Source organism: Achromobacter sp. NCFB-sbj8-Ac1-l (assembly GCF_052695805.1).
The window spans coordinates 5,476,509-5,531,793 of sequence record NZ_CP199812.1 but is presented as its reverse complement, the minus strand read 5'-3'; the positions used below and the strand labels follow the sequence as shown (position 1 = coordinate 5,531,793).

Here is a 55,285-nt window from a genome sequence, read left to right as displayed (position 1 = left end):
CAGCACAACGCATCCACGGTTCCGGTTAGTGCAGGCTTGTCCTGGGTTGACTGAACATCCGTTGCGGAATTGGATTGCAAGATAGTTGGGGAGTCGCCAAGCTGGTTAAGGCACCGGATTTTGATTCCGGCATGCGAAGGTTCGAATCCTTCCTCCCCAGCCAACCGAATACATAAAAAAGCTGTTGAACACGCCTGTAAGACACTGGCCCGGGTTCAGCAGCTTTTTTATTTTCCGGTCCGCAGGTTCTCGCATCACCTCGTCAGTGTCTTAAACGACCATCGCATCATCCATCATGGCAAACGATAGCTTCATGATCTTCACGGGCACGGCCAACACTCGGCTGGCCGTGGACGTAGTCAACCACCTCGATATGTCCCTGGGCAAGATGACCGTCGGTCGCTTCTCCGACGGCGAGGTGATGGTCGAAATCAACGAGAACGTGCGTGGCAAGGACGTCTTCGTCCTGCAGCCTACCTGTGCGCCTACCAATGACAACCTGATGGAAATCATGGTCATGGTCGATGCCCTGCGCCGCGCTTCGGCCGGCCGCATCACCGCCGCGATTCCCTATTTCGGCTATGCCCGCCAGGATCGCCGCCCGCGTTCGGCGCGCGTGGCCATCTCGGCCAAGGTCGTGGCCAACATGCTGCAAGTGGCTGGCGTCGACCGCGTCCTGACGATGGACCTGCACGCCGACCAGATCCAGGGCTTCTTCGACATTCCCGTGGACAACATCTACGCCGGTCCGATCTTGCTGGGCGACATCTGGCGCCGCAATTTCTCGAATCTGGTCGTGGTGTCTCCCGACATCGGCGGCGTGGTTCGCGCCCGTGCGCTGGCCAAGCAGCTGGAAGCCGACCTGGCCATCATCGACAAGCGTCGTCCGCGCGCCAACGTGTCGGAAGTGATGAACATCATCGGTGAAGTCGACGGCCGCACCTGCATCATCATGGACGACATGGTCGACACCGCCGGCACGCTGTGCAAGGCGGCCCAGGCCCTGAAAGACCGCGGCGCCGGCGCCGTCTACGCCTACTGCACGCACCCCGTGCTGTCGGGCGGCGCCATCGACCGCATCGAAGCGTCGGAACTGGACGAACTGGTCGTCACCGACACCATTCCGCTCTCCGAGCAAGGCCAGGCCAGCGGCAAGATCCGCCAGCTGTCGTGCGCCGCGCTGCTGGGCGAGACCATCCTGCGTATCTCGAACGCCGAATCGGTCAGCTCGCTGTTCGTCGACTGACGCCTGGCGTCGGTCGGGCCTGCAGCCCACCCCCGTTTTTTTGTGTCTTGCTGGTCGCGGCAAGGCACAAGCAACACGGCGCACCTGTTGTGCGCCGTGCTTTAACCGGCGAAGCCTCTTCGCTATTTTTTGTTTTTGGAGTTTTCCATGAAATTCATCGCCACTGCGCGTAGCGTCCAGGGTTCGAGTGCGAGCCGCCGCCTGCGCCGCGCGGGCCGCGTTCCCGCCATTGTCTATGGTGGTACGGCTGCCCCTCTGAACATCGAACTCGACCACAACGAGATCTACCACGCGCTGCGCAAGGAAGAATTCCACGCATCGATCCTGCAAATGCAGCTCGAAGGCGCCAAGGAAGAACAAGTTCTGCTGCGTTCGGTTCAATGGCACGCCTACAAGCCGCAAGTCCTGCACGTGGACTTCCAGCGCGTGGACGCCAACCAAGCCCTGCGCACCAAGGTGCCGCTGCACTTCGTCAACGCTGAAATCTCGCCGGCCGTGAAGCTGTCGGGCGCCATCATCAGCCACGTGACGACCGAACTGGAAGTGACCTGCCTGCCGGCAGCGCTGCCCCAGTTCATCGAAGTCGACCTGACCAACATCCTGGCCGGCGCTTCGATCCACCTGGCCGACATCAAGCTGCCGATGGGCGTGACCTACGTCCCGCACGGTGGCGAAGACAACCCGCTGCTGGCCGCTGCAGTCGTCAAGGGCGGCGCTGCCGCTGACGACGCTGCCGACGACGCCGCTCCGGCTGCTCCCGCCGCCTGAGGCCTGCCGGAAAGCTTCGGCTTTCCTGCGGCTTTGTGCCCGAAACCCTGCGTGTGCATTTGCATGCGCAGGGTTTTTTGGTTTAAACACCCCCATCATGTCTACTCCCATACGCCTCATCGTGGGATTGGGTAACCCCGGTCCCGACTACGAAACCACCCGGCACAACGCCGGCTTCTGGCTGGCCGACCACCTGGCGGACGACCTGCGCACTTCTTTTGCGCTCGAGAAATCGTTTTTCGGCATGGTGGCCAAGGCCCGCCTGGGGGCCGACAACGTGCTGCTGCTCAAGCCCAACACCTACATGAACCGGTCTGGTCAGGCGGTCGGGGCGCTGGCGCGCTTCTACAAGCTGACGCCCGAGCACGTGCTGGTGCTGCACGACGAACTGGACCTGATGCCGGGCCAAGTCAAGCTCAAGCAGGGCGGCGGCCACGCCGGCCACAACGGCCTGAAAGACATCCAGGCCGCGCTGGGCAGCCCGAATTTCTGGCGCCTGCGCATCGGCATCGGCCATCCGCGCACGCTGAATCTTGCGCAGCAGGTGGCCGACTTCGTGCTGCATCCGCCGCGCCGCGAAGAGCAAAAGGAAATCGAAGCCGTCATCGACCGCTGCCGCGCCGTGGTGCCGGCCATGCTGGCCGGGGATTTCGCGCTGGCCACGCGCCAGTTGCACAGCGGCAACGACGCCTGATGCACCCCAGCCCCGGCGCCGTGTCCGTCCGCAAACCGCGCTTTCGCACCGAGTTGGTGGATTTCTGGCGCTTCGTGCGCCGGCCGCATCCCCTGCGGCGCCTGCCCGGGCGCACCGCCGCGATCGGCTGGGTGTCGGACTGGTGGCCGGGTGTCGGCCCCGGGCGCATTCTCGCCTGGGCCAGCGTGCTGTGGCTGGTCAACCTGCTCGTGCTGGGGCCGCTGGCGGTCGCCGCGGCCGGGGCGGGCGGGGTGACGCATCGGCTGGACCCGGCCAACATTCCCTGGCTCACCGCCATCATCTGGGCGCCCCTGGTCGAGGAAATGCTGTTTCGCTATGGCCTGCGCCGCCCCAGGCAGGCGCTGTGGTTCTGCCCGGCGCTGCTGCCCGTGGTGCTGTACGGCCCGCGCATCTGGACCGGCCTGCTGCTGGCGGCTTTCGTGCTGCTGGCCTGCTGGGCGCTGCGCCCCAAGGCCGAACCGCTCAAAGGCTGGAACACCGCCTGGCGGCGGCATTACCTGAAGCACTTCGGCTGGGTGTTTCACTTGGTGGCGCTGACATTCGCCGCCGTGCACCTGACCAACTTCGTATTCAAGGACACCCCGTACTGGCTGCTGCCGCTGCTGGTGCTGCCGCAGTGGCTGACCGGCCTGGTGCTGGGCTGGATTCGCGTACGCCGCGGCATCGGCGCCGCGATCGCGCTGCACGCCACCTTCAACGCTGGCCCCATTTTGCTGATCTGGGCGGTGATGCGGTGGCTGCCCGCCGCGGCGCAATAGCAAAGCCGAGTCGCCGGCCAGGCCGCCTGCGGGACCTTCATGGGTCGCCGCCCCGCGCCGGCCGGGCGCCTGCCTTGCCGTAACCCCTGGCGGGGTAAACTAGAACGTTAACGCTCAATACCGTACTTACACAGGATTCCCATGGCTCTGCAATGCGGCATCGTCGGCCTGCCCAACGTTGGCAAATCGACACTCTTCAACGCTCTGACCCGCGCCGGCATCGCCGCCGAGAACTACCCGTTCTGCACCATCGAGCCCAACGTGGGCGTCGTCGAGGTGCCGGATCCGCGCCTGCAGAAGCTGGCCGAGATCGTCAAGCCCGAGCGCATCCTGTCCGCCACGGTCGAATTCGTGGACATCGCCGGCCTGGTGGCCGGCGCCAGCAAGGGCGAAGGCCTGGGCAACCAGTTCCTCTCGCACATCCGCGAAACCGACGCCATCGTCAACGTGGTGCGCTGCTTCGAAGACCCCAACGTGATCCACGTGGCCGGCAAGGTCGACCCCATCGCCGACATCGAAGTCATCGAAACCGAGCTGGCCCTGGCCGACCTGCAGACCGCCGAAAAGGCCCTGCTGCGCCACCAGAAGACCGCCCGTTCCGGCGACAAGGAATCGCAGCGCATCGTGGCCGTGCTGGAAAAGTGCGTGGCCCAGCTGAACGAAGCCAAGCCCATTCGTGCGCTGGACCTGACCCCCGAAGAGCAGGCCGACATCGCCCAGCTGTGCTTCATCACCGCCAAGCGCGCGATGTACGTGGGCAACGTGGCCGACGACGGCTTCACCAACAACCCGCTGCTGGACCGCCTGACCGAATTCGCCGCCGCCCGCAACGCGCCCGTCGTGGCCATTTGCGCCGCGATCGAATCGGAAATCGTCGACCTGGACGACGCCGACCGCCAGGCCTTCCTGTCCGACATGGGCATGGAAGAACCCGGCCTGAACCGCCTGATCCGCGCCGCCTTCAAGCTGCTGGGCCTGCAAACCTACTTCACCGCCGGCGTGAAGGAAGTGCGCGCCTGGACCGTCGCCATCGGCGCCACCGCGCCGCAAGCCGCGGGCGTGATTCACACCGACTTCGAACGCGGCTTCATTCGTGCGCAGACCATCGCGTATGAAGACTACATCGCCTACAAGGGCGAGCAGGGCGCCAAGGAAGCGGGCAAGATGCGGGCTGAAGGCAAGGAATACATCGTGCAGGATGGCGATGTGATGAATTTCTTGTTTAACGTCTGATCGGATTCGGCGGTGTCGGGCGTTCCGTGAATGCCCGGCAGTGCGCAGCTTCCCAAGAAAGCCGCAGCCATGCGGCTTTTTTTGTGCCTCTTCGCTTATTCACCGCATAATATGCGGTGAATAACTTGCGAATGCGGCGAATCGGCTCGATAATCACCGCATGAAGCGCGGTGATTACCTCTATCTCTGGCAAGCCCCGGAATGGCCGGAATGGCGCTACGACCTGGCCACAGTGGCCGAGCCGATGGTGCGTATCAGTCGCGCACAGGGGCTGCTGTTGGGTCGGCTGGCCGATGTCGGTCCGCGTTTGCAGGGTGAAGCGAGTCTCGCCGCTCTGACGGATGACGTCATCAAAACCAGCGAAATCGAAGGCGAGCATCTGAATGTCGCCTCGGTGCGCTCATCCATCGCGCGCCGTCTTGGCGTGGATATCGGCTCGCTGGCCCCCGTGGACCGCAATGTGGAAGGCGTGGTCGAGATGGTGCTGGACGCCAGCGCCAACTACGCCCAGCCGCTGACGGTGGAGCGCCTGTTCGGGTGGCATGCCGCGCTGTTTCCCACGGGCTACTCCGGCCTGAGCAAGATCACCATTGGCGACTGGCGTGACGACGCGCATGGGCCGATGCAGGTGGTATCCGGGCCGGTCGGGCGCCAGAAGGTGCACTACGAAGCGCCGCCCGCCACGCGTCTGCCTGCCGAGATGGCGCGCTTTCTGGATTGGGTCAACGCGCCGGATACGTCGGAACCCGCCCTGGTGCGCGCTGGCCTGGGCCATCTGTGGTTCGTGACCCTGCATCCCTTTGACGATGGCAACGGCCGCATTGCACGCGCCGTGGGCGATCTGCTGCTGGCGCGCGCGGATGGCAGCCCGCAACGTTTCTACAGCCTGTCGGCGCAGATCCAACGTGAGCGCAAGCAGTACTACGACATCCTTGAGCGCACGCAAAAAGGCACGCAGGATGTGACCGAGTGGCTGCTGTGGTTTCTGCGGATGCTGGACGAGGCCCTGAGTCACGCGCACCGCACGTTGGATGCGGTGCTGGGCAAGGCGCGATTCTGGCAACGCGTGTCGGGCGCCGCGTTGAACGAGCGGCAGGTGAAGGTGCTAAATCGTTTGCTCGATGGCTTCGAAGGCAAGCTGACCAGCAGCAAATGGGCAGCGCTGGCCAAGTGTTCGGCGGATACCGCGCTGCGCGATATCAACGAGCTGATGGCGTTGGGGGTGTTGCAGCGGTCAGGCGCAGGCGGGCGTAGCACGAGCTACGAGTTGACTCCGTTTTCCGCGGAACACGAGCCAATCTGAGGACGTATTTCCAAGTGCGGGGATGAAGTCTCGTCCAGGCCTGGCCAGAGACCCAAATTGTGCAAGAGGCTATTGCACAATTGCTCGGGGGCCACAATCTGGTGTTGCTGAGTCGTTTGAAAGCGCCAACGGAGAGCCTGGCCTATGGCTGCGCCGCCATCGACATGGCTGCTCGGGCAATGGGCTGAACAGTCATATCGAAAGGTATGAAACCCGCGCCCCATCAAGCGCCCTTATCCCCCGCCCCACGCACGAAATTCTCTTCCAGTACGCTCAACACCCGGTTCAGCGTATCGATATCCGCCGCCGACAACCCCTTCAACGACTCATCAAAGAACGCCGCCCGCTTCGGCAGCGCTTCATCCACCACCGCTTGCCCTGCGGGCGTCAATCGCGCATTGGTCAGTCGGTTGTCGTTGGCATCGACCGCGCGGGAGATCCAGCCCAGTTTCTGCATGGCCTGCAGCTGACGCGTGAGGGATGCCGGGTCGAGCCGGCAACGTTCGGCCAGGTGCTTTTGCGAACACTGCCCGCATTCGTGCAGCGCCAGCAGGATGCGCCAGCGCGGTAGCGCGTGGCCGACCTTGGCGCTGAAGGCGCTTTGCATGACGCGGTAGGTCTGGCCCATGTGCTGGATGACCTGCAGGCCTTGTTGTTGTTTGGGCAAAAGCTACTCTCCGACGCCGGCGGGCTCCGGTTTGGGAACGCGCGCCAATTGCACCAGGGGGACGCGCCGCACGCACCACAGCGCCAGCACCGCGACCGCCAGGGCAATGAGCTGCCCTTCGTGGATGGCGCCGACCAGCGCCACGCGCGCGATCTCGATCAGCGACGCTCCATCCTGGCCTTGATGGGCCAATTGTGCCAGGAACTGCGTCTGGGCTACGGGATTGACCAGCATCTGCGGGTCGTCCAGCTGCGGCAGCCACTGGGCCGATGTGCCGCGCAGGGTGGATTCGACGCCGCTGAAGTAGCTGTGGTTGACCATGGTGCCGACGACGGCGGTGCCGAGCATGCCGCCGATCATGCGCAGGGATTGCAGCAGGGCCGTGGCGATGCCCAGGTGGGTGCGGCCGGCGGTCTGCTGGGCGAAGACGGTGAGGTTGGGCATGATGAAGCCCATGCCCAGGCCGGCCATCATCATGTAGCCGGCAATCAGCCAGTGCGGGGTGTAGTTGTGGGTGGTGACGATGCCCATACAGGACGCGGCCATCAGCATGAAGCCGGCGTACAGCATGCGGTTGGGGTTGCGGATGCGGGTGATGATGCGGCCGTTGATGATGCTGCCCACGGTGATGAAGACCACCAGCGGCGTGATGAGCAGGCCGGCGTCCTGCGGCGACAGGCCAAAGCCGCCTTGCAGCAGCAGGGGCGCGTAGAACAGCATCGAATACATGGTGACCCCGACCAGCAGCGCCAGGATGAACAGCGTGGCCAGGCCCCGGTTGCGGAACATGTCGAAGGGCAGGAGCGGGTGCGGGCAGCGGCGTTCCCACCAGAAGAGCAGGGCGAACGCGGCGGCGCTGCCGATGCCGAGCAGGGCGATGGTGAGGCTGGCGCCTTCCTTGGGCAGCAGTTCCACCAGCAGTTGCAGGCCGCCCAGTGCGGCGGCGATGAGCAGGGCGCCTTGCCAGTCCAGGCGCACCTTGCCGGCGGTGTGGTTGCGCAGGTGGGGCAGGTAGCGGGCCACGAAGAACACGCCGAGGATGCCGATGGGCAGGTTGACGTAGAAGACCGAGCGCCAGCCGTAGTGCTCGGTCAGCGCGCCGCCCAGCGACGGGCCGACGGCGTTGGCGATGCCGAAGGCGGAACTGAGCATGACCTGCCAGCGCAGGCGCACGTGGGGGTCGGGAAACAGGTCGGGGATGGAGGCGAAGGCCGTGCCCACCAGCATGCCGCCGCCGATACCCTGCAAGGCCCGCGCCAGCACCAGGGTCAGCATGCTGTCGGCGGCGCCGCACAGGACCGAGGCCAGGGTGAACAGCACGATGGCCGCGACCACGAAGGGTTTGCGGCCGTAGTAATCGCCCAGGCGGCCGAAGATCGGCACGGTGATGACCGAGGTGAGCAGGTACGAGGTCGCCACCCAGGCGTACAGCTCGAAGCCCTTGAGTTCGGCCACGATGGTGGGCAGGGCGGTGCCGACCACGGTCTGGTCGATGGCCACCATCATCATGACGAAACACATGCCCAGCATGGCCAGCAGGGTCTGCCGGAAGGGAAGCACCTGGCCGGGCGAATAGGGGGTGCTTGGGTTGGGGGCGGGCATTGTTGGATGCGTCAATGATTGATGGATCAATAATTCTAGCCCTACAATCACCCAGACAGAAAACCGTCAGTTTTCGAGTTGGCGCGCAGGCCGGCCCGATTTGTTACGATAGCGGTATCTGCACGCAGGCCATGCCCGCGTCTTCAGCCCGTCTTTCCTTGGTAGATCCCCCCTTTCAAGCGACCCGGCCCCAGGCCCGGCGCACGCGGCGGCATGCCATGCAAGACGGCCAGATCAGGATGCCGGGCGGCAAGCCACGGCAAAGCGTCACTGTCGCGCCCGGCGCGGCGGGTGGCATTCAAGGATTACCAGTCGAGGGTCCGACGGGGCGGCAATGAAAACGTGGTTCAAGCGCATTCTGATAGGCCTGGTGGTGTTGGTTGTCGTGGCCGTCGTTGGCCTGGCCATCTTTTTGCTGACGTTCGACCCCAACGCGTACAAGTACAAGCTCGAAGAGCTTGTCCAGGAACGCTATCACCGCACACTGACGATCGACGGCGAAATCGAGCTGTCGCTGTTCCCGCGCATCGGACTGTCGGTGCAGGGCGTGTCGCTGTCCGAAGCCAATAGCACCGAGAATTTCGCGTCCATCGAAAGCACCCGCCTGGCGGTGGCCGTGTGGCCGTTGCTGTCGAACAGCTTCGTGGTGGACCACGTGGCGATCAGCGGCTTCAAGGCGCGGGTCGTGCGTGGCAAGGACGGCCAGTTCAATTTCAGCAATCTGGTCGGTGGCACGGCCCCGGTGGTGGCGACGCCCGCCAATCCGGCCGAAGCCATTGCCGGTGCGGCCCAGACCGCGGCGCAGGCGCTCACCAATGGCACTTCGCCGGCGGCGCGCAACAACATGCAGATCGACATTGCCGGCCTGGACCTGAAAGACGGCGAAGTGCTGCTGCAGGACGAGATGTCGGGCATGGCGGTGGCGGTCACCAAGATCAACGCCAACACCGGCCGCGTGACGTTCAACCAGCCGTTCGACGTGCGCCTGACGGCCCGCGTCGAAGGCGGCAACCCGCGCATCGATGCCAACCTGACGGGCCAGGCGCTGCTGACGCTGGATCCGTCTGCCAAGCGCTATGCCGCGCAGAAGCTGGACCTGCGCATGGACGGCAAGCTGCCGGGCGCCGAGGCCAAGAGCCTGGCGATGCGTGGCAACCTGGCCTTCAACGGCCAGAAGTCGGCGCTGGACGTGGCCGGCCTGGAACTCGTCTTCCAGGGTGACATCACCGATCCGGCCGCGCGTGCCACCGGCGTCGAGGCCAGCGTGGCGATGCCCAAGCTGTCGATCGACCCGCACAAGAGCCAGTTGCAGATCGAAAAGCTGGCCGTGCGCGCCAAGGGCGGCGTGGCCGATGGTCCGTTTGAATTCGCGGTGGACGCGCCAGCGCTGAACATTTCGCCCACGCAGGCCACGGGCGAAGCCCTGACGGGACGCGTGCGCATCAGCGGCCTGGACGCCAGCTTCGGCCTGAACGGCATCAGCGGCAATGCGGCCGAGCTGGACATCAAGGAAGCCAAGCTGGACAGCACGTCCAGGAAGGGCGACCGCATCGTCAAGCTGACCTTCGCCTCGCCGCTGTCGTTGAACCTGCTGCAACGCAAGGGCGGCCTGTCCGGGCTGCGCGGCGACGTCAACATCACCGACCCCAGCCTGCCCAAGGGCAGCCTGCAGATTCCGGTGATCGGCAGCCTGAACGTCGACCTGCTGAAAGACCAGGCCAACAGCAAGATCAACGCGGTGCTCGAAGGCGGCAAGTTCGATCTCAGCGCCGACATCACCAAGCTGAGCGACGCGCCGCAGGTCAATTTCGCGCTGGCGGTCGATACGCTGGATCTGGACAAGCTGGTGCCGCCGGTTGCGGCCGCGCCTGCCAAGCCGCCGGCGGACGGCAAGAAAGACGAAAACAAACCCGCCCAGCCGGCCCCGGCCAAGCCGGCGGACGACTCGATCAACCTGTCGGCCCTGGTCGGCCCCAGCGTGAACGGCACGCTCAAGGTCGGCAAGCTGGTGGTGCGCGGCCTGAAGGCCGACGACGTCGCCGCGGCCGTCAAGCTGGACCGCGGCAAGCTCGATATCTCCAGCCTCACGGCGGGCCTGTACGGCGGCAAGCTTGCCGGCGCCTTGTCGGTGGACGCGGCGCAGGGCAACCAGCTGGCCACGAAGATGTCGCTGGCGGGTATCGCCATCGAACCGCTGTTGATGGACCTGGCCCAGAAGAATGTGCTGTCCGGCACCGGCAGCCTGGCGCTGGACCTGAAAACCGGCGGCGCCAACGGCTACGCCATGAAGAGCAACCTGGGCGGCACGTTGCAGGTGCGCCTGCGCGATGGCGCGGTCAAGGGCATCAACCTGACGCAGACCCTGCGCGAACTGAGGGCGGCGCTCAAGCCCGAATCGCAAGACGAGACCGTGGCGGCCGACACCAGCAAGCAGACCGCCTTCTCGGAAATGGAAGCCGACCTGGCTTTCACCAAGGGCGTGGCCAGCGTCAAGCGCCTGAACGTCGTGTCGCCGCTGCTGCGCGTGACGCAAGGCGAGCCGGCCACCATCGACTTCGTCAAGGAAGAACTGGACCTGGTGGCGCGCGCCCGTGTGGTCAACCCGGCCGCCGACCCCGAAGGCAAGGAATTGATCGACCTGAAGGACGTGACCATTCCCGTGCACGTGAAAGGCCCGTTCGACAAGCCCACCTATACGTTGCTCTGGAAAGACGCCATCGGCGGCATTCTGAAGCGCAGCCTGGAAAACAAGCTGCGTGAAGCCGTGACGGGCAAGGGCAAGGGTGGCGCGGCGGTGGACAAGGCGCTCAAGGGCCTGCTCGGCAAATGAGCGACGCCTTCCAGCCCATCGCCCAGTGCGGCCATACGGCGCAGCCCGAGGCCGCGCCTTATCACCGGCAATGGCTGGTGGCCAACGATTCGGGTCAGTGGCTGAACCGCGAGCTGTGCCCGCGGCTGGCTGACGTGACCGTTGAATTGCGCCTGGGGTACCTGGTGCTGCGCGCGCCCGGCATGCTGCGCATGGATATTCCGCTGGATGTCATCGAAGACGACGACAGCGTGCGCTACAGCATGAAGGTGGGCGAGCAGACCATCGACGTCGTCGACGAAGGTGAGCTTGCGGCCGCCTGGATCTCGAATTTCGTGCAGGTGCCGTGCCGCATCATGAAGGTGCATCCGGACACGCCCGTGTCCGCCTGGCCGGACTGATATTCCGTCAGCGTCGCGCGGCGACGCGCCCCGGCCCGGCGTTACAACACGGCCGGCTTGCGCTTGTACTCGAAGACGGTGTGGGCGATGAGGCCCGCGACCAGGCCCCAGAAAGCCGACCCGATTCCCCAGAAACTGAACCCGGACGCCGTGGCCAGCAGCGTGATGAGCGCGGCTTCGCGCCGTTGCGGGTTGGCCATGGCGGCGGCCATGCCGCCCATGATGGTGCCCAGCAACGCCAGGCCGGCCAGTGCGGCCAGCAGGGCGGCGGGCAGGGCCTGGAAGAACACGGCGACCGCGCCGGCCACGATGCTCAAGGCGAAATAGCCGATGCCGTAGGTGGCGGCGGCGATGTAGCGCTTGGACGGATCGGCATGGGCTTCGGGCCCCGTGCAGATGGCGGCGCTGATGGCGCCCAGCGTGACACTATGGGCGCCAAAGGGGGCTGCCAGCAGCCCCAGGAAGCCCGTGGCGGCGACCAGGCGCGAGGCCGGGGGGCGATAGCCCGCTGCCTGCAGGATCGCCAGCCCGGGCAGGTTCTGCGAGGCCATGGCCACGACGAACAGGGGAATGCCCAGGCTGATCGCAGCCTGCGTGCTGAAGGCGGGCGTGGTCCAGACGAATTCGGTCAGGTGCCAATCGAGCTGATCGACCCGCAACAGACCCAGGCCGGCCGCCATGCCGACGGCCACGACCATCACCATCAGCACGGCGTAGCGGGGCGCCCAGCGGCGGCATACCAGGTAGGCGACGCACATGGCCAGCACCAACGCGGGCTGCTTGCTGACGTTGGTGAAGACGCCCATGCCGAAATTGAGCAGCACGCCGGCCAGCATGGCGGCGGCGACCTCGCCGGGAATGCGGCGCAGGATGGGATCGATCCAGCCGAACAGGCCACAGGCCAGCGTCAAGGCGGCCGCCAGCACGAAGGCGCCGATGGCTTCGGGGAAGGGCACGCCGGCCAGCGCGGTGACCAACAGGGCGGCGCCCGGGGTGGACCACGCCATGACGATGGGCAGGCCCGTACGCAGGCTGTAGGCGGCGCCGCCGAAGCCCAGCACCAGGCTGAGCGAACCGATCCAGGAACCGATGCGGGCAGCATCCAGCCCCGCGGCGTGGCCGGCCTGCACCATCAGCACGGCCGTGCCGCCGAAGCTGACCAGCACGGCGACCAGGCCGGCGGCGATGGCCGAAGCGGACAGATCGCGGCGGGCGTTGGGGCGGGAGTCGGGAGGGTTGAAGCTGGGCTGCGCGGTGTCGCTCATGCGGCACCGGTCAGGCGGCGGTACTTGGCCATGAGCTGTTCCTGGCCTTCTTTCCATTGCGGGTGCAGTTCGATGCATTCCACGGGGCAGACCACCTTGCATTGGGGCTCGTCGTGGTGGCCGACGCATTCCGTGCAGCGGTCAGGGTCGATGACGTAGTAGTCCTCGCCCATGGAAATCGCGTCGTTCGGGCACTGGGGCTCGCAAACGTCGCAATTGATGCATTCTTCGGTGATGGTCAGAGCCATGATGGGCGGGGCAATGGAAATCAGGCAAGGGGCGCAGCCATTGTACTGCCGGCCCCGGGTACGCCCGGACAAGCCCCTGGCGCTGTCCTGCCATTGGCGTGGTGCGCAGGGCCGGGCGCCAGAACGCAAGAAGAGCGCACGAGGCGCTCTTCGGGGGATTCGGCGGCGGGGGAGCCTGCGGGGTCAGCCCGGCCAGGACTGTTCGCGGCGTTCCTTGGCTTTTTCCTGCAGCCAGCGTTCGACCGAGGGGAACACGAACTTGCTGACGTCGCCGCCCAGCTGGGCGATTTCGCGCACGATGGTGCCCGAGATGAACTGGTATTGATCCGACGGCGTCATGAAGAGGGTTTCGACGTCGGGCAGCAGGTGGCGGTTCATGCCGGCCATCTGGAATTCGTATTCGAAGTCGGACACGGCGCGCAGGCCGCGCACGATGACGCGCCCGCCCTGGTCGCGCACGAAGTCCTTGAGCAGGCCGCCGAAGCTTTGCACTTCCACGTTGGGATAGTGGCCCAGCACTTCGCGCGCGATGTCCACGCGTTCGTCGATGCTGAAGAAGGGCTTCTTGTTGCGGCTATGGGCGATACCGACCACGACTTTGTCGAAAAGCGTGGCGGCACGGCGGACCAGGTCTTCGTGGCCTCTGGTCAGCGGGTCGAAAGTGCCGGGGTAAACAGCGATGATCATGCGAGCTCCGTACCGTTATTAGTGGTGTACACCATCCTCCGAAGCTCGGATTATTGATCTATTTGCGCAATGCAGCAAATTTCAGGAGATGGTAGTGGACCGCCCCGGCCTTGTCCTGGCGCAATATCTCGAATCCGTCGGGGGCGTCGATGGCGTTTTCGGCCTCGACGTAGACCAGGCCGTCCTCGGCCAGGATGCCGGGCAGGATCGGCCACAGGCGCGGCAGCCAGCCTTGTCCGAAGGGCGGATCCAGAAGGATGAGGTCAAATCGGGACGCATCCATTCTTTCGGCGACCTGCATCGCATCGCCCACGTGGATGCGTATCATGTCGGCTTTGAGCTTGTCGCGTAGTGTCCGCAGCGCGGACGCGGCGGTCTTGTCCCGTTCGACCATCTGCACGTGCGCGACGCCGCGCGAGGCGGCTTCGAACCCCAGGGCGCCGCTGCCGGCGAACAAGTCCAGCACCTGCTTGTCGGCGAATTCGCCACCCCACAGGTGATTGAGCCAGTTGAACAGCGTTTCCCGCACCCGGTCGGGGGTCGGGCGGAGCGTCTCCACGTCGGGCACGACGATAGGGGTGCGCCGGTATTGGCCCCCGACGATACGAATATACTTGTTACCCATGTTTAGCCGCTTCTTCAAGAAAAAATCCCCTCCGCCCGCCGCGCCGGCCCAGCCTGCGCCGCCGCCAGAGGGCGTGGACACCGCGCCCGGCCCGCAAGCCGGCGTCGAGGCGCCCGTCGCACCTGTCGAATCCCCCGCCCCGGTCCGCGAATTTTCGCCTGCCGCGCCGCCCGAGCTGACGCTGCCCGTGCCGGCCGCGTCGGTGCCCGCGCCGGCGCCGGCCAGCGTGCCGCAACCGCAACCCGCTTCGGTGCCGCAGCCGCCGCCCGCGCCGGCGTTTGCGCCGGCGGCGCAACCTGCCGCTGCTGCGCCGGTAGCGCCAGTTCCGGTCGCACCGGCTGCCGTGGCGCCGTCGCCGGCTGCGCCGGTGGTCGCCGAACCCGTCACTGCCGCGCCCGCTGCAGTCGCACCGGCTGCGCCGGCGCATCAGCCCGCCATCGTGCCGCCGCCGGTGACGGCCGCGCCGGTCAGCGCGCCGCCTGTTGCGGTGGCACCGCCGCCCGCGCCTGAACCCGAACCCGCGCCCAAGAAGGCGTCGTGGCTGTCGCGCCTGAAGCAAGGCCTGTCGCGCACCGGTCAGAGCATTGGCGGCATTTTCGTCGGCGTCAAGGTCGACGAGAACCTGTTCGAGGAACTCGAATCGGCGCTCATTATGGCCGATGCCGGCCTGGAGGCCACCGAGAAGCTGCTGACCGCGCTGCGTGCGCGAGTCAAGAAAGAACGCATCGAAGACCCGGCCAAGGTCAAGGCGGCGCTGCGCCAGCTGCTGGCCGACCACCTGCGCCCGCTTGAACGGGCATTCGACCTGAAGCAGGCCAAGACGCTGGTGGTGATGATCGCGGGCGTGAACGGCGCCGGCAAGACCACATCGATCGGCAAGCTGGCGCACACGTTCCAGCGCCAGGGGGCGAGCGTGCTGCTGGCCGCGGGCGATACCTTCCGCGCCGCCGCCCGCGAGCAATTGATCGAATGGGGCAGCCGCAATAACGTCACCGTGATTTCGCAGGATGGCGGCGACCCGGCCGCCGTGGCGTTCGATGCGGTCAATGCCGGCCGCGCGCGCGGCATGGGCGTGGTGATGGTGGACACGGCGGGCCGTCTGCCGACCCAGCTGCACCTGATGGAAGAGCTGAAGAAGATCCGCCGCGTGATCGGCAAGGCCGATGCGGCCGCGCCGCACGAAGTGCTGCTGGTGGTGGACGGCAATACCGGCCAGAACGCGTTGGCGCAGATTCGTGCGTTCGATGCGGCCATCAACCTGACGGGCCTCGTCGTGACCAAGCTGGACGGCACCGCCAAGGGCGGCACGTTGGCGGCGGTGGCGGCGGGCAGCCAGGGCGTGCGCCCGATTCCGGTGTACTGGATCGGCGTGGGTGAAAGCCTGGAAGACCTGCAGCCATTCGTGGCGGATGAGTTCGCCGGGGCCTTGCTGGCCGACTGATCGCTCTGGATGCCGCCGAGTTTGGCGGCACAAAAAAATGCGCCCCACGTGTCCGATGCCGGATACGTGGGGCGCGGTGTTTTTGGCCTTACTTCCAGAACGGCTTGCTGCCCGCCAGGTCGTCGAAGGCCTTTTGCGCATCGACGGCCAGTTCTTCCAGGCGAGCGCTGATCCAGCCCAGCGCAAACCAGGCTTGCGGATGCGTGACCGTACACGCTTCGTAGTAGTCCTTGGCGACGGCCAGGTCGTTGATTTCGCCCAGGATGTCCTGCACGCGCGACAGCAGCTTGCGATAGCCGCGCAGCTTGGCGGCGGGCAGCAGCGATTCGGCGAAGGCCAGGCTGTAGCGCAGGCGTTTGCCGCGCTTGCGCAGTTCGTGGCGGGTAGGGATGTCCAGCGCGGCGAACCGGGTGCCCTGGTCGGCCACCTTGCTGTGCCAGCGGTGCAGGCGCCGGGCGAGTTGCTTGTGCAGCCGCTGGGGGTCCGGCTCGGGCGTCAGCATGGGGATGATGGTGGGCTTGACGCTGGGGCCGGCAACGCCGCCTTGCAGGCGGATGGCGGGCTCGGGCGCGGCGTCGCTGGGCACGCCGTTGGCGACGGGCAGGCCGTCGGCCAGGGGGACGGCGGGCGGCACGTCCAGGCTCCATTCCAGCAGGTCCAGCAGCCAGGCCTGGAAGGCCTTGCCGCCGGCGATGGCGCGGGCGTCCTGTTCGGGCGGCGCGGCTTCCATGGGAATGACGGGCATGCCGGCGCGCATCAGGGCAGGGGCGACGGTTTCGTTCAGGACGTCCTGGTCGCGGTTGGCGCCGAAGGCGGCGAAGTGCGCGCGCACGCCTTGCAGCAGGGCATCGGGCACGGGGGCGATCCAGCCGTCGAAGAGTTTCCAGCCGGAGCGCAGGCGGCGGATGCCGACGCGCAGCTGGTGCACGTGTTCGGAGTTGCCGGCGCGGTAGACGCCTTCGGTGTCGACTTCGGCCAGCACGGCGGCGTTACGGGCGATCTGGTCGAGGCATTCGGCGGCGATGCGGCCCATGGCCTGGGGCGCGGTCATGTCGTCGCGCAGTTTGACGGAGGCGGCGCCGCGGGGGGGCCAGAAGAGGGCGATGGCGCGGGCGCGGCGGGCTTCGAGGTCGTCGCCGGGAATGGCGTCGACGTCGGCCAGGCGCTGGGCGAGCTGGGCGAGGGCGTCGCCGCGTTCGGATTTGCTGCGCGGGTCGAGGACAAGGCCGTGGCGCTGCTGCCAGCCGCGGGCGACGGCGAAGATGGCGGCGGGGCGGCCGGAGACGAGTTCGAATTCGAGTTCGGAGATGGGTAGTTCCAGGGCGCCGGCGCGCAGGATGCCGGTGTCGTAGGCGAGTTCGACGGTGCCGTAGCGGGTGCGGACTTTGCGCAGCATGCGCTGGACGTCGGTTTCGTAGCGCAGGCCGAGTTCGCCTTTGATGGCGGCCAGGGCGGCTTCGACCTCGGTGGCGGCGTAGACGGACAGGTCCAGGACGGGGCCGGGGCGGGGGTGGTTCAGTTCGATGCGGGTGATGGCGTTGATGCCGGGCATCTTGAGGGTCTGGACCCAGTCGCGGCCTTCCTGGCGCAGGCGGATGGCGATGCGGGCCCGGGCGAGTTCGCGCTCGGGGGTGTCGAAGTACATGGCGTGCAAGCGGATGCGGGTCGCTTCACGTTGCTTGACCTCTCGAAGCACGGCCTGGCGGGACGCCGTGGGCACGTGCAGCTTCAATTCCTGTTCCGACATGGCGGGGGTGTCCGACGGCAAAAGCCGAGATCTTAGTCAATCGGAGGGGGGTTTTTGATGACGGGTCATATTTTGTTCACATTGAGCTTAGACGGGGTTGCGGTGTGTCAACAAGGGGGGCTTGGGGGGTTCTTGAGCCGCGCGTGGCGGGGCAGGCGGGTGAGGGCGGGGCTACGATTGCGGTCCGGAGCCTTCGCTCCGGACTGCCCCGTGCTCATCCTCGTCACCGCCTTCGGCGGTTCCTTCGGATTCCGCCGGGCGCATCTACACGCCCCGCCCTCACCCGCCTGCCCCGCCACGCGCTCTTGATGAGGCTTAGTCACGGGCCCTGGGGCGGGGGGGTGCTTGGCGTTTTTGTTGACGGCACCTTGGGGATGGAGGATTTTGCGGGGCCCGCCTCGCGCCGGCCGCGCGGGCGGCCTTGCGAGGCTTACGCGGTGTCTTGCGTCGTGGGGTGACGCTGCGCGCTTGCCGGGAGGGTGGGTCGGCAAGCTGGGGTTTGATCGGGGGGGCGTTTTGCGCAAAAAAAACCGCCCGTTTCCGGGCGGCGCAAAGGAACGTTCGAAGCGCTGTATTCGGTCAGAGGATGCGTTTGCGGGCTTGGGTGATGATCACTTCGGCCAGCACCACCACCACGAAGATGGCGGCTAGCACCAGGGCCACGCGGTCCCACTGGAAGAGGTTCAGCGCGGTGTCCAGGGCCATGCCGATGCCGCCGGCGCCGACCAGGCCGAGGACGGCGGATTCGCGGACGTTGATGTCCCAGCGCAGCAGCACGATGGACCAGAAGGCGGGGCGGATCTGGGGCCAGTAGGCGTACCAGATGACCGAGGCCTTGCTGGCGCCGGTGGCGGTGACGGCTTCGATGGGGCCGCGCTGGGCTTCTTCGATGGCTTCGCCGACCAGCTTGCCGACGAAGCCGATGGAGCGGAACGCGATGGCGAGCGTGCCGGCCAGGGCGCCGGGGCCGAAGATGGCGATGAAGAGCAGGGCCCAGACCAGCGAGTTGACCGAGCGGCTGGAGACGAGGATCAGCCGGGCCAGCATGTTGATGGTTTTGCTGGGGGTTAGGTTGTTGGCCGCGAGCAGGCCGACGGGGACGGCCATGAAGACGGACAGGATGGTGCCCAGGGTGGCGATGTGCAGGGTCTCGATCAGGGCGTTGTGGACGCCGCCGGGGTAGTAGGCCCAGTCGACCGGCCACATGCGCTGGAACAGGTCGGCCATCTGTTCGGGCGCGTCGTAGAGGAACTCGGGGATGACCTCGACGCCGCGGATGGCCTGGACGATGGCGGCGACGACGAGCAGGTAGAGGGCGAAGCGCAAGAGGCGCTGGCCCAGGCTGTAGCGTTGCCAGACGCGGGGCGCGGCGGTGTCGCGCAAGGTGGGGGCGTGGGCGTTCATTGGTCTGCCTCCGCCTTGTTGACGACGGGCTTGGCCGTCCTGGGCTGGCTGGAACCGATGCCGCGGGCGCCGGCGAAGCGGCTTTGCAGGATGCGGTCAAAGCCCAGGTTGTCCAGGAAGACGGCGCGCACGAAGCCGGCCAGGATTTCGCCGAGCATGATGATGGCGATGAGGGTGAGCAGGATGGCGCTGACGAAGTCGTAGTCAAAGCGCTGGAACGCCGAGAACAGCGTGCCGCCCACGCCGCCGGCGCCGACGATGCCGACCATGGTGGAGTTGCGCAGGTTGGAGTCGAACTGGTAGGTGGCAAAGCCGATGAAGCGGGCGAACACCTGGGGCAGCACGCCGAAGACGATGACGTTGGCGAACGAGGCGCCGGTGGCGCGCACGGCTTCGACCTGCTTGAGCGAGATTTCCTCGATGGCTTCGGTGAAGAGCTTGCCGATGAAGCCGATGGAGGCGACGGTCAGGGCCAGGATGCCGGCCAGGGCGCCGAAGCCGACGGCCTTGACGAACAGGATGGCGACGATGACGGGGTGCAGGGCGCGGCACAGGGCGACGAGCGAACGTGCGGGCCAGGAGACCCAGGCGGGCATCATGTTGCGCGCGCCGAGCAGGCCGACGGGCAGCGCCAGGAAGATGCCCAGCACCGAGGCGAGCACGGCGATTTCCAGGCTTTCGGCGATGCCTTTCCACAGCGTGGCGGGCTTTTCGAAGTTGGGCGGGAACATGCGCGCCAGGAAGGTGGACGCGTGGCCCATGCCGGACTCGAAGCGGCTCCAGCTGAAGTCCAGCTGGGCAGCGGCGTAGACGGTGTAGAGCACCAGCAACAGCAGGCCGGCTTTCGCGCGGCCGGACATGGCGAAGGGGCGCGGGCCCCGGGGATGCGTTATTCCAGCCAAGACTCGCCTCCGTAGATGGTCTTGAGCATGGCGGCATCCAGGCCGCGGCCGTCGCCGTCATAGACGACGTGGCCGCCGGACATGCCGACGATGCGGCTGGCGTAGCGGCGCGCCAGTTCGACGTCGTGGATGTTGACGATGACGGGGATGCCGGTGGCGTTGCCCTGGGCGGCCAGCAGCTCCATGATTTCGACCGAGGTCTTGGGGTCGAGCGACGAGGTGGGCTCGTCGGCCAGCAGCAGCTGCGGGCGTTGCATCAGGGCGCGGGCGATGCCCACGCGCTGGCGCTGGCCGCCAGACAGGGCGTCGGCGCGCTGGTCGGCAAAGCCGGCCAGGCCGACGGTATCCAGCAGCGAATAGGCGTGCTCGATGTCTTCGGCTTCGAAGCGGCGGGTCCAGGCCTTGAAGGCGCTGGTGTAGCCCAGTCGTCCGGTCAGCAGGTTTTCCATGACGGTCAGGCGTTCGACCAGGTTGTATTCCTGGAACACCATGCCGATGCGCCGGCGTGCGCGGCGCAGCGACGCGCCGCGCACCCGGGCGAGATCGACGGCGCCGTCGCCGGCTTCCAGCACGATTTCGCCGCGGGTCGGCTCGATCAGCCGGTTGATGCAGCGCAAGAGCGTGCTCTTGCCGGTGCCGGACGGCCCGATGATGGCGGTGAGGCCCTGGCCTGCAATCTGCAGGTCGATGCCGTTCAGTACCGGCCGGCCGGCCCGGTATTCCTTGACCAGGCCGGAAATGCGTAGCGACGTCGTCATGCTGATTACTTCTTGCTCTTGGCGGATTCGCGGTCGTAGGCGGCGCGGTTGAAGCTTTCGCCACCGGATTCGGCGACCTGGCGCACGATGGCCCAGTCCTTCTGGTAGGTCACCGGGTAGAAGCGGTCGGCGCCGTCGAAGGCCTTGGACATCTCGGCCGGGAAGCGGTAGTCGTAGAAGCACTTGAGCATCTGGTCACGGAACTTCGGCTCCAGGTCATGCGCGTAGGCGAACGACGAGGTGGGGAATTTCTCGCTCTTGTAGATGACGCGGAAATCGGCTTCCTTGACCTGGCCGCGTTCGACCATGCGCTTGAACACGTCGGAGGCGACGGCGGCAGCGTCGTAGTCGCCGGAGTTGACGCCCATGACGGACTGGTCGTGCTTGCCGGAGAAGACCACCTTGTAGTCCTTGTCGGGCGTCAGGCCTTCCTTGGGGAACAGCGCCACGGGCGCCATGTGGCCGGAATTGGACGAGGGCGCGGTGTGCGCGAGCTTCTTGCCCTTCAGGTCGGTCAGCTTCTGGTAGGGGCTGTCTTTCTTGACGATGACGATCAGGTTGTAGCCCTGGAAGCCGTCGGCGTAGCCCTTGACGGCGAACGGCACGGCGCCGGCGATGTTCACGGCGAAGGCGGTGGGGCCGGTGGAAAAGCCGCCCACGTGCAGGCGGCCCGAGCGCATGGCTTCGATTTCGGCGGCGTTGCTCTGTACCTGGTAGAACACCACGCGCTTGCCGGTGCATTCGGACAGGTGCTTGGTGAACGGCTTGAAGATGTCTTCGTACACCGCCGGGTCTTCGACCGGGGTGTAGGTGAAGACCAGCGTCGACGGCGTTTTCTGCTTGGACGCGTCGGTGGGTGTGTCGGCCACCAGGTTCTTGTCGGCGTCGCAATACATCTGGTCGAGGTCGCCCCGGTTGGGGCAGGTGTCGGCGGCCTGGGCGGCGGACGCCCCGAAAGCGAACGCGGCCAGCGAGGCCGCTTGCAGTAGACGCAGAGCGCGCATCGTATGTCTCCTCTTATGGGTATGAATATGACTAGTAACTGAATTCAAACATACGTGGGCAGGACGCGCACTCGGGAAAGTCCCTGCCTTTCTTTTCGAGTTTTGTTCGTTTTGTTCGCTATGCGTTCGTTTTTGCGCGAAAAAAAGCCCCCGGACGGGCGTCCGAGGGCCTTGTTGCCTGCGCGGACACCGGTCAGGCCCGGTAGCCCAGCTTGCGTGAAATCTCGTGGGCGCAGGCCAGCAGCGGACGGGCGATGGCGCCGTCCCAGGACACGTCGAACAGCCCGGTGGGGCCCAGGCTGGTCAGGGCCAGCACGATGTTGCCGGTGTTGTCGAAGACGGGCACCGACAGTGCGTCCACGCCTGGCAGCGGGTTGCCTATCGCACGCGCCATGCCGTGCACGCGGATGTCGGCCAGTTGCGCATCGATATTGGCGCGGCTGGCCTTGCGCGGGGGCGGCACGCTGGCGATGACGGCCGTGTCGCCTTCTTCGCGGGCAATGTAGTGCTCGCTGACCTTGGGCGGCAGCCAGGCCGCGAACACCAGGCCGGTGGCCGTGTGCAGCATGGACATGACCGTACCCTTGCGCATGTTCACGTGCACCGGGTAGCTGGCTTCGGTCATGTGGATCATGGTGGGGCCGTGCGAGCCCAGCACCGCGATGCCCAGGGTGTGGCCGATCTCGGATTGCAGCTTGGCGATCTCGGGCATGGCGATGCGCACCGGGTCCAGCCGTTGCAGGCTGACCAGGCCCATCTGCAGGGCGAAGGGGCCCAGTTCGTACTGGCCGGTGATGCTGTCCTGCTGTACCAGGCCGACGCGGATGAAACTGACCAGGTAGGGGTGGGCCTTGGCCGACGTCATGCCGGCGCCGGCGGCCAGGTCGCGCAGGGTCAGCGGCTTGGCCGCATCGACCAGCGCGGCCAGCAGCGGCACGCCCACTTCGATGGACTGGATGCTGCGGCGGCCGTCGTTGGCGGCCGGGGCGGGTGTCTTGGCGGTGGCCACGGTGCGCGCCTTATGCCGTCAGCGCGCGCGGGGCGCGGGCGGCCAGCAGGCGATCGGCCATTTCCTTGAAGCCGCCGCCGCCATGGAAGGCGGCCACATACGCGGGCCGGTGCGTCAGGCGGTGCAGCTGCGACTGGATGTTGGCCACGCCGACCGAGACGGGGAAGAACGCGAACATGGGTTCGTCGTTGGGCGAGTCGCCGATGAACAGGGTGCTGTCCAGCACGTGGGCCACGTCCAGGCCGAATTCGCGCTGGAACAGGGTGCGGGTCATGGTGAGTTTGTCGTAGTCGCCGAACCAGCCGTTGACGTGGATGGAACTGACCTTGGCCTGGGCGCCGGCGTCCTGGAAGATCTGGACGATGCGGCCGATGTCGGCCTCGGGCAGGGCGGGCACGTCTTCGCAGAAATCGATGGCCAGGTCGGCCACGCGGTAGTCCTGGTCGCTGGCCACGGCGGCGCCGGGCACTTCGGCCAGCACGCGGTCGCGGATGGCGTCCAGTTGCTTGCGGCTGGCCTGGCGCGAGGCCGCGTCGGTCCAGTAGTGGGTGGTCATGCGACGGGCCTGGCGGTCGTAGGCGTAGTAGAACGCGCCGTTTTCGCCGACCACGGCGCGCACCGGCCACATGCGGGCGATGTGGTCGCACCAGCCGGCCGGGCGGCCGGTGATGGGCACGACCTGGATGCCGGCCTGTTCCAGGCGTTCGAGCGCCGCGTAGGCGTCGGCCGGCAGGCGGCCATCGGTGGTCAGCGTGTCGTCGATGTCCGTCAGTACGACGCGTATCCCCGCCGCGACGTTCAAAGGCATGGCCGCAAGGGCTTGCATGGCGTTTTTCCTTGGTTTTATAGGGTGTTCTCCGGGCGAAAGTTTAACCGGATGGCCCTGTTTGGGCGGGCCCGTCGCACCCCGGTAGGGGTTCTGGCGCCGGGGGCGGTAAAATCCGGGCTTTCCTGCCTGGTTTACGCGTCCGCCATGTCCGTCCAGTTGTCCTCCTTGCCCGGCTCCGAGCCGGAATCCTTCGATATTGCCTCGGTCGCCGAGATCATCGCCGAGCTGCGCGCCGGCCGCATCGTCATCCTGGTCGACGAAGAAGACCGCGAAAACGAAGGCGACCTGGTCATGGCCGCCGAATTCGTCACGCCCGAAGCCATCAACTTCATGGTCACCCACGGCCGCGGCCTGGTGTGCCTGACCCTGACCGAAGACCGCTGCCGCCAGCTGGACCTGCCGCTGATGGCCGCCCGCAATGGCACGCGATACGGCACCAATTTCACGCAGTCGATCGAAGCCGCCGAAGGCGTCGAAACCGGTATTTCGGCCGCCGACCGCGCCCGCACCATCCAGGTGGCGGTGGCGCGCGACGCCAAGCCGTCCGACCTGGTCCAGCCCGGCCACATCTTCCCGGTGCGCGCCGTGCCCGGCGGCGTGCTGGTGCGCGCCGGCCACACCGAAGCCGGCTGCGACCTGACCGCCATGGCCGGCCTGACCCCGGCCGCCGTCATCTGCGAAATCCTCAAGCCCGACGGCACCATGGCGCGCCTGCCCGACCTGGTCGAATTCGCCCGCGAACATGGCCTGAAGATCGGCACCATCGCCGACCTGATCCAATACCGCAGCGAGCACGAATCCATCGTCAAGCGCGTGGGCAAGCGGCCCATGCAGACCGCCTGGGGCGTCTTCGAGGCCGTGGCCTACGAAGACGCGGCCACCGGCTCGGCCCATCTGGCGCTGGTGCATGGTACCGTGACGCCGGACGTCGAAACGCTGGTGCGCGTGCACGAGCCGGCCTCGGTGCTGGACGTGCTGGACACCGGCGCCAGCCCGCACAGCTGGGGCGTGGCGCAGGCCCTGCAGACCATTTCCCAGGCGCCGGCCGGCGTGCTGGTGCTGATGAATTGCCAGTCGTCCACCGAACATCTGTTTGCGCAGATCGCGGGCTGGAGCGACCCCAAGGCCAATGCCAACCCCGCCAACGCCGACCGGTTCGGCCTGCGCACCTACGGCATCGGCGCCCAGATTCTGCGCGACCTGAACGTGGGCCAGATGAAGCTGCTGGCCCGTCCGCGCAAGATGCCCAGCATGGCGGGCTTCTCGCTCACCATTACGGGTTACGATTGCGACCCTCTGCATACTCCCGCAACACACTGAAGGCCGACACATGAACCCTTACATCCTTACCCCCGACCTGAACGGCGAAGGGCTGCACATCGGCATCGTACGCGCCCGCTTCAATGAAGAAATCGGCCAGGCCGAACTCGAAGCGTGCCTGAAGGAACTGGCCGAACTGGGCGTGGACGAGCGCGACGTGATGGTCGCCACCGTGCCCGGCGCCCTGGAACTGGGTGTGGCCCTGTCGCACATGGCCGAAACGTTCGAATTCGACGCCCTGATCGCGCTGGGCGCCGTCATCCGCGGCGAAACCTATCACTTTGAAGTGGTCAGCAATGAAATGGCCACTGCAATCACCCGCATCTCCCTCGAAACCGGCATTCCGGTCGCAAACGGCGTGCTGACCGTGGACACCGACGAGCAGGCGCAAGCCCGCGCCGCCGGCAAGGGCCGCGACTGCGCGCAGGTGGCCGTTGAAATGGCCAACCTGGTCGCGGCGCTGGAGCCCGAGGAAGAAGACGAAGACGACGAAGACGAGGACGAAGATTTTGACGACGAAGAAGACGACGACCAGCGCTGATAGCGCGGCGCAAGCCCGCGCCAACGCGCGCAGCGCACGCCGCCGTGCACGCGAATTCGCGTTGCAGGGCGTTTACGCGTGGCTGCTGCGCGGGGGCCAGGGCACGCAGGACGCCGGCGAGATCGACGCCCATCTGCGCGACACCGAGGATTTTTCCGAGGCCGACGCCCAGTGGTTCAAGACCTTGCTGCACGGTGTCCTGCGCGAAGCGCCCACGCTGCGCGAGCGGTTCACGCCCTACGTCGACCGCCCGCTGGCCGAGTTGTCGCCCGTCGAACACGGCATCCTGCTGATCGGCAGCTTCGAACTGATTCATCACGTCGAAGTACCGTACAAGGTTGCCATCAACGAAGCCGTGGAGCTTGCCAAGTCGTTTGGCGGCACCGATGGCTTCAAGTTCGTCAACGGCGTGCTCGACAAGCTGGCTGCCGACGTGCGCGCGCACGAAATCAAGAGGTAGTTTCCACCCCCCCGAAGCGCTGCGCGCTTCCCCCCCAGGGGGGCGCCGCAGCGGACCGGCGGAGCCCGGATCCGCGCGGCCCGGGTCTGGGGAGACCCGTTTTTTGGGGGGGCGTGCATCCCTGGGGGCTTGCTTCCCGTCCCTTGCTGGAGCGGTCCTCCCTTTGGAACGTGGCTCCGGTGTGGGAGTCAATACCGGCGCTGCGCCGGACTGCGGAGTTGCCGTGGCGTCCGAATTCGACCTGATCGCGCGCTATTTCACGCGCACCGCTCCGACCGGCCTGCTGGGCGTGGGCGACGACTGCGCGCTGTTCCCTGTGCCGCCGGGCGAGCAGGTGGCCACCAGTACCGATCTGCTGCTGGAAGGCCGGCATTTCTTTCCCGACGTTGATCCCAAAGCCCTGGGGCACAAGGCCCTGGCCGTGAACCTGTCCGACCTGGCCGCCATGGGCGCGCGCCCCATCGGCTGCGTGCTGGGGCTGGCGCTGCCCAGGCTGGATGAACCGTGGCTGGCCGCCTTTGCCGAGGGCTTTCATGCGCTGGCCGCTGCCCACGGCTGCCCGCTGATCGGCGGCGACACCACGCGCAGTTCCCATGACCTGGCCATCAGCGTGACCGTGTTCGGTGCGGTGCCCGCGGGCGCCGCCTTGCGCCGCGACGCGGCGCAGGCCGGTGACGACATCTGGGTGTCGGGTGAATTGGGCGCTGCTGACGTGGCGTACCGGCTGCTGGACGGCCAATACCCGACCGCCCCCGATCGCCTGGCCGCCACCCGTGGCGCGCTGGAGTGGCCCGAACCGCAGGTGGCGCTGGGCCTGGCGCTGCGTGGCATCGCGCATGCCGCCATCGATATTTCCGACGGCTTGCTGCAGGACCTGGGCCATATCCTGACGGCCAGCCGGGTGGCTGCGGTGCTGCATGAGGATCGCATGCCGGTCGCCGCCGCGCTGGCCGGCCTGCCGGTCGATGCGCAGCGCCGCGCGGTGCTCGGCGGTGGGGATGTCTACCAGCTTTGCTTTACGGCGCCTGCTGCCGGCCGCGCCGCCGTGCTGGCCGCGGCGCAAACGGCGGGGGCGCGGGTCAGCAGGGTGGGCGAGGTCGTGGCGCAAGCGCCGGTTCCTCCGCCTACCCAAGCCCAGCCTTCCGGTCAGTCCACGGCCCAGCCCCAAGCGCGACCCCGCCTGACGGTGTTGGACGCCGCCGGCCAGCCGCTGGCGCAATTGCCGGCGGGTTTCGATCACTTCCCTGCAGGTTGACGGGACGCGGTTGCCGCCATCATCTCTCGCTGCCGCATTCCAGCCACCTCGCCTCAACCTCTACCCATCCCCGCGACCTCCCAACCCATGCCGTCTTCCTCCCCCCGTTCCCCGTCGATGCGCGAGCGCTCGCGCGCCGTGTACCCGTCCCTGGCCTGGGTGTGCCGTGATCCGGGTCGGCTGATCGCCTTTGGCCTGGGTAGCGGCCTGGTGCGTCCCGCATCGGGCACCTGGGGCACGTTGCTGGCCTGGGCCATCTGGGTGGCGGCCGCGCCCGCCGCGTCCGACCTGGCCATCGGCGTCTTCCTGGCGCTGGCCTTTCTTTACGGCTGCTGGGCCTGCGACCGCGTGGGTCGCGAACTCCAGCAGCCCGATCATGTCGGAATGGTGTGGGACGAGATGGTGGCCTTCTGGCTGGTGCTGTGGCTGACGCCGGCCGGCCTGTTGTCGCAGGCCTTGGCGTTCGTGCTGTTTCGCACGTTCGACATCGTCAAGCCGCCGCCCATCGAGTTCTTCGACGCCCGCCTGAAGGGCGGCTTTGGGGTAATGTGGGACGATATCGTCGCGGCCGGATATGCCTTGCTGATCATGGCGCTGGTCGTGCGCACAGGAGTCTTGGGATGAACCAGCAATACGAAAGCACGCGGTCCAATCTGTCAGCCGAACAACTGGCGCACGCCACGTCGCTGGGCCTGGCCGAGCGGGTGGGCGATACGCTGCGGCGCCAGGGCCTGGTCATGGCAACGGCCGAATCCTGCACCGGCGGCCTGCTGGCGGGCGCGGTGACGGCGGTGGCCGGGTCCAGCGAATGGTTCGACCGGGGCTTCATCACCTACAGCAACGAGGCCAAGGTGGCCGAGTTGGAGGTTTCGCCCGACGCCTTGCATCACTTTGGCGCGGTGAGCGAACCGGTGGCGCTGGAAATGGCCAACGGCGTGCTGCTGGCGGCGCCTGCTGCCCAGGTGGCGGTATCCACCACCGGCATCGCCGGCCCGGGCGGGGCCACGCCGGGCAAGCCGGTGGGCATGGTGTGCTTTGGTTTTGCCATGCGGGTAGGCGAGGGCATCAGCAGCCGCGCGGTGACCCATGTGTTTCCTGGCGACCGGGCGCAGGTGCGCCAGGCGGCCGTGGAATTCGCGCTGCGCGGCGTCTTGGAATTGCTGGGCGCGCCGGTCAACCGGCGCTGAGCCGCAGCGTGCCGATCAACGTACCGCGTTGATCGCGTCGCGCAGGCCGCGGGCGGCCTGGCCGGCGGCGTCGCGCCAGTCGTCGCCGCCGCTGGCGTAGATGATGGCGCGCGACGAGTTGATCATCATGCCGCTGCGCGCGGCGTTGGCACCGGCGTTGACCGTGGCGGTGATGTCACCGCCCTGGGCGCCGATGCCGGGCACCAGCAGCGGCACCGCGTCGCCGATGCGCTGGCGCACGGCGGCCAGCTCGTTCGGGAAGGTCGCGCCCACCACCAGGCCGCATTGGCCGTTGGCATTCCATTTGTCGGCCACCAGCCCCGCCACGTGCAGGTAGAGGGGTTCGCCGTTATCCATTTTCAGGAATTGCAGGTCGGAGCCGCCGGGGTTGGACGTGCGGCACAGCACGATCACGCCGCGGTCGCGCCAGGCCAGGTAGGGCTCGACCGAATCCAGGCCCATGTAGGGGCTGACGGTCAGGGCGTGCGCCTGGTAGCGCTCGTAGGCTTCGCGGGCGTAGTTTTCGGCGGTGGAGCCGATGTCGCCGCGCTTGGCGTCCAGCACGATGGGCAGGTCGGGGTGCTTGTCGCGGATGTGCTGGCACAGGGCTTCGAGCTGGTCTTCGGCGCGGTGGGCGGCGAAGTAGGCAATCTGGGGCTTGAAGCTGCAGGCGTACGGCGCGGTGGCGTCGACGATGTCGCGGCAGAACTGGAAGATCGCGTCGGGCTTGTCCTGCAGTTCGCGCGGGAAACGCTGCGGATCGGGGTCGAGCCCGACTTGCAGCAGCGAGTTGCGGGAGGTCCAGGCGTGTTCGAGTCTTTGGAGGAAATTCATGGGGGAGTGATTATTAACAGGCCCTAGTGCAGTTTGACCCGGGGACGCGTGCGCCGCATGAGCAGGCGGGCCAGGGCCAGGGAGGCGGTGCGCGAGATGCCCAGCACCGCTTTGTGGTGCATCAGGTGCAGGCTCATGTACATCAGGCGCGCCAGTGTACCGCTTACGAAGAGGCCCCGTCCGGCCAGCTTGCCCATCAGGCTGCCCACGCCGGCGTCCTGGCCCAGCGACACCAGCGAGCCGTGGTCTTCGTAGACGTAGGGCGTGGTGGGTTCAGCCGTGCCGCGCAGGCGGGCGGTGATTTTCTTGGCCAGGTAGTCGGCCTGCTGGTGGGCGGCCTGGGCGCGGGCGGGCACCGTGCGGCCGTCGCGCCAGGGCGCGGCGCAGCAGTCGCCCAGCGCCAGGATGTGCGGGTCGGTGGTTTCCAGGCGTTCGTTCACTTCGACCTGGCCCAGCTTGTTCAGGGGCAGGTCCAGGTCGGCCAACAGCGCCGGGCCCTTGATGCCCGCCGCCCACATGCAGAGCTGGGCGGGGAAGGTACGGCCGTCGGCGGTCTTGACCGAATCGGCGGTGACTTCGGACACGCGGCAGGCGGTTTCGACGCGGATGCCGAGTTCGGTCAGGCGGGTGGTGGCCGCGGTGGAGATCTTTTCGGGCAGCGCCGACAGGATGCGCGGCGCGCCTTCGACCAGCGTGATGGCCAGGTCGCGTTCGGCGCGGAAGTTCGGCAGGCCGTAAGCACTGACGACGTGGCTGGCTTCGGTGAGTTCGACCGCGAGTTCGACGCCGGTGGCGCCGCCGCCGACGATGACGAGATCGAGGCGGGCGGACGGATCGCGCACCTTGGCCTGGTCGACCAGCGCCATGGCCTTGAGCATGGTCAGGCGGAACTGCTCGGCGTTTTCGGTGGTGTCCAGCGTCACGGCGTGGTCGGCCGCGCCGGGGGTGTTGAAGAAGTTGGACGTGCTGCCCAGGGCCAGCACCAGGGTGTCATAGGCCAGCTCGCGGCGTGGCAGGACTTCCTGGCCTTGGGAATCGGACACCGGGTCGACGGTGACCAGGCGGCGCTCGCGGTCGACGCCGACGAGCCGGCCCTGCGCGAACGAAAAGCCGTTCATGTGCGCCAGCATCAGGTAGGACAGGCCTTCCTGGTGGATATCAAGCGTGCCGGCCGCCGCTTCGTGCAGCGACGGCTTCCAGATGTGGAACGGACGGCTGTCGACCAGGGTGATGTGCTGGCGGCCGTGGATGCGGCCGAGCTTGGCGGCAAGTTCGAGGCCGCCGGCACCCCCGCCGACGATGACTATGCGTTCCGGGGAAGCGGGCTTGGTGTTGGGCATCATGGCTCCCAGTATAGAGGCGCCGGTACGGGCGCGGGGGCCGGGGCGGGCAAGCCGGCGTCCGACTTTCAGTGCATGACGAACCGGCTGACGGCCACGCCGACCCACACGGCCACCGTGAACAACAGCAATAGCATAACGGCGGCGCTGCCCAGGTCCTTGGCGCGGCCCAGCAGCGGGTGGGTATCGACCGACAGCGCATCGGCCAGCGCCTCGACTGCGGAATTGAGCAATTCCACCGCCAGCACCAGGATCACGGTGCCGATCAGGAAGAAGACTTCGACCGTGGTGCGCCCCAGGAAGAACGCGGCGGGGATGAGCAGCACGGCCAGCGCCAGTTCCTGGCGGAAGGCGGCCTCGTACTTGATCGCGGCCTTCAGGCCCTGCAGCGAATAGCGCAGCGCGTTCAGGATGCGGCGCAGGCCGCCGGTGCTTTTATAGGGCGAGTGGTGCGGATTCGTGGACATGGGGGTGCGTAATAAGGCCGGGGGTGGCGGCTTTTTAACAGATATGGATTGCCACCGTGGTTCGGACTTGCGGTCTTGCGGCCGCTGCCGTCACGGAACGCGTTTTGACGTAATACTACGTTACGTTTTGCCTTCGCCGCAGCCATACGATACGCTGGCGCGAATTCCCACCCACGCGCCCGTCTGCTGGCCTGTCGGCAGACGCACCACGGCGACTTTTTGGCACTGCAATCCATGCTCGAACGTTTGAATACGGAGTCGTTGACGCGTCTGCCCGCAGACGTGGAGAAACCCGCCTATGACCGCAGCCGGCTCACGCCGGGCATCGTGCACCTGGGGTTGGGGGCGTTTCACCGGGCGCACCAGGCGGTGGCCACCGATCTGGCCATGGCCGCCAGCCAGGACTTGTCGTGGGGCATCCTGGGGGTGTCGCTGCGCAGCGCCGCCACGCGCGATGCGCTGGCGCCGCAGGACGGGCTGTATACGCTGGCGTTGCGCGACAGCGCGCCAGACGGCGAGCCGCGCGAACAGTTGCGCGTGGTCGGGGCGGTGCAGCGCGTGATGGTGGCCGAGGAAGACCCCAACGCGGTGCTTGAGCGCATCGCTTATCCGCAGACCCGCATCGTCAGCCTGACGATCACCGAGAAGGGCTACAGCCACGAGCCGGCCACGGGCCACTTGCGCTGGGACGACCCGGACATCCTGCACGACCTGGACAACCCGATTCGGCCGCGCAGCGCGATCGGCCTGTTGGTCTACGGCCTGGCGCTGCGCCGCGAGCGCGGCCTGCCGCCGCTGACGCTGCTGTCCTGCGACAACCTGCAGGCCAACGGCGACACCCTGCGCAGCTTGGTGCTGGCCTTTGCGCTGCGCATCGACGTGGGGCTGACCGGCTGGATCGACAAGCACTGCACGTTCCCCAATTCCATGGTCGACCGCATCGTGCCGACCACCCGCGACGAAGACCGCGCGCGCATCGCGCAGCGGCTGGGCGTGGAAGACGCCTGGCCGGTGGTGGGCGAGCCCTACCTGAACTGGGTAATCGAAGACAGATTCGCCGCCGGTCGCCCCGCCTGGGAGGCCGCGGGCGTGACCTTCGTGGCCAACGCCGCGCCCTACGAGCGCCTGAAGCTGCGCATGGTCAATGGCCCGCATTCGGCGCTGGCCTACCTGGGGGGCCTGCTGGGCATTGCCACGGTCGGCGAGGCGGCCGCGCTGCCGGCGCTGCGCGATTTCGTGGACGACCTGATGCGCTGCGAGATCGCGCCGACGCTCAAGGGCATTCCGGACGTGGGGCTGGAAGGCTACCGCCATCGCTTCCTGGCGCGCGTGGCCAATCCCGCCTTGCCGCAGTGGACGCGGCAGATCGCCACGGACGGCTCGCAGAAGCTGCCGCAGCGCTTGCTGCCGACCATTCGTGAACGCCTGCGTGGTGGCGACGACATTCGCCGGCTGACGCTGGTGGTGGCTGCGTGGCTGCACTATCTGCGCGGCCAGGACGAGACGGGCGCACATCATGCCATCCAGGACCCCCTGGCCGCGCCGTTGGCCAAGCTGCTGGCGCGGGCCGACGTGGCGGCGCGCGCCTCGGCGCCGAGCCAGGCCGCGCATCGCCGCGCCATGGTGCTGGCAGGTTATCGGCCCGTGTTTGGCGACCTGGGCAAGAAGCCGGTGTTCATCGCCGCGCTGGCCGCGCAGCTGGAAACGCTGCGCGAGCATGGCGTGCTGCATGCACTGCAGGCGGTCGCGCACGAGCCGGAAGCTGCGGCCCCGATCCCGGACGAAAGCGAAGCCGCCGTGGCGGCATCATTGCGCGAGCCGGCCGGCGTCGGCGCCTGAACGGCGGCCCTCTGTGCGACGCATCGGGCGCTTGCAGGCGCCCGATTTTTCTTGGGGCACACTGCGTCCCTGGCCGCTACACCCCCAGGTATTGCAGCAGGCGCGGTTCGTCGTCGATGAAGGCCTGCGAGGTGCCCGTCCAGGCCACGCGGCCCTTTTCCACGATGGCATGCCGATCGGCCGTGGCCAGCAGCGGCTCAAGGTTCTTGTCGATGCACAGGACCGCCAGGCCGGTGCGCTTCAGGCTTTCCAGCGCCTGCCAGATTTCCTCGCGCACCACCGGCGCCAGGCCTTCGGTGGCTTCGTCCAGGATCAAGAGGCGCGGGTTGGTGAGCAACGCCCGGCCGATCGCCAGCATCTGCTGTTCGCCGCCCGACAGATGGCTGCCCAGGTGGCGCGCGCGTTCGCCCAGCCGTGGGAACAAGGCGTAGACCCGGTCCAGCGTCCAGGGGGCCGCCAGGCCCTGGCGATTGTGGGCGGTGGCGACCAGGTTTTCGCGTACCGACAGATTGGGGAACACGTGGCGGCCTTCGGGCACCAGGCCGATGCCGCACTGCGCCACCTTGTACGAGGGCAGCGGCGTGATGTCGCGGCCGTCGAACGCGATGGCGCCACGGCTGGCGCGGTTCAGGCCCATGATGGCTTTGACGGTGGTGGACTTGCCCATGCCGTTGCGGCCGAGCAGCGTCACGAATTCGCCGGGTCCGATGTCCAGGTCGATGCCGAACAGCGCCTGGCTGGCACCGTAGTGCGCGGTGACGCCGCGCAGTGACAACAAGGGGGCCGGGCGGTCGCTGCGGGGTCCGGCTTGCGATGCGCGGGCAGCCGGGTCGCCGATCGCTGCGCCATTCACGAGACTGCCTGGCACGCGGCTCATGCGGCGGCTCCCGTCGCGGCCTGTGCCTGGGCCGCTTGCGCACGGCGGCCGGCGTGGCCCCGTTCGCTGCCCAGGTAGCATTCGCGCACCTGCGGATCGCGGCGGATGTCGTCGGCGTTGCCGCAGGCCAGGGCGCGGCCATACACCAGCACGGTGATGCGGTCGGACAGGGCAAAGACGGCTTGCATATCGTGTTCCACCAGCAAGATGGTGTATTGCCCGCGCAGCCGTTGCAGCAGCCGCGTCATGGCTTCGGATTCGTGCTGGCTCATGCCCGCCATGGGCTCGTCCAGCAGCAACAGGGTGGGCTGGCACGCCAGCACCATGGCCAGCTCCAGCTGGCGCAGCTCGCCGTGCGCCAGTTCGCCGGCCGGGGTGTTGGCGCGGGCGGCCAGCCCGGCCAGTTCCAGCGCCTGGTGCGCCGGATCGCGCAGCGCGGGCGTGGCCAGCACCGGCCGCCAGAAACGAAAGCTGTGGCCGCGCCGCGCCTGCACCGCCATGATGACGTTTTCCAGAGCGGTGAAGGGCTTGAACACGGAAGTGATCTGGTACGAACGCGCCAGGCCGTGGCGTACGCGCTTGTCGACCGGCATGCGGGTCACGTCCAGCCCGTCGAGCAGCACGCGGCCGCCGTCGGGCCGCAGTTCGCCGCTCAATTGGCCGATCAGCGTGGTCTTGCCGGCGCCGTTGGGGCCGATGACGGCGTGCAGTTCGCCGCTGGGCACGTCCAGCGACAGGTCGTCGGTGACGGTCAGGCCGCCGTAGCGCTTGACCAGGTTTTCCACGCGCAGGGTGCTCATCGCGGTGCTCCGGTGGGGCGCGGCGTGGGCCGCAGGCCGCCCAGGCGCCAGGGCTTGGCTGACAGGCCGCCATACAGGCCGCGGCGCGACACCAGCACCACGCCCACGATCATTAGACCCATCAGCAGCATCCAGTGGTCGGTCAGCAGCTTCAAGCCCTCTTCGAGCAGCAGGAACGCCAGGGCGCCGGCGACGGGGCCGAACAGCGTGCCCAGGCCGCCCAGCGCCACCATCACGATCAGTTCGCCCGACGTTGTCCAGGCCAGGTAGGACGGCGATACGTACAGCGTCAGGTTGGCCAGCAGCACGCCGGCCACGCCGCACACCATGGCCGAAATCACGTAGGCCGCCAGCCGGTAGCGCAGCGTGGCAAAGCCCAGCGCGCGCATGCGCCGCTCGTTGGCCTGACAACCGCGCAGCGCCATGCCGAAGGGCGCGTGCACCAGCCGGTGCAGCGCACCCAGCGTGCACAGCAGCACGCCTAAGGCGGCGATGTACAGCGCCAGCGGCGTATCCAGCCGGAACAGGCCGAAGTCGCTGCCCGAGAACAGCGACATGCCGTCGTCGCCGCCAAAGCCTTCCAGCCCCGTCGCCAGGAAATAGAACATCTGCGCGAAGGCCAGGGTGATCATGATGAAGGCGATGCCGGACGTGCGCATCGCGACGTAGCCGCTGACCACCCCGACCACGGCGCACCCGCCCAGCGCCGCCGCCAGGTGCAGCCAGCCGTTGTCGATGCCGTAGTGGTTCAGCACGCCCACGGCATAGGCGCCCAGTCCCAGGTACAGCGCATGGCCGAAGCTGACCATGCCGCCATAGCCCAGCAGCAGGTTCAAGGCCAGCGCCGCGATGCCGTACACCAGCACGCGGCCGAACAACGCCAGCAGGAAGGGCTCGCCTTGCCACTGCGCATACAGCGGCACCAGGGCCAGGACCAGCAACAACAGGCCGGCGGCCAGTTTGCGCGCAGAGAGTTCAAGCATGGTGCGCCCCTTATCCGTGCCGTACGGGAAACAGGCCTTGCGGCCGCAGCGCCAGCACCAGCGCCATGACGATATAGATCAGCATCGATGCGATCGCCGGGCCGGCCGCGTTGGCGGCGGCGGGCGACAGCGCCGCGCGCAGCAGGGCCGGCAGCAGCGCGCGGCCCAGTGTGTCGATCAGCCCTACCATCAGCGCGGCCAGGAAGGCGCCGCGCACCGAGCCGATGCCGCCGATGACGATCACCACCAGCGTCAGGATCAGGATCGGTTCGCCCATGCCGGTCTGCGCCGACAGGATCGGCCCGGCCATCAGCCCCGCCACGCCGGCCAGCACCGCGCCCAGCACGAACAGCAGCGTATTCAGCCGCGCGATGTTCACGCCCAGTGCACCCACCATCATGCGGTCGGTCGATCCCGCGCGGATCAGCATGCCCAGCCGGGTACGGTGGATCAGCACGTAGCAGCCCGCGGCCACCGCCAGGCCCGCCACGATGATGAGAAAGCGGTAGAGCGGATACGTGACGCCCAAGAGGTCGATGGTGCCGGACAGCCACGACGGCAGTCCCATGCTGATGGGCGCGGGCCCCCAGATGATGCGCGTGAGCTCGTTGAAGAACAGGATGAAGCCGAAGGTGGCCAGCACCTGGTCCAGGTGTTCGCGCGGATACAGCCGCGCCAGCGCGATGCGGTCCAGCAGCAGCCCCAGCAGCGCCATGCCGGCCACCACGGCGGCGGCCGCCAGCAGGAACGAGCCGGTGTGGCGGAACACGGTGGCCGCGATGAAGGCGCCCATCATGTACAGCGAGCCGTGGGCAAGATTGATGAAGTTCATGATGCCGAACACCAGCGTCAGGCCGGCGGCCAGCAGGAAAAGCAGGATACCCAGTTGCAGGCCGTTCAGGGCCTGTACCAGCAGCAGCGTCGCGGACATGGAGCCTTACCTCTCATCTGCCTCGGCGGCCCGGTTGCGCGGGCCGCCAGGGCTTCATTTCATGACGCACTGCGTGGCGTACTGGTCCGATACCTTGGACAGGTCGGGAAAGATGGGGCCCTTGTTGACGAAGCCCACCTTGCCGTCCGCGCCCTGCGCCACGTCGGCACGGAAGAAGCCGGCCACCGGGAAGTGATTCGGCTGGTAGCGGAATTCACCGCGCACCGATTGGAAATCGGCGGCTTCCAGCGCGCGGCGCAGCGCGTCCTTGTCGTCGACCTTGCCGCCGGTGCGCTTGAGCGCCGATCCGATCAGCTGGGCCGCATCCCACGATTGGGCGGCATAGCTGGAGGGCTCGCGACCGTATTTCTGCCGGAACGCGGCCGCAAAGGCCTTGTTGGCGGGGTTGTCCAGGTCGGGCGAATAGGGCACGTTGGTGACGGCGCCCAGGGCGTCCTGTCCCAATGCAGGCAGGGTGGCGCCGTCGATGGTGTCGACCGACAGCAACGGGATCTTGCCGAACAGGCCCGCCTGGCGGTACTGCTTGACGAAGTTCACGCCCATGCCGCCGGGAAAGAACACGTAGGCCGCGTCGGGTTTGGCGTCGGCCAGGGCGGCCAGTTCCACCGAGTAGTCGGGCTGGTTCACCTGGGTGAAGACTTCGTTGACGACTTCGCCCTTGAAGAAGCGCTTGAAGCCGGCCATGGCGTCCTTGCCGGCCTGGTAGTTGGGCGCCAGCAGGTAGACCTTCCTGAAGCCCATCTGGTTGGCCATTTCGCCGCTGCCTTCGTGGCGCTGCGTGTTGTTCCACGAGCTCGAAAAAAAGAAGGGCGAACAGTCCTTGCCGGCCAGGTTGGTGGGGCCGGCGTTCGAGCCCACCAGGAACACGCCGGCACTGGTGACGGGCCGGGCCACGGCCAGCATCACGTTGGAATACACCACGCCGGTGATGATCGGCACCTTGTCGCTTTGCACCAGCTTGCGCGCGGCCTGCACGCCGACTTCGGGCTTGAACTGGTCGTCTTCCTTGATGACCTGCACGGGCACGCCGCCCAGCTTGCCGCCGCCTTGCTCCACGGCCAGCATGAAGCCGTCGAGCTGGTCCTGCCCCAGCACCGAGCCGGGACCGGTCAAGGTGGTGAGCAGGCCGATCTTGACGTCGGCCCAGGCGGGCGCGCCGTGGGCCAGGCCCAGGGCCGCCAGGGCGGCCAGCAGATGGATGCGTTTCATGGTGATTCCCCTTGCGTTGCCGTGTCTCACGGTCATGTGGTGACGATGCGGCGTTCAGCGGCCCAGGCCGAAGAACGTCACGGTGTTGCCGAACAGAATCTTTTGCTGCACGGCCGGCAGCAGGTCTGAGTGCGCAACCAGCTTGCCGACTTCCTGCTCGCCCAGCGGATACGGGTAGTCGGACCCCAGCAGCACGCGGTCTTCGCCCATGACGTCGATCAACAGGCGCAGCGAGCGCGGGTCGAACACGGCGCTGTCGACGTAGAAGCGGTCGGTGTAGGACGAAGGCAGTTGCGGGCAGTCTTGGCGGATGATGTCGCGATGGCGCCAGGCGTTGTCGACGCGGCCCAGCAGAAAGGCAAAGCTGCCGCCGCCGTGGGCAAAGCACAGCTTCAGGCTGCGCGGAATGCGCTCGAAGGCGCCGGACAGGATCAGCGACAGGATGCCGAGCTGCGTTTCGGCTGGCATGGCGACCAGCCAGGGCAGCATCCATTTCTTCATGCGGCCGTCGGTCATCATGTCCCAGGGGTGCACGAGCACCGGGATGTCGTCGTGGGCGCAGTGCACCAGGAACTGCACCAGCGTGTCGTCGTCCAGGTCGCGCGGGCCGACGTGGTTGCCGATCTGCACGCCCAGGTGGCCGGCGGCGCGGGCGCGCGAGGCTTCGCGGCAGGCCAGGTCCAGGTCTTGCAGCGGCACCTGGGCCAGGGCCTTCAGGCGGGCGGGGGCGTGGGCGCAATGTTCCAGCGCCAGGTCATTCATGCGGGCGGCCCAGTCGGCCGCGGCCTGGGCCGGGTAGGTGTAGCCGAACATGACGGGGGTGGCGCACAGGATCTGCACGTCAACGCCGTGGCGATCCATCTGCGCCACGCGCAGGGCCGGATCCCACAGGGTAGCGTCGACGGGGCGGAAAGGGCGGTCACCGGCCATGATCTGGCCAGTGGCACCATCGCCGTCGCGCCTCAGCCAGGGGGCGTTGACGGGGTCGAGCGCGGCCGCTTCCTGCCGCGTGATGGGCGGAAAGAAGTGGGCGTGCATGTCGATTTTCTGGGTCATGGGCAAGGCGTGCAAAAGGCGTGGGATGAAGGCGGCTTGTCGCGGGTTGGGCAACGGGATGCGCGAGGGCAAGCGCGGATCAGGCAAGCGGCTGTCGTTCAACAGACAGCCAGGGTCAAACCAAGGCGCGGGGTCAGGCGGGCGCGGGCTGCGTGGCCGGGGCCTGCGCCTTGCCGGGGTGGATGGCGCCGCAGCCGGGGCAGGTGCGTTTCTGTTCACTGCCGTAGAAGCCCTGGAACAGGGGCGGCAGGTCGGTGACGATGCTTTTCAGTTGGACTTCGACGCGGTGCACCAGGTGGCCGCAGTGGGGGCAATACCACTCGAAGCCGTCGAGCAGGCCTTGCGGGCGCTGGCGTTCGATGACCAGACAGGCGCTGTCGGTTTCAGGGCGCTGGGGGGAGTGGCGCACGTGGGGCGGCAACAGGAAGATGTCGCCTTCCTTGAGGTCGACGCGTTCGGGCTTGCCGTCGATCCACAACGAAAGCCAGGCGTTGCCGCGGACCTGGTAGAAGAATTCTTCCAGCGGGTCGTCGTGATAGTCGGTGCGGTGGTTGGGGCCGCCGACGACGGTGACGATGAAGTCGGCGTCCTGCCAGATCTGCTGGTTGCCGACGGGGGGCTTGAGCAGGTGGGCGTGGTCCTGGATCCAGCGCTGGAAGTTCAGGGGTGGGCCGTAGGCGGGCATGTCGATCTCCGGGAGCTTGGGCTGGCTTTGATGATGGGAGTCTAGGCGGGTGGGGGGGCGGGGGGACAATAGAAATTGTGTGATCAGATATGCGGGTTATCTATCGCGGGGTTTCCCTTAGGGGTTCTTTTGGGGCTTTCCTTTATTGCTTATGTGGTTGTTGGTGATTGCTAATGTGATAGTTGGATTGCTGATGGTGGGGTGGGTTCTTAAGTCGCGCGGCGTCGTGGCGGGAGGCGAACGCGGGGCTACGATTGCGGTCCGGAGCCTTCGCTCCGGACTGGCCTCGGCGGCCCCCCCTTTGTCATCGTCGTTGTCGCCTTCGGCGACTGCCTTCCGATTCCCTCGGGCGCAATCTACACGCCCCGCGTTCGCCTCCCACCACGACGCCGCGCTGGCGTTGGGATCAGCTTTACGGGTGGGTGGATAGCGGATGGTTGGGGGGGGCGTTGCGGCGGTGGGGGGAAAGCGAGGGGGCGGGGCGGTGGCGGGCTTCGCCCGCCGTTGTGGGGGGTAGGGGCTTGTGTGGCGCGTTTGGGATGGCGGCTGAAGTTGGCTTGGCGACTGCTTGTGTGTGCCTGGCGGTGGGTGGCTTGGCCGTCTATTCGGCTGTTGGTGTTGGGGCGCGTTGTGCCGTGATTTGCTTCAGGTAGTCCACCAGTCTTTGGCAGGCGGGGGTCAGGGGGCGGTCGGCGCGGATGGAGTAGCCGACGTCGCCGAAGGTGCCGAAGACGGTGGTGGGCAGGCGGGCCAGCAGGCCCATGGCGAGGAATTGGGCGGCGGCGTCGTAGGGGATCAGGGCCAGGGCGTCGCTGTGCATCAGGATGCCGATGTTGGTCAGGAGCGAGAGCGACTCTACGTGGCGGGCGGGCAGGCGCAGGCCGGCGTCGAAGAAGGTGCGTTCTATCGAGGCGCGCAGGGGCGAGGTGGGGGCGGGCAGGATCCAGATGTGGTCGATCAGGTCGGGCAGGGCGATCTGCGGGGCGCGGGCCAGGGGGTGCTGGGCGCCGACGACCAGGCACAGGTCTTCGCGGTAGAGCTTGTGGTGGTCGACGGCGACGCCGGAGATCGAGGCCATGTCGGGGCCGGGCAGGCGGCCGACGACGATGTCGACGTCGCCGGTGGCCAGGGCGGGCAGGAGCTGGGCCGAGGGGCCTTCGCGGACGGTGACCTGGATGCCGGGGTGGTCGGTCATGAGGCGGGCGATGGCTTCGGGCAGCAGCTTGGCGGACGCGGCGATCAGGGTGCCGACGACGACGTGGCCGCTGGCGCCGCCCAGGACGGCGTCGATGTCGTCGGCCATGTAGCGGATCTCGGCCATCATGGCGTGCACGCGGCGGCCCAGGACCAGGGCCAGTTCGGTGGGGGTGACGCCGCGGTTGGAACGTTCGAACAGGGTGGCGCCGAAGAAGGCTTCCAGGTCGTGGATGGCCTTGGTGACGGTAGGCTGGGTCAGGTGCAGTTCGCTGGCGGCGCGCGACAGCGAGCGGCGCGCCAGCACGCGTTCGAAGATCTGCAGCTGGTGCAGTTTCAGCTTGTGGCTGAGCGCGTTGGGCGTGATGCGGAAGTTCGACATGCGCGCGGCCGTCCCGGCGGGGCGCCGGGGGCGGGGATCCTGTTCCGAAGGAAAAGCCGGAAGGCGGTCGCGCGCCATGGCCGTGCGCGGGGAAGGCTTAACGCGCGAGCGGCTTGTAGGCGACCGCCTTGATTTCAATCAGCAATTGCGGGTGCGGCAGCTGATGCACCGCCACGGTGGTGCGTGCCGGCCCATCGGCGTTGAAGAACTCGCCGTAGACCTGATTGTAGCCACCGAAGTCGTTCATGTTGACCAGGAAAGTACTGATCTCGACCACGTCGGCAAGGGTGGCATCGGCGGTGGCGAGGATGTCTCGGATGTTCTCGATGACGGCGCGGGTCTGCACGCGGATGTCGAGCGTGGCCGTGCCCAGGGCGTCGACTTCGGCGCCGGCGATGCGGTTGTCGGGCAGGCGCGAGCTGGTGCCGGAGACGAACAGGAAGTCGCCGGCACGCTTGATGTGGGGATACTTGCCGCGGGGCGTGGCTTTGCCGGCGACGACGGTGGCGCTGACGGGGGCGGTGGTCATGGTGGTTTCCTTGGAGGCCTAGAGCTTGATGCAGACGTTGGTGGGTTCGGTGTAGAAGTGCAGCGAATGGCGGCCGCCTTCGCGGCCGATGCCGGACAGGCCGCTGCCGCCGAAGGGCGTGCGCAGGTCGCGCAGGAACCAGCAGTTGACCCACGCCAGGCCGACTTTCATGGCCTGGGCCACGCGGTGGCCGCGGGTCAGGTTCTGGGTCCAGACGGCGGCGGCCAGGCCATAGCGGGTGTCGTTGGCCAGACGGATGGCCTCGTCTTCGGTGTCGAAGGGGGCCACGTGGCAGACGGGGCCGAACACCTCTTCCTTGATGCAGCGCGCGGTCTCGGGCAGGCCGGTCCAGATGGTGGGCTGCACGTAGGCGCCGGCATCGCGGGCGTCACCGAATTCGGGGATGCCGCCGCCGGTGACGACGGTGGCGCCTTCTTCGCGGGCCAGGGCGAAGTACGACAGCACTTTCTCGCGGTGTTCGCGCGACACCAGGGGGCCCATGCCGGTGGAGGGGTCGTCGGGCCAGCCGATGCGCAGCGCCTGGGCGCGCTCGGCCAGCGCGGCAACGAAACGCTCGAAGATCGGGCGTTCGACGTACACGCGTTCGGTGCACAGGCAGACCTGGCCGCAATTGGCGAAGACCGAGCGCGCGGTGCCGTCCACGGCGGCATCGAAGTCGGCGTCGGCGAATACCAGCGCCGCATTCTTGCCGCCCAGTTCGAACGACACGGGTTTCACGCCCGGCGCCACGGCGCGCATGATGGCCGCGCCCGTGGCCGATTCGCCGGTGAAGGTGATGCCGTCGATGTCGGGATGCGTGGTCATGAATTCGCCCGCGGACGCCGGGCCGAAGCCGTGCACCAGGTTCAGCACGCCGGCCGGCAGGCCGGTGTCGCGCGCCACTTCGGCCAGCAGGGTGGCGGTGGACGGCGTGACTTCCGACGGCTTCATGATGACGGTGTTGCCAAAGGCCAGCGCGGGCGCGACCTTCCAGGTCAGGAGCAGCAGCGGCAGGTTCCACGGCGAGATCACGCCCACCACGCCCAGCGGCTTGCGATAGGCGTAGTTCAGCGCCTGGCGGCCGTCGGGCGTGTCGGTCATGTAGCTTTCCATGTCCAGCGTGCGGGCCAGTTCGGCAAAGGCGCGAAAGTTGGCCGCGCCGCGCGGAATGTCGATCTGGCTGGCCCAGGACACCGGCTTGCCGGTGTCGCCCATCTCGGCCTGCAGGAAGTCGTCGAAGCGGCGATTGATGCCGTCGGCCAGCGCCAGCAGGTGCTCGGTGCGGGCGGCGACGGGCAGCGCGGCCCAGGCGGGCAGGGCGCGATGCGCGGCGGCCACGGCGCGGTCGACCTGTTCGCGGCTGGCCTCGTGGGCTTGCGCGATCAGGGCGCCGTCCACCGGGCTGTGCTTGTCGAAGGTGGACGCGCCGTCTTCGAAACGGCCGTCGATGTAGTTGCGCAGTTGGCGGATCGTCATGATCGAGATTCCTGAAGGGGCCGTGGCGGTCTGGCGACCGGGTCAGGCCTTGCTTATAAAGTACGTATACGTACTATTATGGCGATAGTAAGTAGGTGCCAAGGCGAAGTCAATGCCGGGTTTTGCCGGAGGGGGGCAAGGTCAGCGCCTACAATCGCCACGCGTATTTCAAGGAACCGCCCGATGCCCGCATCCCGTTCAGCCCCGCCCCAAACGTTGCAGGATTTCGACCTGACCCAGGTGGCGTCCCACTTGCTGCGGCGCGCCCATTTCCGGGCCGAGGGGCTGTTTGCGCAGGCGTTTCCCGAAGAAGACCTGACGCCGCGCCAGAAGGCGCTGCTGATCACGGTGCACCAGAACCCCGGCGCGACGCAAAGCCGCATCGCCGAGCTGATCGCCCTGGACCGTAATTCCTTCGCGGAAATGATCGCGCGCATGACGGCCAAGGGTTACGTACGCCGCACGCGCTCCGCGCAGGACGCGCGTGCGTACGCGCTGGAAATCACCGACGAGGGTATGGCGTTGCTGGCCCGCGTGCTGCCGCGGGACGCCGAGGTCGAGGCCGAGGTGCTGGCGCCGATTCCACCTGAACTGCGGCCCATGTTCTTGAAGTGCCTGCGTCTGATGGCAGGGCTGGAGCCGGCAGAGGCGCCGTAAGGCGGGTGGCGTCAGGGAGTAGGCGGCTTGGCCGCACGGCCAAAGCGCAGCGCGAACTGGCGCGTGAACACCGCGCCAAAAAAGAAGATCTGCGCCGAGTAATAGATCCACAGCAGCAACGCGATCAGCGAGCCCGCTGCGCCATAGGCCGACACGGCGGCTCCTCGGCTGAGATACACCCCGATGCCCCACTTGCCCACCAGGAACAGCGCCGCCGTCACGATGGCGCCCGGAATGACGTCGCGCCAGGAAATCCGCGCGCTGGGCAGCAGCTTGAAGATCACCGCGAACAGCGCCACCACCACCGAGAACGAGAACGCGGTGGAAATCCAGTCGGCCACCGTCGCGAAGGCGGACGCGGCCCACAGGTCGCCGTAGTACTTGCGCGCCGCGCCCAGCGCCGCGTTCACCGTCAGCGAAATCAGCAGGAACAGCGCCAGCACCAGCACCAGGCCGAACGACAGCATGCGGCTGCGCACCATCCCGTGCAGCCCGCCTTTCTGGTTGGCTGAGACTTCCCACAGGTCATCCAGGCTGGCCTTCAGTTCGGCGAAGGCCGTGGTGGCGCTGAAGATGAGCACGAAAATGGAGATCAGCGCCGCGATCCAGCCGCCGCCCGATTCGTGGGCGCTGGCCAGCACCGTCTGGATCACCTCGGCGCCGCGCTCGCCCGTCAGGTCGCGCAGCGACGAGAACAATTCCGACCGCACCGCGTCTTCGCCAAAGAAGGCGCCCGCCACCGCGATCACCAGGATCAGCATCGGCGCCAGCGAAAACACCATGTACAGCGCCAGCGCGGCGCCCTTGCTGGACGCGCGGTGGGTTGACCACTGGTTGGCGGAATCCATCAGCAGCCCGCCAATCTCGGACGGACGCAGGGCACGCAGGCTCTGGGGTAGACGCATGGGACAGGGCTCGGGCTTGGGATCCCTCATTGTAGGGACGCATGCGTCGCCGCGATACCCGCAACTTGTAGGCAAGTGTTCCGACTCGGGACACAGGCGCGTCGCAGAACCGGGCGGCCAGGAACGCTTTGCACAAAAAGAAAACCCCCGGGGCGAAGGTCCGGGGGTTTCTCGGGGTACTGTTCCCCGGCCGAAGCCGGGGAGGCCTTGCAGGGTAAGCGGGACTTAGAAGTCCATGCCGCCCATGCCGCCCATGCCACCCGGCATGGCCGGGGCAGCGGGCTTGTCTTCGGCCAGTTCGACCACGGCGGCTTCGGCCGTCAGCAGCAGGCTGGCGACGGAGGCAGCGTTTTGCAGGGCGGTGCGGGTCACCTTGGTGGGATCCAGCACGCCTTGCTCGACCAGGTCGGTGTACTCGCCGGTCGCGGCGTTGTAGCCGTAGTTGCCCTTGCCGTTCAGCACGTTGCTGACCACGACGCTGGCTTCTTCGCCGGCGTTCGTGACGATGGTGCGCAGGGGCTCTTCCACAGCGCGCAGGATCAGCTTGATACCGGCGTTCTGGTCAGGCGTGTCGCCCTTCAGGTCAGCGATGGCTTGCTTGGCACGCAGCAGAGCCACGCCGCCGCCAGCCACGACGCCTTCTTCCACAGCAGCGCGGGTAGCGTGCAGGGCATCTTCGACGCGGGCCTTCTTTTCCTTCATTTCGACTTCGGTGGCAGCGCCAACGCGAATCACGGCAACGCCGCCGGCCAGCTTGGCCACGCGTTCTTGCAGCTTTTCACGGTCGTAGTCGGACGTGGCTTCTTCGATCTGGATACGGACTTGCTTGACGCGAGCCTCGATCGACTTGCTGTCGCCAGCGCCGTCGATGATCGTGGTGTTTTCCTTGCCCACTTCGATGCGCTTGGCTTGGCCCAGTTCAGCCAGGCCGGCCTTTTCCAGCGACATGCCGGTTTCTTCGGAGATCACCGTGCCGCCCGTCAGGATGGCGATGTCTTCCAGCATGGCCTTGCGGCGGTCGCCGAAGCCCGGGGCCTTGACGGCGGTGGTCTTCAGGATGCCACGGATGTTGTTCACCACCAGGGTGGCCAGCGCTTCGCCTTCGACGTCTTCGGCGATGATCAGCAGCGGACGGCTCGACTTGGCGACTTGTTCCAGCACGGGCAGCAGGTCACGGATGTTGCTGATCTTCTTGTCGAAGATCAGGACAAACGGGTCTTCCAGCACGGCAACTTGCTTTTCCGGGCTGTTGATGAAGTAGGGCGACAGGTAGCCGCGGTCGAATTGCATGCCTTCGACGACGTCCAGCTCGTTTTCCAGCGACTTGCCGTCTTCGACGGTGATGACGCCTTCCTTGCCGACCTTGTCCATCGCGTCAGCGATGATCTGGCCGATGGAGGAATCGCTGTTGGCCGAGATCGAGCCGACTTGAGCGATTTCCTTGCTGGTCGTGACCGGCTTGGATTGCTTCTTCAGTTCGGCGACGGCGGCGGCGACAGCCTTGTCGATGCCGCGCTTCAGGTCGATCGGGTTGAAACCGGCGGCAACGTACTTCAGGCCTTCCATGACGATGGCTTGAGCCAGCACCGTGGCGGTGGTGGTGCCGTCACCGGCGTTGTCGGAGGTCTTGGAGGCAACGTCCTTGACCAGTTGGGCGCCGATGTTCTCGAACTTGTCCTTCAGTTCGATTTCCTTGGCGACGGACACGCCGTCCTTGGTCACGGTCGGGGCGCCGAACGAGCGCTCCAGCACGACGTTGCGACCCTTGGGGCCCAGGGTGGTCTTGACAGCATTGGCGAGGACATTCACGCCACGGACGATGCGCACGCGGGCGTCGTCACCGAACAGTACTTGCTTGGCAGCCATTTGTTAGCTTCCTTCGAAAATTCGTTTGAGGCAGGGTTTACTGGACCACGGCGAGGATTTCGTCCTCGCGGATGACGAGCAGCTCTTCGCCGTCAACCTTCACGGACTGGCCGGCGTACTTGCCGAACAGAACCTTGTCGCCAGCCTTCAGGTCGACCGGCAGGATCTTGCCGTCTTCGGTCTTCTTGCCGGGGCCGACGGCCACGACTTCACCCTGGTCGGGCTTTTCAGCGGCGCTGTCGGGGATGACGATGCCCGACGCAGTCTTGCGCTCGTTTTCGAGGCGTTTGACGATCACGCGATCGCCCAGGGGACGCAAGGCCATGAGGAACTCCTGTTACTTAAGAAGAAAGTGAATGATCGGGTTGGCCCGGGAGACTGTTAGCACTCACCGGAGTCGAGTGCTAATTATAGGGATGATGTGGTGGGGTTCAAGGGGGTGGGGGCGGCCTGTTACATCTTGAGCGGGCAGGGCGGGCTATCTGTCGAATGTCATTCAACTTGGAATTTGTGTCACTCAAGTTGGAACTGGTAGCGTCCCCATATAGTTGTCGAAATTCATCCAACTTGGGATTTACGTCATCCAGTTTGGGAATCGAGAATTTTCGATATACAAGCGCTGGTGCGGCCTCCAGCCGGATTTCGTCCCTGTAGGTCCGATTTCGTGTGTCATGCACTGGCGATGCCGCCTGTCAGCCTCGGGGTGAAGCCTCCGTGTGGCTGGCAACCCAAGGCACCTGACCTGTGTGCGACGCCCGCCAGGCCCCGCTTTGGCCGTGTACGCTCAATACGGGTGGCGAACGACCGCCGCTCTCTACCTGCTCTGCAATTGGACGACAGGCCGATTCCGACCCAAAGCGGTCCTATGTGCGGTCAGGGTGTACAGATTGAAAGCCGAGGCCATCGGTGGCTGAATCGCTTGGAATTCACCCGGTGCACAAACGTTGAGACGCTCGCCCGCCGAGGGTTGTGCCGAACGCGCAGTTCAAACAGGTCATTCAATCCGTACGGCGCTATGACCTTCAATGATTCATCACCGTCCAGGTAAATGCCAACGCAAGTGGCAAACTCTGGCCAAGTGGCCAGCCCATCGTCCAAAGACGTTAGGGGTGAAACCACCTGGCCGAGGGCTTCTGCGAACCACTCGTGCACTCTGGCCTGGTTTGTCACTTCCCAAGTGAGCGAGGGAAGGAGCCAATGCAGCCGCTCTTGAAGTTCGGCATCCAGAGCTGGAGGCGCATCAGCATCAAAGTACGCAACGTCCACGTCATCCAAGTTCGAGGGCTCCTGAATGCCATGCAAGCTATCCCAAACCAAGGATCTGATGGCCCCTGCACCGATGCACCACGAGGGCAAACCAAGGCAGCGAACCGCCCGCAGCGCAGCCATCAGTTGCTCAGAGGATTCGACGAGGTCGCATAGTTGTTGCTCATAGCCCACTCGAACATTTGTCATCATTTCGTCTGGAACTAGAATTTCGGGTTGCTTGTATGTGGAAGCAGCATATCCGGAATCGTCGGCTGACCGTTCCTGGCCGATGGCAGTCGTTCGTCAACCGCGTCTAGAGCATGGCCGTTGTAGGGTTGGCCAAGCGGCCTGGTATGGGGCCTCGCGATGTGATGCACCCAGGTTCAATGAACTTTCTGGGAAAGAACGCCATGTTCAATGAACCAGCGAGTGCAAAGTGGATGAACCAAATTTCCCCAACTCATTGATTTGAATGGAATCAAGTTTCCACTTTCAATGAACTTCGACATCAGGAAATGGCCGTAGTTCGGAGAAGCAGGTTTTCGGGCAGAGCCGGCCGTGCATCACACCAGTGGCCAGCTCAATATGGTCTGCGGCGTTAGGAAGACTATGCGGAGCAGGGCTATGTAGAACAACCAAACGCCGATCACCTCGACAGGTGGCCAGCGCTTTGCAAAGTCGTGAGGCTCTGCGGTTGGATGGCCATATGTCGCTTCTTTGAACGGCTAGGTCTAGTCACGTCTGCGGCCTTGTTCCAGATCGACTGCTGGCATGCAGTTCGGCGCGGCGCTGCGTGAAGTCCAGGAGACGCAGGTCGCGGGCTGTGATGGCAGGCCGACGCCGTGCGCCTGCGGACCCGAGATGCGGTTCAGGTGGCGGTATCGACGTTCTTGACGCGTAGGTTGAGCGGGCGCAGCTTGGACCACAGCCACAGCCCCGCGGCGGTGCTCGTGCCTACGACCAGCGTGATGCCGGTGGCGATGAGGAAGCCGATCACCGGACTCATCAATAGCGCATCGAGGCCCTCCAGGACGCGGCCGTTCCATTGGATCGAGCCCAAGCCGAAGAAAGTGCCGATGGCGCACACGATCGCGAACGGGATCCAGGCCAGGTACTGCCCGATGGCGATCAGCTTGAACACGGACTTGAGACTTAGCTTGCGGATTTGGATGTCGCGCACGGCGCCTCCGGGTAATCAGGGTTGAGCATGGACGCGCTCGAACTTAGCCAACATTTGCATGAGTCCCGCCCCCAAATCTGTTGCGGGCTCCTGCGCCCGATTCCGGCAACACTGTAACCGAAAGCGCCCAGCAGTCGCGAGCTATGCTGATAACCCCTTTTTGTCGTGGGATTCTGGTTCATAGTCTGTGCTGGTCAACGCAATGACGGTGCTGGGGTCATTAGGGTCACGCCCGCTTGATGGCCGCAGCCCAATCCTGGACTTCCTTGCCCGGGAAGGCGCCTGGTTCCGCGATTTGCACAACCTTTCGACAAACGGGAAAATCGACCCCTTGGTCCACGCTATCCGTGGCCGCAGACTATTCAGGAGTGAAGGACGTGCGCAACCCCGTTCCCGCGGCAGTACCGACCGGCATCATGGAAGGCCGGTGCCGGCAAAGCGCTCAAGGCAAACGTGCGATCCTGCGTGCTGTCATCTGCGCGGTCCTCGCTGGCTCTCCTTTCCTGCAGATCGAAGCCGCCCATGCCGCCGGCTTCGACTGCAAGGCCGCGAAGACCCATGTCGAACATCTGATCTGCGACGAACCCGCGCTGTCCAGGCTGGACGACCAGGTCAAGGCGCTGTACGACAAGATTCAGGCCGAAACCGCTGGCCGTGATGGTGAAACCGGTGAATGGCGCGATCCTGTTGCGAAAGAGCAGACGCAATGGCGCACGACCGTGCGTGACCGTTGCCCCGATGCCGCCTGCCTGAAATCCGCCTACGTGGAACGCATCGCTGCCATGAAAAAGAACTGGGCAGAGGCGCTGGGCCCCGCGGGCAAGTAATACGCGAAGCCCTCCGGGGGGCGAATTTTGCCATTCAACAGGGTCCTGTCGGCGCCGAAGCAAAAGTGAGCCACTGTGCCGCTTCGGATAAATGCCCCGTGATCTCAGTGGCGAAGCCCCACCGTCAACAAGGTGGTGCGTCCGTTGCCTAGCGCGACGGCGTTACGCACCCCGCCGGCGTAATAGTCTTTGTCGAAGAGGTTGTTCATGGTCAACGCCACCCTCCAGCGTTCCGCGTTGTACGCCACGCCAGCATCCGCCACGACGTATCCAGGCAGGTCATAGCCGTAGGTATAGCGGTTTCCTTCTGCGCGCAGGCCGCCCGTGAGCTCCCAGCCGGCCAGGCTGCCGTGCATCCGATAGCGCGCAGTCAGGTTGACACTGTGTCGCGGCACGCTGTTCAGGCGGGTATTGTTGGTCGTCGGCTGTTGGCCACCATCGTCAACGGTAATGGCGGAGAGATAAGCGTATCCCCCCATGAGGCTCAGGCCATTGCCCAGGTCCGACGCCCATCCCAGTTCAGCGCCCCGCGTGCGCTGCTTGCCGACCGCGATGCTGTAGCCGTCGTTCACCGGGTCCGACTGAAGGACATTCCGGCGCTCAAGATCGAACGCCGCCAACGTGATGCTGGAAGCGCCCTCGTCAAGATCGATCTTCACCCCGGCTTCCCATTGATTGCCACTTTCCGGCTTGAACGAGCTGCCGTTCGCGTCGGTGCCGCTGTTGGGATAGAACGACGTGGCATAGCTGACATAGGGGCGCACGCCCGGCAGGACTTCGTACATCAGTGCGGCAGAGCCCGTGATGGCATGGTCGGTGCTGTCCTGCCGGACCTGCGTGCGATGTTCGGTCGAGTCGGTCGTGGCGGTGTCATGGCGCAGGCCGAAGACGGCGTTCCATCGCTCGCCGAGCGCGATCTGGTCGCGGGCATACAGGCCGACCGAGCGCACGGTGCTGCTGCTGTCGGTGCGCGGGTTGGCCGGGCAATTGATGGGGCTGCCGTAAACCGGCTTGTAGACGTCGAGATCGCGCACCGAGCAGTTGTACGACAGGCTGTTCTCGCGCGTGCGCAGGTAGTCCAGGCCCAACGTGATGTCGTGCCGGCCGAACCCGGTGTTGAATCCTCGTTGCGCATTGGTGTCCACGGTGAACGTGTCGCCGTCCCAATGCTGGTCTGTCGCCGTGCGCCGCAGCGTCCGATTGTCGGCGCGCAGCAGGCCATTGGCGACCAGCTGGCCATTGAGCGTGAACGTTTGCCAGCGCAAATTCTGGTTCACCGTCCAGCCATTGTCGAAGCGGTGCGTCAGCGCATAGCCCACGCGGCTTTGGTAGCCTCGATAGGGGGCCTGGTCGGGCTCGCCGGTAAAGCGGTCACGGGGAATCGCGCCATTGGGGTTGGACTGGACCGACCCCACGATCGGCAATCCCTGCTGACGGATGTAGCGGCGTTCCTGGTAGCTGGTCAGGATGGTGAAATCCGTGCGTGCGCCCAGATCCAGGGACAACGACGGGGCGACGAACCGGTTCTTGAACCAGACGTGGTCGGTTTCGTCATGCGAGTTCATGGCCAAGGCATTGATGCGAAACGCCGCCTTGCCGCTGTCCGACAAAGGGGTGCCCATGTCCAGCGTAGCCTGCCGGAAATCGTGGCTGCCCACGGTGACGGCAGCATCGGCGAAGGCCTCGGCGCGCGGGCGCTTGCTGACCATGTTGACCAGGCCGCCCGGAAGGACCTGACCGTAAAGCAGCGAGGCAGGCCCTTTCAGGACTTCCACTTGTTCCACGCCGGAAAGCGCTTCGGCGATCCGGTTGCTTGCCGCCGTGCGCAGTCCGTCCAGGAACAGGGAATCCGAGGCCACCTGGCCGCGGATGATGAGGTCGTCCCAGCCACGACGGCCGAACTGATTGGTGACCACACCGGGCACGTTATCCAGCGCGTCGGCCAACGTCTGTGCCTGCTGCGCGTCCAAGACCGCCCGGGGCACCACGGTGATCGACTGGGGCGTCTTTGCCAGGGGAACGGACGATTTGTTGACCGCCGGCGGCGCGACCGGGTTGAACAGGCCGCTTTCGCCGGAATCGCCTTCGCCGGTCACGCGGACGGCGGGCAGTTGTACGGGGGAATCAGACGTCTGGGCAACGGCCTCGAACGGGGCGAAAGGGGTGGCCAGGGCCAGGACGGTGGCAAGTGCCGGAACGGAGCGTAGGGGCATGAAGGGACGGCAGGCGGTGGAGGACTGAGGAGAACGAATGCGCGAGACCATTTCCCATTAATGAGAATGGAAACTATTTATTGTAGACTTACCTCGTTCGACGGGGGCGGCAATGTGCGCGAAATATCCGCTTTGGGCCGCTTCCGATCACGCTCCCGTTCATGCGCCGCCTGCCGAACAGGCGCATCCCGGCCTGCGCTTGCGCAGCCTGGCTGCCCCGCATGGCGACCGCTTTGCCGCCGAGGCGCTCATGCGCCAGGCAAACGGTGAACTGCTGCGGGTGTGGGAAATGACCTGGTCTGACTATCCGGCACCCAGCGCCTTGTACAAGGAGATCGCGCCGCGCAGTTGCGCCAGTTGACTGAGCGCGAGGGCATCGCGTGCCTGGTTCAGGCTGCGTTGCGCCACCAGTACCGGCAGGTAGGCGCTCAGCCCGCGCGCGTAGCGTTGGGTCGCCTGTTGCAAGGCCTGCCGGCTGTCGGCCACGGCCCCCTGCAATGCGGCTTGCCGCTGGCGTTCGCTTGTCCAGGTTGTCAAGGCGTCCTCCACGTCGCGCAACGCGGCTCGCACATCCCTCTCGTAGACGCGCCGCACGGCCTCGGCGTTGGCCTGCGCCGCGGTCACGCCCGCCTGCGCGCGTCCTGCATCGTAGAGGGACTGGCTACCTTGCAGCGCCGCCGACCACGCCAGGCTCGCGCCCGAAAACAGGTCATGTATGACGCTGGCGGTGGTGCCGATACCCAGCGGAATGCGGAACCTGGGGAAGCGTTCGGCCTGGGCCGCGCCGATCTGCGCGGTGGCGGCGGCCAGGCGTCGTTCGTCCGCGCGCAGGTCGGGGCGCAGGCGAATGACGTCCGAAGGCAGCGACAGCGGCAAGTCGGCAGGGATGGGCAACGCCGGCGCTGGCGTGGCCAAGGCGGCATGCCAGTCACCGGGGAACCCGCCCGCCAGCACGCCGATGGCATGGCTTGAACGGGCGATGTCCGCTTCCAGCAGGGGGGGCTGCGCCTCGGCCGCTTCGCGCTCGGCGCGGGCTTGCGTGACGTCGGCCAGCGTGCCCAGGCCGCCGCGGTGCGCTCGTTCGGCCAGACGCTCGGCTTCACGCAGCGTGTGAATGTTGTCCTGCGCGATGACCAGGCGCCATTGCGCGGCGCGCAGCCCGACGTATTCGGACACCAGTTCGGCAGCCAGGCTCACTTGCAGCGCACGATGGTCCTCTGCCAGCGCCTGGATGCCGGCGTTGGCGGCCTCGATCGCCCGGCGCGTGCCGCCGAACAGGTCGAGTTCCCAACTGGCATCGAACCCCAGATGCCAAGTCCGCGCCCGTCCGCCGGGCTGCGAGCTGAGCGCCTTGCTGCCACGTACGGCATCGCCGGCGGCCCCGATCGATATCTCCGGCATGGCGGCCGAGGCGATCTGCACACGCTCGGCGCGTGCCTGGCGCAGGCGCGCCAAGGCGATGTCCAGGTCCTGGTTGTGCGCCAGGGCCTGCTCGACCAGCCGGTCGAGCAAGGGATCCTTGAGGGCGCGCCACCAGGTGCGCAGGCCATCGTGCTCGCCGCCGGGCATCGCGGCATCGGCCTCGATCCAGTGCGCGGGCACGTCCAGCGCCGGCGCGTGGTAGTCCGGGCCCACCGTGGTGCAGCCGACCAGAACTGTCAGCAGCGCGGTCAGCAGGGGGGGCTGCCGCAGGCGCATTTGCTTGCGAGGGTTGGGGGCATGCATGGCCTGGCCCTCACATCCAGTCGTGCAGCAGCGAGAGCAACCGGCCCTGGGGAACGGGGGAGCCTGCCGATGGGGTGACCTCGATGCTGCCGGTCATGCCGGCCGCCAGCACGACCTCATGCGGGACAAGCTCGAACTCGATGCGCACCGGGATGCGCTGCGCCAGTCGCACCCAACTGAAACTGGGCTCCACGCTCGGCAGACCCTGCGCATCGGCCTGCTGGTTGGTATCGGCGATGCCCCGCCCGATGCTTGCCACCCGTCCCGCCAACACCTGGTCGAACCCCATGAGGCGGATTCGCGCCGCCGCACCGGGCTGGATACCGCGCAGTTTGGTTTCCTCGAAATAGCCGGTGATCCAGAAGCTGTTGGCGTCGATCAAGGCGATATTCGGCTGGCCCGCCACGGCATAGTCGCCTTTGTTCAATCGCAGGCGGGTGACGTAGCCGTCCGTCGGCGCGCGCAGCACGGTGCGCGCCAGGTCCAGCTTCGCCCTGTCCACGGCGACCTGCGCGCTGCGCAGCTCTGCCTGGGCGATGGTCACCGCCTGGTTCGCGCGCTGGATTTCCTCGGCAGGTACCAGGCTTTCCATGCCGCGGCGCCGCCGCGCATCCTCGGCCTTCTGGCGCAAGGACGCTTCGGCTACCGCCAACTGCGCCTCGGCTTGAGCCAATGCCAGCGCGAAGGTGGCGTTGTCGATGCGATAGAGCACCTCGCCCTGTTTGACGTATTGATCGTCCGTTACCGACACGTCGGCAATGGTGCCGGACACTTCAGCGGCAACGCGCACGATCTGTGCGCTGACCCGACCATCGCGCGTCCAGGGGGCGACGACATAGGCGCGCCACAGCGCGCTGACCAGGAAGCCCGCGGCGATGACCACCGCGAGAGTCAGTCCTGCTCGCAGCAGGGGTTGGGTGGGCAATGAGCGTTCAGACATACAGTACCAGCAGGGAAACGAGACAAAGGGAAATGGCGAACTCGAACAAGCCGGGATGCCACACCCGGCGCAGCATCCCGCTGCGCGCCAGCGCGTAGCGTATGCCCAGGTAGATCGGCAGGGCCGCGCAGGCATAGACGAAGAACGGCGGCAGGTAGATGCCGGCCAACGAGAACTCACTGAGCATGGGCATGGCCTTCAAGGGGGGGCGAAACGTCGTTCGCATGGCGGTCCAGCAGCGCGGCGATGTCCTGCAGCAGGGCGGTCAACGGCTGCAAGTCGCCCATCGCCGTGCTCGAACGCGCCGGCAAGCGCGCCAAGGATTTCGCGGCGCGGCGGGCATGTCGCGCCGCGCGAGCGGGATCAGCGGCCCGCTGGCGCAAATGGCGCAGCGTGCCGGCCACCACGCGCGGCCATTCGGCGTCCTGGGGCGCCTGGCGCAGCCAGCGTCGCAAGCGCAGGACTTCCTGGCCCAGATGCAGGCTGGTCAGCGCCTGGGCGATGGCGCGATCCATCGCCTGCGGCTGTGCCCTGAGCAAGGCGCCGAGTTGCGCGATGCGGTGTTGCTGGCGCCATTGCCATGTCCTGGCATCGGCAGGCTCGCCGCGCAAGGTTTCCAGCGCCTCATCGCGCATGCGCCGGCGCAAGCGCGTGACGTCGCGCGCCAGGTTGCGCGGGAGCAGGATCCTGAACCCCAACAGCGTGAAGCACGTCGCCAGGATCCAGGCCACGGAGCCATTGAGGAACAGTGCAAAGTCGTAGCGCATCGGGTTGTCCGCTGCCGCCAGTGTCGTGAAGGCCACCAAATAGGCAACGCCCGCCAAGGCATGGCGCGGCATCGTGGTGGCATAGACGCCCGGCAGCCAGAACAGGCACAGGACCACCAGCAACAGCGGCAGGCCTGAGACATGCGGCAG

Annotated in this window: 55 protein-coding genes and 1 tRNA gene (2 of these 56 only partly in view); 20 read left to right on the top strand and 36 right to left on the bottom strand. The window is 66.6% G+C overall.

Translation table 11 applies throughout. The features are described 5' to 3' along the window. The 8 genes from ispE to ACUDP5_RS25395 all read left to right on the top strand — a co-directional run. Window positions 1-85, top strand: the 3' end of a protein-coding gene (gene ispE, locus ACUDP5_RS25430; protein ID WP_263909679.1) for a 4-(cytidine 5'-diphospho)-2-C-methyl-D-erythritol kinase. Its footprint begins 833 nt before the window's first position; only the last 85 of its 918 coding nucleotides appear in the window; its start codon lies off the left edge, out of view; its stop codon occupies window positions 83-85. Window position 86: 1 nt separating this feature from the next. Beyond that, a tRNA-Gln gene (locus ACUDP5_RS25425) sits at window positions 87-163 on the top strand. 132 nt (window positions 164-295) lie between these two features. Next, window positions 296-1,246 (top strand): ribose-phosphate pyrophosphokinase, encoded by a 951-nt coding sequence (locus ACUDP5_RS25420; protein WP_006227587.1) that lies wholly within the window; start codon window positions 296-298, stop codon window positions 1,244-1,246. Window positions 1,247-1,393: 147 nt separating this feature from the next. Then, a complete protein-coding gene (locus tag ACUDP5_RS25415) occupies window positions 1,394-2,014 on the top strand; it encodes a 50S ribosomal protein L25/general stress protein Ctc (protein ID WP_263909681.1) in 621 nt (206 codons plus the stop codon). Between the two features lie 97 nt (window positions 2,015-2,111). After that, window positions 2,112-2,708, top strand: a complete 597-nt coding sequence (pth, locus tag ACUDP5_RS25410; protein WP_263909683.1) for an aminoacyl-tRNA hydrolase — start codon at window positions 2,112-2,114, stop codon at window positions 2,706-2,708. After that, window positions 2,708-3,487: a CPBP family glutamic-type intramembrane protease gene (locus tag ACUDP5_RS25405; protein ID WP_263909685.1), complete on the top strand. Its 780-nt coding sequence runs from the start codon at window positions 2,708-2,710 to the stop codon at window positions 3,485-3,487. Before pth ends, ACUDP5_RS25405 begins: the two co-directional genes overlap by 1 nt. A 141-nt stretch (window positions 3,488-3,628) precedes the next feature. Beyond that, window positions 3,629-4,720, top strand: a complete 1,092-nt coding sequence (gene ychF, locus ACUDP5_RS25400; protein WP_263909687.1) for a redox-regulated ATPase YchF — start codon at window positions 3,629-3,631, stop codon at window positions 4,718-4,720. Window positions 4,721-4,880: 160 nt separating this feature from the next. Next, window positions 4,881-6,023 carry a Fic family protein gene (locus tag ACUDP5_RS25395; RefSeq protein WP_445657514.1) on the top strand — a complete coding sequence of 381 codons (1,143 nt, stop codon included), beginning with the start codon at window positions 4,881-4,883 and terminating at the stop codon, window positions 6,021-6,023. Between the two features lie 223 nt (window positions 6,024-6,246). Here the strand turns inward: ACUDP5_RS25395 and ACUDP5_RS25390 are convergent, their stop codons facing one another. Next, complete coding sequence (locus tag ACUDP5_RS25390) at window positions 6,247-6,690, bottom strand: MarR family winged helix-turn-helix transcriptional regulator (RefSeq protein ID WP_175191382.1); 444 nt, start codon at window positions 6,688-6,690, stop codon at window positions 6,247-6,249. Between the two features lie 3 nt (window positions 6,691-6,693). Then, window positions 6,694-8,292, bottom strand: a complete 1,599-nt coding sequence (locus tag ACUDP5_RS25385) for an MFS transporter (RefSeq protein WP_263909706.1) — start codon at window positions 8,290-8,292, stop codon at window positions 6,694-6,696. A 334-nt stretch (window positions 8,293-8,626) separates the two neighbouring features. Here ACUDP5_RS25385 and ACUDP5_RS25380 point away from each other — a divergent pair, with 334 nt between their 5' ends. Then, complete coding sequence (locus ACUDP5_RS25380) at window positions 8,627-11,122, top strand: AsmA family protein (protein ID WP_263909708.1); 2,496 nt, start codon at window positions 8,627-8,629, stop codon at window positions 11,120-11,122. Next, entirely contained in the window at window positions 11,119-11,502 is a 384-nt protein-coding gene (locus ACUDP5_RS25375) for an MOSC domain-containing protein (protein WP_263909710.1), read from the top strand. Before ACUDP5_RS25380 ends, ACUDP5_RS25375 begins: the two co-directional genes overlap by 4 nt. A 41-nt stretch (window positions 11,503-11,543) precedes the next feature. On the opposite strand, the gene ACUDP5_RS25370 is transcribed toward ACUDP5_RS25375, so the two are convergent. The 4 genes from ACUDP5_RS25370 to rsmD form a co-directional block, all read right to left on the bottom strand. Next, on the bottom strand, window positions 11,544-12,767 hold the full coding sequence (locus tag ACUDP5_RS25370) for a benzoate/H(+) symporter BenE family transporter (RefSeq protein ID WP_445657513.1): 1,224 nt from the start codon (window positions 12,765-12,767) through the stop codon (window positions 11,544-11,546). Then, the gene (locus ACUDP5_RS25365; protein ID WP_006385941.1) at window positions 12,764-13,015 is read right to left on the bottom strand and encodes a YfhL family 4Fe-4S dicluster ferredoxin; all 252 of its coding nucleotides are present in this window, start codon (window positions 13,013-13,015) and stop codon (window positions 12,764-12,766) included. Before ACUDP5_RS25365 ends, ACUDP5_RS25370 begins: the two co-directional genes overlap by 4 nt. Window positions 13,016-13,198: 183 nt before the next feature. Then, window positions 13,199-13,702, bottom strand: coding sequence for a pantetheine-phosphate adenylyltransferase (gene coaD, locus ACUDP5_RS25360; protein WP_006385942.1), 504 nt, complete (start codon window positions 13,700-13,702; stop codon window positions 13,199-13,201). Between the two features lie 58 nt (window positions 13,703-13,760). Then, window positions 13,761-14,327, bottom strand: a complete 567-nt coding sequence (gene rsmD, locus ACUDP5_RS25355; protein WP_263909715.1) for a 16S rRNA (guanine(966)-N(2))-methyltransferase RsmD — start codon at window positions 14,325-14,327, stop codon at window positions 13,761-13,763. Between rsmD and ftsY the strand changes: the two genes are divergently transcribed. Beyond that, window positions 14,326-15,768 (top strand): signal recognition particle-docking protein FtsY, encoded by a 1,443-nt coding sequence (ftsY, locus tag ACUDP5_RS25350; RefSeq protein ID WP_445657512.1) that lies wholly within the window; start codon window positions 14,326-14,328, stop codon window positions 15,766-15,768. The genes rsmD and ftsY overlap by 2 nt on opposite strands. An 88-nt stretch (window positions 15,769-15,856) precedes the next feature. Here ftsY and ACUDP5_RS25345 read toward each other — a convergent pair whose 3' ends face one another. From ACUDP5_RS25345 to ACUDP5_RS25315, 7 genes are all read right to left on the bottom strand, one after another. Beyond that, window positions 15,857-17,515 (bottom strand): CYTH and CHAD domain-containing protein, encoded by a 1,659-nt coding sequence (locus ACUDP5_RS25345; protein ID WP_445657511.1) that lies wholly within the window; start codon window positions 17,513-17,515, stop codon window positions 15,857-15,859. Between the two features lie 579 nt (window positions 17,516-18,094). Continuing rightward, window positions 18,095-18,919 carry a phosphonate ABC transporter, permease protein PhnE gene (phnE, locus tag ACUDP5_RS25340; protein ID WP_263909719.1) on the bottom strand — a complete coding sequence of 275 codons (825 nt, stop codon included), beginning with the start codon at window positions 18,917-18,919 and terminating at the stop codon, window positions 18,095-18,097. After that, a complete protein-coding gene (gene phnE / locus ACUDP5_RS25335; protein WP_263909721.1) occupies window positions 18,916-19,779 on the bottom strand; it encodes a phosphonate ABC transporter, permease protein PhnE in 864 nt (287 codons plus the stop codon). Before phnE (ACUDP5_RS25335) ends, phnE (ACUDP5_RS25340) begins: the two co-directional genes overlap by 4 nt. A 29-nt stretch (window positions 19,780-19,808) precedes the next feature. Beyond that, a complete protein-coding gene (gene phnC / locus ACUDP5_RS25330) occupies window positions 19,809-20,579 on the bottom strand; it encodes a phosphonate ABC transporter ATP-binding protein (protein ID WP_263909723.1) in 771 nt (256 codons plus the stop codon). Window positions 20,580-20,584: 5 nt separating this feature from the next. Then, complete coding sequence (phnD, locus tag ACUDP5_RS25325) at window positions 20,585-21,583, bottom strand: phosphate/phosphite/phosphonate ABC transporter substrate-binding protein (protein WP_263909725.1); 999 nt, start codon at window positions 21,581-21,583, stop codon at window positions 20,585-20,587. 193 nt (window positions 21,584-21,776) lie between these two features. Then, on the bottom strand, window positions 21,777-22,592 hold the full coding sequence (locus tag ACUDP5_RS25320; RefSeq protein WP_445657510.1) for an IclR family transcriptional regulator: 816 nt from the start codon (window positions 22,590-22,592) through the stop codon (window positions 21,777-21,779). Between the two features lie 10 nt (window positions 22,593-22,602). Then, window positions 22,603-23,418, bottom strand: a complete 816-nt coding sequence (locus ACUDP5_RS25315; RefSeq protein WP_263909729.1) for an HAD-IIB family hydrolase — start codon at window positions 23,416-23,418, stop codon at window positions 22,603-22,605. Between the two features lie 147 nt (window positions 23,419-23,565). Here ACUDP5_RS25315 and ribBA point away from each other — a divergent pair, with 147 nt between their 5' ends. From ribBA to ACUDP5_RS25285, 6 genes are all read left to right on the top strand, one after another. After that, window positions 23,566-24,741 (top strand): bifunctional 3,4-dihydroxy-2-butanone-4-phosphate synthase/GTP cyclohydrolase II, encoded by a 1,176-nt coding sequence (ribBA, locus tag ACUDP5_RS25310; RefSeq protein WP_263909730.1) that lies wholly within the window; start codon window positions 23,566-23,568, stop codon window positions 24,739-24,741. A gap of 10 nt (window positions 24,742-24,751) precedes the next feature. Continuing rightward, window positions 24,752-25,282: a 6,7-dimethyl-8-ribityllumazine synthase gene (gene ribH / locus ACUDP5_RS25305; RefSeq protein ID WP_006391339.1), complete on the top strand. Its 531-nt coding sequence runs from the start codon at window positions 24,752-24,754 to the stop codon at window positions 25,280-25,282. Next, entirely contained in the window at window positions 25,251-25,742 is a 492-nt protein-coding gene (gene nusB, locus ACUDP5_RS25300; RefSeq protein WP_025139473.1) for a transcription antitermination factor NusB, read from the top strand. Before ribH ends, nusB begins: the two co-directional genes overlap by 32 nt. Window positions 25,743-25,965: 223 nt before the next feature. Then, window positions 25,966-26,997 (top strand): thiamine-phosphate kinase, encoded by a 1,032-nt coding sequence (gene thiL / locus ACUDP5_RS25295; RefSeq protein ID WP_445657509.1) that lies wholly within the window; start codon window positions 25,966-25,968, stop codon window positions 26,995-26,997. Window positions 26,998-27,114: 117 nt separating this feature from the next. After that, entirely contained in the window at window positions 27,115-27,621 is a 507-nt protein-coding gene (locus tag ACUDP5_RS25290) for a phosphatidylglycerophosphatase A family protein (protein WP_445659215.1), read from the top strand. Then, window positions 27,618-28,184: a CinA family protein gene (locus ACUDP5_RS25285; RefSeq protein WP_263909736.1), complete on the top strand. Its 567-nt coding sequence runs from the start codon at window positions 27,618-27,620 to the stop codon at window positions 28,182-28,184. The genes ACUDP5_RS25290 and ACUDP5_RS25285 overlap by 4 nt, the downstream gene beginning before the upstream one ends. A gap of 15 nt (window positions 28,185-28,199) precedes the next feature. Here ACUDP5_RS25285 and pyrF read toward each other — a convergent pair whose 3' ends face one another. From pyrF to ACUDP5_RS25270, 3 genes are all read right to left on the bottom strand, one after another. Beyond that, on the bottom strand, window positions 28,200-29,018 hold the full coding sequence (gene pyrF, locus ACUDP5_RS25280; protein ID WP_025139477.1) for an orotidine-5'-phosphate decarboxylase: 819 nt from the start codon (window positions 29,016-29,018) through the stop codon (window positions 28,200-28,202). Window positions 29,019-29,041: 23 nt separating this feature from the next. Beyond that, window positions 29,042-30,358: an NAD(P)/FAD-dependent oxidoreductase gene (locus ACUDP5_RS25275; RefSeq protein ID WP_445659214.1), complete on the bottom strand. Its 1,317-nt coding sequence runs from the start codon at window positions 30,356-30,358 to the stop codon at window positions 29,042-29,044. Window positions 30,359-30,426: 68 nt separating this feature from the next. Further along, window positions 30,427-30,825: a diacylglycerol kinase gene (locus tag ACUDP5_RS25270; protein WP_025139479.1), complete on the bottom strand. Its 399-nt coding sequence runs from the start codon at window positions 30,823-30,825 to the stop codon at window positions 30,427-30,429. A gap of 234 nt (window positions 30,826-31,059) precedes the next feature. Here ACUDP5_RS25270 and ACUDP5_RS25265 point away from each other — a divergent pair, with 234 nt between their 5' ends. Continuing rightward, window positions 31,060-32,664, top strand: coding sequence for a mannitol dehydrogenase family protein (locus ACUDP5_RS25265; RefSeq protein WP_445657508.1), 1,605 nt, complete (start codon window positions 31,060-31,062; stop codon window positions 32,662-32,664). A gap of 76 nt (window positions 32,665-32,740) precedes the next feature. Here ACUDP5_RS25265 and ACUDP5_RS25260 read toward each other — a convergent pair whose 3' ends face one another. The 10 genes from ACUDP5_RS25260 to ACUDP5_RS25215 form a co-directional block, all read right to left on the bottom strand. After that, entirely contained in the window at window positions 32,741-33,541 is an 801-nt protein-coding gene (locus tag ACUDP5_RS25260; protein ID WP_445657507.1) for an ABC transporter ATP-binding protein, read from the bottom strand. Beyond that, window positions 33,538-34,341, bottom strand: a complete 804-nt coding sequence (locus tag ACUDP5_RS25255) for an ABC transporter ATP-binding protein (protein ID WP_263909746.1) — start codon at window positions 34,339-34,341, stop codon at window positions 33,538-33,540. The genes ACUDP5_RS25260 and ACUDP5_RS25255 overlap by 4 nt, the downstream gene beginning before the upstream one ends. Continuing rightward, window positions 34,338-35,324 (bottom strand): branched-chain amino acid ABC transporter permease, encoded by a 987-nt coding sequence (locus ACUDP5_RS25250; protein ID WP_445657506.1) that lies wholly within the window; start codon window positions 35,322-35,324, stop codon window positions 34,338-34,340. The genes ACUDP5_RS25255 and ACUDP5_RS25250 overlap by 4 nt, the downstream gene beginning before the upstream one ends. 10 nt (window positions 35,325-35,334) lie before the next feature. Continuing rightward, entirely contained in the window at window positions 35,335-36,255 is a 921-nt protein-coding gene (locus ACUDP5_RS25245; protein ID WP_263909750.1) for a branched-chain amino acid ABC transporter permease, read from the bottom strand. 54 nt (window positions 36,256-36,309) lie between these two features. After that, a complete protein-coding gene (locus ACUDP5_RS25240; protein ID WP_445657505.1) occupies window positions 36,310-37,485 on the bottom strand; it encodes an ABC transporter substrate-binding protein in 1,176 nt (391 codons plus the stop codon). Between the two features lie 54 nt (window positions 37,486-37,539). Next, window positions 37,540-38,541, bottom strand: coding sequence for an amidohydrolase family protein (locus tag ACUDP5_RS25235; RefSeq protein ID WP_445657504.1), 1,002 nt, complete (start codon window positions 38,539-38,541; stop codon window positions 37,540-37,542). A gap of 133 nt (window positions 38,542-38,674) precedes the next feature. Further along, window positions 38,675-39,226: a 3-hydroxyanthranilate 3,4-dioxygenase gene (locus ACUDP5_RS25230; protein WP_025139487.1), complete on the bottom strand. Its 552-nt coding sequence runs from the start codon at window positions 39,224-39,226 to the stop codon at window positions 38,675-38,677. A gap of 601 nt (window positions 39,227-39,827) precedes the next feature. Continuing rightward, window positions 39,828-40,802: a LysR substrate-binding domain-containing protein gene (locus tag ACUDP5_RS25225; RefSeq protein ID WP_445657503.1), complete on the bottom strand. Its 975-nt coding sequence runs from the start codon at window positions 40,800-40,802 to the stop codon at window positions 39,828-39,830. A 97-nt stretch (window positions 40,803-40,899) separates the two neighbouring features. After that, window positions 40,900-41,331: a RidA family protein gene (locus ACUDP5_RS25220; RefSeq protein ID WP_263909759.1), complete on the bottom strand. Its 432-nt coding sequence runs from the start codon at window positions 41,329-41,331 to the stop codon at window positions 40,900-40,902. 18 nt (window positions 41,332-41,349) lie between these two features. Further along, window positions 41,350-42,807 (bottom strand): 2-hydroxymuconic semialdehyde dehydrogenase, encoded by a 1,458-nt coding sequence (locus ACUDP5_RS25215; RefSeq protein ID WP_445657502.1) that lies wholly within the window; start codon window positions 42,805-42,807, stop codon window positions 41,350-41,352. Between the two features lie 183 nt (window positions 42,808-42,990). Between ACUDP5_RS25215 and ACUDP5_RS25210 the strand changes: the two genes are divergently transcribed. Then, entirely contained in the window at window positions 42,991-43,464 is a 474-nt protein-coding gene (locus ACUDP5_RS25210) for a MarR family winged helix-turn-helix transcriptional regulator (protein WP_445657501.1), read from the top strand. A gap of 11 nt (window positions 43,465-43,475) precedes the next feature. On the opposite strand, the gene ACUDP5_RS25205 is transcribed toward ACUDP5_RS25210, so the two are convergent. From ACUDP5_RS25205 to ACUDP5_RS25185, 5 genes are all read right to left on the bottom strand, one after another. Then, entirely contained in the window at window positions 43,476-44,369 is an 894-nt protein-coding gene (locus tag ACUDP5_RS25205; RefSeq protein ID WP_445657500.1) for a YihY/virulence factor BrkB family protein, read from the bottom strand. Window positions 44,370-44,594: 225 nt separating this feature from the next. Beyond that, window positions 44,595-46,235, bottom strand: coding sequence for a chaperonin GroEL (groL, locus tag ACUDP5_RS25200; protein WP_006227642.1), 1,641 nt, complete (start codon window positions 46,233-46,235; stop codon window positions 44,595-44,597). Window positions 46,236-46,272: 37 nt separating this feature from the next. Beyond that, the gene (gene groES / locus ACUDP5_RS25195; RefSeq protein WP_006221616.1) at window positions 46,273-46,560 is read right to left on the bottom strand and encodes a co-chaperone GroES; all 288 of its coding nucleotides are present in this window, start codon (window positions 46,558-46,560) and stop codon (window positions 46,273-46,275) included. Window positions 46,561-47,108: 548 nt separating this feature from the next. Next, entirely contained in the window at window positions 47,109-47,624 is a 516-nt protein-coding gene (locus tag ACUDP5_RS25190) for a nucleotidyltransferase family protein (RefSeq protein WP_445659213.1), read from the bottom strand. A 727-nt stretch (window positions 47,625-48,351) separates the two neighbouring features. Next, a complete protein-coding gene (locus ACUDP5_RS25185; protein ID WP_445657499.1) occupies window positions 48,352-48,663 on the bottom strand; it encodes a hypothetical protein in 312 nt (103 codons plus the stop codon). Between the two features lie 377 nt (window positions 48,664-49,040). Here ACUDP5_RS25185 and ACUDP5_RS25180 point away from each other — a divergent pair, with 377 nt between their 5' ends. After that, window positions 49,041-49,490 (top strand): lysozyme inhibitor LprI family protein, encoded by a 450-nt coding sequence (locus tag ACUDP5_RS25180; protein ID WP_263909787.1) that lies wholly within the window; start codon window positions 49,041-49,043, stop codon window positions 49,488-49,490. 104 nt (window positions 49,491-49,594) lie between these two features. On the opposite strand, the gene ACUDP5_RS25175 is transcribed toward ACUDP5_RS25180, so the two are convergent. The 5 genes from ACUDP5_RS25175 to ACUDP5_RS25155 all read right to left on the bottom strand — a co-directional run. Further along, entirely contained in the window at window positions 49,595-51,703 is a 2,109-nt protein-coding gene (locus ACUDP5_RS25175; protein ID WP_445657498.1) for a TonB-dependent siderophore receptor, read from the bottom strand. A gap of 303 nt (window positions 51,704-52,006) precedes the next feature. Next, a complete protein-coding gene (locus ACUDP5_RS25170) occupies window positions 52,007-53,428 on the bottom strand; it encodes an efflux transporter outer membrane subunit (protein WP_445657497.1) in 1,422 nt (473 codons plus the stop codon). A gap of 10 nt (window positions 53,429-53,438) precedes the next feature. Beyond that, window positions 53,439-54,368 carry an HlyD family secretion protein gene (locus ACUDP5_RS25165; protein ID WP_263909791.1) on the bottom strand — a complete coding sequence of 310 codons (930 nt, stop codon included), beginning with the start codon at window positions 54,366-54,368 and terminating at the stop codon, window positions 53,439-53,441. Further along, on the bottom strand, window positions 54,361-54,555 hold the full coding sequence (locus ACUDP5_RS25160) for a DUF1656 domain-containing protein (protein ID WP_263909793.1): 195 nt from the start codon (window positions 54,553-54,555) through the stop codon (window positions 54,361-54,363). The genes ACUDP5_RS25165 and ACUDP5_RS25160 overlap by 8 nt, the downstream gene beginning before the upstream one ends. Further along, window positions 54,545-55,285, bottom strand: partial view of an FUSC family protein gene (locus tag ACUDP5_RS25155; RefSeq protein WP_445657496.1) — the 3' portion only. 1,272 nt of this gene lie beyond the right edge of the window; only the last 741 of its 2,013 coding nucleotides appear in the window; its start codon lies beyond the right edge, outside the window — the gene reads right to left on this strand; it ends in the stop codon at window positions 54,545-54,547. Before ACUDP5_RS25155 ends, ACUDP5_RS25160 begins: the two co-directional genes overlap by 11 nt.

Excerpts from the sequence above, each read along its gene's own strand:
- ACUDP5_RS25395 (WP_445657514.1), top strand. The coding sequence starts at position 4,881 with ATGAAGCGCGGTGATTACCTCTATCTCTGGCAAGCCCCGGAATGGCCG.
- ACUDP5_RS25265 (WP_445657508.1), top strand. The coding sequence starts at position 31,060 with ATGCTCGAACGTTTGAATACGGAGTCGTTGACGCGTCTGCCCGCAGAC.
- ACUDP5_RS25345 (WP_445657511.1), bottom strand. The coding sequence starts at position 17,515 with ATGTCGGAACAGGAATTGAAGCTGCACGTGCCCACGGCGTCCCGCCAG.
- ACUDP5_RS25190 (WP_445659213.1), bottom strand. The coding sequence starts at position 47,624 with ATGGCTGCGCTGCGGGCGGTTCGCTGCCTTGGTTTGCCCTCGTGGTGC.
- rsmD (WP_263909715.1), bottom strand. The coding sequence starts at position 14,327 with ATGGGTAACAAGTATATTCGTATCGTCGGGGGCCAATACCGGCGCACC.
- ribH (WP_006391339.1), top strand. The coding sequence starts at position 24,752 with ATGAACCCTTACATCCTTACCCCCGACCTGAACGGCGAAGGGCTGCAC.
- ACUDP5_RS25375 (WP_263909710.1), top strand. The coding sequence starts at position 11,119 with ATGAGCGACGCCTTCCAGCCCATCGCCCAGTGCGGCCATACGGCGCAG.
- ACUDP5_RS25275 (WP_445659214.1), bottom strand. The coding sequence starts at position 30,358 with ATGCCCAACACCAAGCCCGCTTCCCCGGAACGCATAGTCATCGTCGGC.
- groES (WP_006221616.1), bottom strand. The coding sequence starts at position 46,560 with ATGGCCTTGCGTCCCCTGGGCGATCGCGTGATCGTCAAACGCCTCGAA.
- coaD (WP_006385942.1), bottom strand. The coding sequence starts at position 13,702 with ATGATCATCGCTGTTTACCCCGGCACTTTCGACCCGCTGACCAGAGGC.
- ftsY (WP_445657512.1), top strand. The coding sequence starts at position 14,326 with ATGTTTAGCCGCTTCTTCAAGAAAAAATCCCCTCCGCCCGCCGCGCCG.
- ACUDP5_RS25285 (WP_263909736.1), top strand. The coding sequence starts at position 27,618 with ATGAACCAGCAATACGAAAGCACGCGGTCCAATCTGTCAGCCGAACAA.
- pth (WP_263909683.1), top strand. The coding sequence starts at position 2,112 with ATGTCTACTCCCATACGCCTCATCGTGGGATTGGGTAACCCCGGTCCC.
- ACUDP5_RS25250 (WP_445657506.1), bottom strand. The coding sequence starts at position 35,324 with ATGCTTGAACTCTCTGCGCGCAAACTGGCCGCCGGCCTGTTGTTGCTG.
- ACUDP5_RS25205 (WP_445657500.1), bottom strand. The coding sequence starts at position 44,369 with ATGCGTCTACCCCAGAGCCTGCGTGCCCTGCGTCCGTCCGAGATTGGC.
- ACUDP5_RS25235 (WP_445657504.1), bottom strand. The coding sequence starts at position 38,541 with ATGACCCAGAAAATCGACATGCACGCCCACTTCTTTCCGCCCATCACG.
- ACUDP5_RS25290 (WP_445659215.1), top strand. The coding sequence starts at position 27,115 with ATGCGCGAGCGCTCGCGCGCCGTGTACCCGTCCCTGGCCTGGGTGTGC.
- ACUDP5_RS25405 (WP_263909685.1), top strand. The coding sequence starts at position 2,708 with ATGCACCCCAGCCCCGGCGCCGTGTCCGTCCGCAAACCGCGCTTTCGC.
- phnE (WP_263909721.1), bottom strand. The coding sequence starts at position 19,779 with ATGTCCGGCCGCGCGAAAGCCGGCCTGCTGTTGCTGGTGCTCTACACC.
- pyrF (WP_025139477.1), bottom strand. The coding sequence starts at position 29,018 with ATGAATTTCCTCCAAAGACTCGAACACGCCTGGACCTCCCGCAACTCG.
- ACUDP5_RS25420 (WP_006227587.1), top strand. The coding sequence starts at position 296 with ATGGCAAACGATAGCTTCATGATCTTCACGGGCACGGCCAACACTCGG.
- ACUDP5_RS25225 (WP_445657503.1), bottom strand. The coding sequence starts at position 40,802 with ATGTCGAACTTCCGCATCACGCCCAACGCGCTCAGCCACAAGCTGAAA.
- ACUDP5_RS25315 (WP_263909729.1), bottom strand. The coding sequence starts at position 23,418 with ATGCAAGCCCTTGCGGCCATGCCTTTGAACGTCGCGGCGGGGATACGC.
- phnE (WP_263909719.1), bottom strand. The coding sequence starts at position 18,919 with ATGAACGCCCACGCCCCCACCTTGCGCGACACCGCCGCGCCCCGCGTC.
- ACUDP5_RS25210 (WP_445657501.1), top strand. The coding sequence starts at position 42,991 with ATGCCCGCATCCCGTTCAGCCCCGCCCCAAACGTTGCAGGATTTCGAC.
- phnD (WP_263909725.1), bottom strand. The coding sequence starts at position 21,583 with ATGCGCGCTCTGCGTCTACTGCAAGCGGCCTCGCTGGCCGCGTTCGCT.
- ACUDP5_RS25385 (WP_263909706.1), bottom strand. The coding sequence starts at position 8,292 with ATGCCCGCCCCCAACCCAAGCACCCCCTATTCGCCCGGCCAGGTGCTT.
- ACUDP5_RS25220 (WP_263909759.1), bottom strand. The coding sequence starts at position 41,331 with ATGACCACCGCCCCCGTCAGCGCCACCGTCGTCGCCGGCAAAGCCACG.
- ACUDP5_RS25270 (WP_025139479.1), bottom strand. The coding sequence starts at position 30,825 with ATGTCCACGAATCCGCACCACTCGCCCTATAAAAGCACCGGCGGCCTG.
- ACUDP5_RS25365 (WP_006385941.1), bottom strand. The coding sequence starts at position 13,015 with ATGGCTCTGACCATCACCGAAGAATGCATCAATTGCGACGTTTGCGAG.
- ACUDP5_RS25245 (WP_263909750.1), bottom strand. The coding sequence starts at position 36,255 with ATGTCCGCGACGCTGCTGCTGGTACAGGCCCTGAACGGCCTGCAACTG.
- ACUDP5_RS25415 (WP_263909681.1), top strand. The coding sequence starts at position 1,394 with ATGAAATTCATCGCCACTGCGCGTAGCGTCCAGGGTTCGAGTGCGAGC.
- ACUDP5_RS25165 (WP_263909791.1), bottom strand. The coding sequence starts at position 54,368 with ATGTCTGAACGCTCATTGCCCACCCAACCCCTGCTGCGAGCAGGACTG.
- ACUDP5_RS25240 (WP_445657505.1), bottom strand. The coding sequence starts at position 37,485 with ATGAAACGCATCCATCTGCTGGCCGCCCTGGCGGCCCTGGGCCTGGCC.
- ychF (WP_263909687.1), top strand. The coding sequence starts at position 3,629 with ATGGCTCTGCAATGCGGCATCGTCGGCCTGCCCAACGTTGGCAAATCG.
- phnC (WP_263909723.1), bottom strand. The coding sequence starts at position 20,579 with ATGACGACGTCGCTACGCATTTCCGGCCTGGTCAAGGAATACCGGGCC.
- ribBA (WP_263909730.1), top strand. The coding sequence starts at position 23,566 with ATGTCCGTCCAGTTGTCCTCCTTGCCCGGCTCCGAGCCGGAATCCTTC.
- ACUDP5_RS25380 (WP_263909708.1), top strand. The coding sequence starts at position 8,627 with ATGAAAACGTGGTTCAAGCGCATTCTGATAGGCCTGGTGGTGTTGGTT.
- ACUDP5_RS25255 (WP_263909746.1), bottom strand. The coding sequence starts at position 34,341 with ATGAGCACCCTGCGCGTGGAAAACCTGGTCAAGCGCTACGGCGGCCTG.
- groL (WP_006227642.1), bottom strand. The coding sequence starts at position 46,235 with ATGGCTGCCAAGCAAGTACTGTTCGGTGACGACGCCCGCGTGCGCATC.
- ACUDP5_RS25175 (WP_445657498.1), bottom strand. The coding sequence starts at position 51,703 with ATGCCCCTACGCTCCGTTCCGGCACTTGCCACCGTCCTGGCCCTGGCC.
- ACUDP5_RS25215 (WP_445657502.1), bottom strand. The coding sequence starts at position 42,807 with ATGACGATCCGCCAACTGCGCAACTACATCGACGGCCGTTTCGAAGAC.
- ACUDP5_RS25260 (WP_445657507.1), bottom strand. The coding sequence starts at position 33,541 with ATGAGCCGCGTGCCAGGCAGTCTCGTGAATGGCGCAGCGATCGGCGAC.
- ACUDP5_RS25170 (WP_445657497.1), bottom strand. The coding sequence starts at position 53,428 with ATGCATGCCCCCAACCCTCGCAAGCAAATGCGCCTGCGGCAGCCCCCC.
- ACUDP5_RS25230 (WP_025139487.1), bottom strand. The coding sequence starts at position 39,226 with ATGCCCGCCTACGGCCCACCCCTGAACTTCCAGCGCTGGATCCAGGAC.
- ACUDP5_RS25160 (WP_263909793.1), bottom strand. The coding sequence starts at position 54,555 with ATGCTCAGTGAGTTCTCGTTGGCCGGCATCTACCTGCCGCCGTTCTTC.
- ACUDP5_RS25370 (WP_445657513.1), bottom strand. The coding sequence starts at position 12,767 with ATGAGCGACACCGCGCAGCCCAGCTTCAACCCTCCCGACTCCCGCCCC.